Here is a 57,671-nt window from a genome sequence, read left to right as displayed (position 1 = left end):
CATTGTCCAAGAAATCATATTTTCCTTGAATTTCAGTCGGAATTGCCCCAGGATTGTCTTGAAAATTGTAGTAACAAGTTAAATCATTCTCAGAAAAAATTTCATAAACCGTTTTACAACCGTTACAACAGAAACTTTTACCGTCAAATTCAATTAAATTATCATCACAAGAATCACCACAATGATAACAATGTGTAGAATTCATATTTACTCTTTTGCCTTTTACAAATTTACAATAAGAATCACGTTTTAAAACATGATATTTATCACATTTTTAATATATTTGATACCCAAATACCAGTAGTCATTATGAGTAAATGTGAGCAATGTATTATTCGTCAACTAAATTCTATAAAGCACTTAAGCAGAGAGGAGTTGGTTAAGATGACTAATTGTAAAACATCGAGAGTTGTTAAAAAAGGTGAGGCTATTTTTGAAGAAGGAGAGCGCCTAAAAGGCATTTTCTGTATAAAAGAAGGGGTTTGTAAAATCTCTAAAATGAGTGAAAATGGTAGAAATCAAATTATTAGTTTGGTTACTAGAGGCGATTTATTAGGAGAAAGAAGCTTAATTTCTGACGAAGCTTCTAACCTTAAAGCCGTTGCTTTAAATGACATGCAAGTGTGTTTTATTCCGAAAGAAGAAATTCTGAAAGATCTATCAAAAAACCCTAATTTTACCATGAGTGTGCTTAAAGACATGGCTCAAACCCTAAAACAAGCAGACAATGTGATTGTTGATATGGCCCAAAAAACGGTAAAACAACGTTTGGCTGAAACGCTTTTAAAACTACTTGATAAATTTGGTACAAATGCAGAAAACACCATAGACATTCATCTTTCTAGAGAAGATATTGCCAATATTATAGGTACTGCTACAGAATCTGCTATTCGTTTATTATCTGATTTTAAAAAGAAAAAAATTATTGAGTTTAAAGGGAAAGATATTTCGATACTTGATAGAAATGAATTAGATAAAATTGCACAAGGTTTTTAAACACTTTAACCTTAAGTGTACTAATTTTTAATATGTTTTGTCATTTATTTTTGACATCAAAATATGCTTTCATCGTAATTTTTAATACGATTAACTTTCTTTTTACTTCTATTTAAACAGAAATTAAAAACACTTTTTTACATAGGGTTACTAAAAAAAAACCACTTCTTTTAACCTTTACTAAGCATATAGGTTATACAAAAACTCCTTTACCTTTTCTAATGAAGAGAAATGATAACAAGATCGTTTTATCAACATCAAAAAAATAACTAAAACATACTTACTGAATTTAACAAACATTCTGCTAAAAACTAGTATCAATATAAAAATAGAATGCTCATTTGTAATGAAACAAATGAGCATTTACTTTTAAGTTAAATAACTTAAGTTAAGGTGAACTAAATTCAAAATTTAATTCTTTTGGGGGAATTTGAATATTATATCAAAATTTCTAATTAGTCAATTAATCAACATTTAAAAAAGTTTCTTGACTAAAAGTAAAAACATCAGAAGGCGTTCTTGCTTCTTTAAAAATAGCTTCCATTTCTTTTACAACTTCTGGATGCAGTTTTGCCACATTATTTTTTTCTCCTAAATCATTATTAAGGTCATAAAGTTCCATTAACTTGTTTGGTGTTTTTAAAACATTATATTTTACTGCTTTCCAATTTCCTTTTCTTACTGCTTGTCTCCCACCTTTTTCATGGAACTCCCAATATAAATATTCATGTTCTTTTTGATCTTTTTTATTCCCTAATAATTCTGGTAAAAAAGAAATTCCATCAATATTTTTAGGCACATCAACACCTGCTATCTTAGAAAACGTTGGAAAAACATCCCAAAAAGCAGAAACATGATCCGTTTTACTACCTGGTTTAATTTTACCTGGCCATTTTGCAATCATAGGCACTCTAATACCACCTTCGTATAAATCTCTTTTTGTTCCTTTAAAAACACCGTTACTATCAAAATATTTTGGATCAGCTCCTCCTTCTTGATGAGGTCCATTGTCTGAAGTAAAAATAATAATTGTGTTATCTTCAATACCCAATTCTTTTACTTTCGCCATAATTTCTCCTACTTGTTGATCTAATAAATCTATCATTGCAGCAAAAGCGGCATGAGATTCTTTTTGAGAAGCATAAAATCCTTTTCTATACTTAGGACCATCGTCTACACCTTTAAATTCTTTTTCTGGTAAAAATTTATTTCTATATTTCTCCATTAAATCTTCTGGAGCTGCAAGTTCTGCATGCGGAATAATAGAAGCTACGTATAAGAAAAATGGATTCGATTTATTTTTCTCTATAAATTGTATTGTTTTATCATGAATTAAACTAGGAGCATACTCTGTTCTTGATAAACCTAAATTACCTTTTAAAACAATAGAATCATTATTAGACCATAAGTGATCTGGATAATAATGATGTCCTAACCGCTGACAATTGTATCCATAAAACTCATCAAAACCTTGTTTTACAGGATCTCCTACTGAACCAGGAAAACCAAGTCCCCATTTACCAAAAGCTCCAGTTGTATATCCTGCTTTTTTCATTACTTCTGCCAAAGTATAAGTGTCATCAGGAATAGGATATTGACCTTCTGGCTCTACTTCTTTATTACCTCTAACGGCAGTATGTCCGGTATGCATCCCTGTAAGAAGCGCAGATCTAGAAGGAGCACAAACTGTACTACCAGAATAATGCTGTGTAAAAAGCATCCCTTGTGAGGCTAACTTATCAATATTAGGTGTCGTAAATTTTTCTTGCCCATAACAACTTAAATCACCATATCCTAAATCATCTGCAAGAATATATATAATATTAGGTTGTTTTTCATTTGCAACAAATTGACTCTTTGCTACAGAATCTTTTTTTTGGTCTTTTTTAGAAGAGTTACACGATGTAAAAAGTATAGCTGTAGCTACTACTATTATGGAAAAATAAGGTTTAATCATTTGGATTAATTTATAAAATAGAAATTAAAAAAGATCTAATCTCTAATTAATTGGTTTTAAATTAAAAAAATATATTATTAACGATTTTTGTTATAATTTATATCAACAACTAAAAAACTTCTTTGTAACCAATTCTAAATAATATTTATGGTTATATAATTAGCTGTATTTAGCTTATTTTCAAACTCAACTTTCATTAACTCAGTTTAAGTTAGTTAAATATTGATATAAATAATATCACTCATCAAAACTACATACTTAAACAACTTTAATATTCTCTTTTGCTACCTACATTTGTTGCAAAAAGTAATAAATGCTAAAAAAACCCTATTTTGCAACATTATTACTTACAATCAACAACATTTTAACCCCTTTAAACAAGGTAAGGGTTAAAAAAAATAGAGATATTGTAATTCAGTTCTCTTACAACTATTTCTATAACTAATAAGTAATATTCTACCATAAAATGCTACTTTTTTAATTTATAAATAACAAAACATATGTTTTTTAACTATAAACTTTTTTCAACAACCTGTTTTTTAATATTTATTATCTCACTAAGTACTGCAAAAACTTTTTCGCAACAAAGTGAAACTTATTTTCATGAACTAAACACACAAGGGATCCCTTTCGACAAAAAAGTTAATACGTTGTTTGTAGACAGCTTTGGGTACCTTTGGATAGGAACTGACAATGGTTTGTATCGTTATGATGGAAATAATTTAATAACGTATCAATCTGATGTTTTTGATCCAAATTCGATACCTAATAACGGTATTAATTCTATTATTGAAGATGACAATAAAAACCTATGGATAGGAAGTGAAAGCTATTTGATTCACTTTAATAGAAATGAAGAAAAATTTAAAGGTTTCTACAAAAACACAAAAGTAACGGTTCTAAAAAAAGCTAATAACGGAGACATTTGGGCAAACCTACAAAACACAGGTTTAAAAAAAATAATCCCTAGTAAAGAATTTGATTCTGCTAATTATAACACACAGTTTAATTATAACAATATTATTAAAATAGGTAAACAAATTGAATCTTTTTTAGAAGATAGTTTTGGTAGATATTGGTTAGGAACAAGTAAAGGAATACTTATACGAAACGAACAAAACGAATATATACAAACAAATTTCACCCATGACATAAAATCTATAGAACTTTATGAAAACAATAAAATTATAGCCCTTACCGAAAAAGGTTTTTATGTTTTAGGTTACAATAAAACTGATTTTAAAATAGAAATACTAGAAGAATACAACCACTTTATGCTACCTTTTTCTCCTGATGCGGTTTCAACTTCATTAACTTTAAATGTTAACAGTAGCTCCGTTTGGGTTGGTACAACAGGTGGATTGTTTAAAGCAATTAGAAAAAATAATCGTTATGAATTTAGTTGGTTTCCAAAAGATAACAAAAGAGGTAGTTTAAAAAGTAATCATATTAATGACTTAACTTTTGATACTAATGGAAATTTATGGATAGGTTCTTTAAAAGGGATTAATAAACATTTAGGTAGAACGTCTATTTTTGATTTCAAAAAAATAGAAACATCAAGCAGCAGTGAGAGCTCTACTGTTAGAAGTATTTTATACTACACCCCTAACACCACTTTAATTGGTATGAATGATGGCTTATATAGATATAACACCAAATTAAACGAATATTATAAAATAAAAACCCCTCTTAATAACATTAATCTTATTTCTCAGAACTTCGAAAAAGACAAACTTTTATTGGTAAACGGGAATGCCCTATACATAACTGAAGATTTTAAACCTATGAAACGAAGTTTAAACGTAAAAGTTATCAGAAAGTTTAAAAACCTTATCATGGACATTGCTGTTCTAAATAAAAATGAAACTTGGGTTGGACTTTGGAATGGGGGTATAGAAATCGTTAATTCTGAAATTGAGTTATCTAAATTTAAAAAAACAGTAACAGAAAAACTAGCAAAAAACCATACATCTTGTTTATTATATACCAAAAATAATGAGTTATGGATTGGTACAAGAGGGGAAGGCTTATTTAAGGTTGATTTTAATAATGAAACTATAGAGGAATATCTCCCTTCTTTTGAGAATGGTTTAACATCTAATGCTATTTTAAGCTTACATGAAGATAGCCATGAAAATATTTGGATTGGAACAAGAGGGGGTGGATTAAATAAATATAATAAAGACACAAACAACTTTAAACACTATGGCAGAATTAACGGACTAACCTCTAATACTATTTCTGCAATAGAAGAAGATGACAATAATAACTTATGGTTAAGTTCTCAGAATGGGCTAATTCGTTTCAACTTAAAAACCGAAAACTATAGACATTTTGGATTCGAAGATGGCATTAAAGAGAGTCAGTTTGTATATAAATCTAGTTCTTCAAACAGACCCGGTAACAATATTTATTTTGGATGCATAGGTGGATTTTACACTGTTTTAACAAATAAATTTTCTAAAAACAATAAAGCACCAACTACCGTAATTACAAGTTTTACAACTCTAGGAGCCACAAAAGCAAACCAAACAAACACTGCTATAAAATCATCTAGTGCTATTAAAATTAACTCCAACAAATCAATTATTTTACCGTATAACCAAAACAATATTGTTGTTAATTTTTCTTCTTTAGACTTTACAACTCCAATAAAAAATGAGTATGCATATAAACTAGAAGGGCTAAATAATTATTGGATTTACACCAATGCAACTAACAGAAATGCAAATTACAACGATTTATCTCCCGGAAAATATACCTTTAAAGTAAAAAGTTCTAATAGTGATGGTGTTTGGAATGAAGTTCCTACAGAATTAAACTTTACAATTAAACCTCCTATATGGAAAAGTACTGCAGCATTTTTTGCCTATTTTTTTATTAGTATTATTTTATTTCTTATAGGCGGTATTTTAATTAGAAGATGGTATCGACTAAAAAAGAACTTAGTAAAAGAAACTATTAGTAGAGAAAAAGACAACGAACACAACAGAATGAAAATGGTCTTTTTTACAGACATTTCTCATGAATTACGCACACCGCTTTCTCTAATTTTTGGAACTATAGAAAAAGTGATAAAGGAAAAGAATTTTACCCTAAGCCCAATAACCTCTCAACGTATTTACAATAACACCCTTAGAATGCGTAGGTTGATAAATCAAATTATGGACATTAGAAAATTTGATGAAGGTAAATTTAAGCTAAGAATAACTAAAAATGATATTGTTAAAGATATAGACATTATAAAAAAAGCATTTAATGATTTTGCTAAAATGTCTAACATTAAATATGAATTTTCATCAGAAGAACAAAAAATTAAAGGTTGGTACGATGTTGATATTTTAGAAAAAATACTCTTTAATTTACTATCTAATGCTTTTAAATATACTGCTGAATCAGGAGAAATAAATGTTAATTTAGAATTAATATCTGTTACTGATAAAAATGCAACCACACTTAATTTAGAACAAGGAACTTATATAAAATGTTTTGTTAGAGATAATGGTAGTGGTATACCAGAAGCAGATTTACCTTTTATTTTTAATAGATATTACCAAGCAACAAAAACATCTGGTAACAATATTCCTGGTACAGGTATTGGTATGGAATTAGTTCAAAAACTAATAGAAAGACACCACGGTAAAATCACCGTAGAAAGTAAAGTAAACACCTATACTAAATTTACTTTTATTATTCCGATTGATAAAAAAAGATATAGTAAAGATGAACGCCTAGAAATGTCTGAACCTCTTAAAAAGAATTTTATTAAAAACTCAGAATTTCAAGTGATAGAAGAAGTTTCTTTGGCTCACGAGGCTAAAACAAAAACGAAAACCAATAAACCAAAAATTTTAATTGTAGAAGATAATCCAGATTTAAGGCAAATGATAAAAGAAGAATTACAAAACGACTTTTATGTAAAAGAAGCTATAAACGGAGAAAAAGGATATGATGCTATTTTAAAAGAAAAACCACAACTTATAATTAGTGATATTTTAATGCCGGTAGAAGACGGAATATCAATGCTTAAACGTATTAAGAAAAATCCAGAGATTAATAAGATTCCTATATTTATGCTTACTGCTAAAAACTCTGAAGAAACTAAAATTGAATGTTTAAGTTTAGGTGCAGATGATTATATAGAAAAACCATTTAGTTTAGAATTTGTGAAATGGAAAGTAAAAAATGCCTTATTAAGCAGAAAACAACTTAAAGAACAATACAGTAAGGTAATTACTGCAGAACCTTCTGAAATTGAGATAGATTCTAACAATGATAAATTTATTAGAAAACTAGTAACTATTATAGAAAACTCTATGAATGACAATCTTTTAAGTGTTGAATTTCTTGCCTCTGAAGTAGGTATGAGTAGAGCTAATTTATATAGAAAATTACAAACTATTTTAAATGATACACCCGTTAATTTTATCAAAAAAATTAGATTAAAACGTGCAGAACAACTTTTAAAGAAAAACGAACTTTACCTTTCTGAAATAGCCTATATGACTGGTTTTAATAATCAAAAATATTTTGGTAAATGTTTTCAGAAAGAATACGGTATGAGTCCAACAGAATATATAAAAAGACACAATACTTAAACTACTAAAATGCACCCTATATCTAAACTTATATTTTTAACAACTCTACTGCTCTTTTGCTTAAGTTGTACTAAAGTTACCCCAAGTAAAACGATTAAAAAACCAAACATTATACTAATTAATGTTGATGATTTAGGGTGGAAAGATCTTGGTTTAATGGGGAGTTCTTATTACGAAACGCCCAATATTGATGCCTTTGCAAAAGAAGGAATGACCTTTACAAGAGCTTATGCAGGTGCCGCAAACTGTGCACCTAGTAGAGCCTGTTTAATTTCTGGTTTAAACACTCCTAGACATGGTGTGTTTACCGTAAGTCCTTCGGATAGAGGGAATAAAAAAACTAGAAAATTAATTCCTATAAAAAATACAGAGCATTTAAACGATACTACTTATACGCTTCCAAAAATGCTTAAATCCGCAGGGTACATTACCGGAAGTTTTGGTAAATGGCACGTTGGTAACAATCCTTTAGAGCAGGGTATTGATGTTAATATTGGTGGCAGTAGCAAAGGAAATCCAGGTAAAGGAGGTTATTTTTCTCCCTACAATATCGATTTTATTAAAAACGGACCAAAAGGAGAGTATTTAACCGATAGATTAACCAATGAAGCCATTTCTTTTGTAGAAAAAAACAAGGACACCTCTTTTTTCTTATACCTACCCTACTACACCGTGCACACACCAATTATGGGTAAGGAAAAATTAATTGAAAAATTTAAAAACAAAGAAGGAAGTAATGGACAAAATAACCCAGAATATGCCGCAATGGTTACTTCTTTAGACGAAAATATTGGTAAACTTTTAAAGAGTGTAAAAGCAAAAGGTTTAGAAAAAAATACGTTAATTATTTTTACTTCAGACAATGGTGGTATTCGTGCTATTTCTCATCAGAATCCTTTAAGAGCCGGTAAAGGCTCTTATTATGAAGGAGGCATTAGAGTACCGTTAATTATAAAATGGCCAGAGAATATCATACCAAATACAACATCAAATCAAATTGTATCTAATTTAGATTTTTATCCTACGTTGCAACAAATAGCGCAACCAGAAAAAAAAGCTAATCTTTTAGATGGTATAGATTTAAACGAGATCATCAAAAAAAACGCTCTAATAAACAGAGATTTATTTTTTCATTTTCCTATTTATTTACAAAAATATAGCAAAGGAAATGATGGTAGCAGAGATTCGTTATTTAGAACAAGACCTGGTTCTGTTATTGTTTCTGGTAATTGGAAACTTCATCATTATTTTGAAGACGATGCTCTAGAACTTTATAACTTAGACAATGATCTAGGTGAAAAAAATAATTTAGCCGATTTAAATCCAAACAAAGCGAATGAACTTTTAAAAAAGTTAGAAACTTGGAGAGAAAAAACAAACGCTCCAATTCCTACTAAAAAAAACCTAGATTACTCCGAAGTGTTTGAAAATCAACAAAAAATGAAAATCACTGAAAAAAACTTAAATTTTAACCACTTGCAACAATAACACCCCTTTTTTGGAACTTTTTCCTCCATTATTCACTTAGAAATTAAAGAACTTAGCAACACAAATTAATTACTAATTCTTTAAATATTAAGTAAATATGAAACAAAAAACTACTTTTTTAAAATCAGCTTTTATAATGGCTGCATTGTTTATTGCTGGTAACAATTTAAGTGCACAAACATTAGAAGCGCATTACAAATTTGATAACGGTATTACTGATGAAACTGGTAACTGGAACTTAACCGCTACTGATGAAAATGGTTCTATTACCTATGAAACAGGTCAGGATGGAACTGTCAATGGAGCTATTTCTGGTTTTGATCGCGAAGATTTTTTATCAACTGTATCTAATTTCCCTATTAGCGGAGATGCAAGTAGAACAATGACTGCGTGGATTAAATTGATTGCTTCCACACCTCAAACAGCAGTTGTTGGCTTGGGAGAAAATGTAAAAGGTAAAAAATGGACATTTGGTCATCAAGGTATAAAGGTTAGAACTGAAATAAATGGAAAAGGTGTAGGACTTGGCGCTATGACAATTGATACTTGGCATCATATTGCAGTTGTTTGGGACAAAGATAATTCTGCAGTTCGCGTATATCTTGATGGTGAATTAAAAGGAACCAATACTACTTGGGGTGATATTCTAGATACAACAGAAGCTCCTATGTTAATAGGAAATGATTACAATGCTACTCCTTCTAATAGAGGTTTTAATGGTGCAATGGATGATGTTCGTATTTACACAGGTGCTGCAGATGACACTTTTATTAAAAGTATTTATGATACAACAGTACTTGGTATTGATGATAATATCGTTAAAACTTCCTTAAACGCCTTCCCTAATCCGGTAGTTGATCGTTTATCTTTTTCTTCTGATAAAATTTCTTCTGTAGAAATTTACAACATATTAGGCGCTAAAATTTCTTCTCAAAAAATTAGTAACAAAAGCATAGACATGAGTTCTTTATCTAAAGGAGTTTACTTAATTAAATGCCAAGATAAAAATGGTTTAAATATAGATACCGTTAAGGCTATCAAACAATAATTTTATTACATATTACTCTTAAAAGAGAGTGATAGATTTAGTTATCACTCTCTTTTCTATTCAAAAATATTTAAAATCATAAAAAATCAACTTAATTACTATTTCTTATTTATACGAGTAAAAAATATCTTTCTAAATAATAATAAAATTACATCAAGGTAAATGAAAAATCTCTTTGAAATTACTGTCTTTTTATTGGTATTAATATCCTTTACTACAAATGCACAGAACCAAAAACCAAACTTCTTATTCATTATAACAGATGATCAAACAAATGAATCTATACAAGCTCTTGGAAACACAGAAATTGAAACTCCAAACCTTGATAAGTTAGTATCAGAAGGTGTAACATTTACACATGCTTTTAACCAAGGATCTTGGTCTGGAGCTGTTTGTGTAGCAAGTCGTTCTATGTTAATCACAGGACAAACAGTATTTAGAGTAAAAAAAAACAAAGCCTATCTTCCTTCTGGTTCAGAAAAAGATAAGAACAAAATAGAAGTTGCTTTATGGCCAGAAGTAATGTCTAAAAATGGATACAAAACTTTTGTTACAGGTAAATGGCACAATTCGGGCTATGCTTTATTAAAGGGTTTTGATACAGGTAATTCAGTTTCAATTAAAGGATATTTAGAAACATATGATGCTAACGGCTCTAGTAAAATTGCTTATAACAGAACAGACAACAAAGATTGGCAGCCTTGGAACAAAACTCTAAAAGGACAATGGACCCCAATAGTAAAAAACATTATTTATAATGAAAAAAATGTTAAAAAACTTAGCGCCTTGTCTAACGTAAACCAGCATTCAACAGCACATTATACAGATAAAGCCATCAATTATTTAATGAATGATGCAAAAAAATCTAACTCTCCTTTTTTTATGTACGTTGCTTTTAATGCACCACACGACCCAAGACAAGCTCCTAAAGAATTTGTAGATAAATATCCATCGGCATCCATAAAAATACCCGAAAATTATTTAGAAGAACATCCATTTGATCAAGGTGAAAGATACACACTTAGAGATGAAAAAATAATGCCTTTTCCTAGAACAAAAAAAGGCGTTCAGTTACATAGAAGTGAATATTATGCCGCAATCACTTACATTGATAGTCAATTAGGTAGAATTTTAGAAGCTTTAGAAAATAGTGGAAAAGCTAAAAATACCTATGTAATTTTTACTTCAGATCATGGTTTAGCTGTGGGGCAACATGGCTTAATGGGTAAACAAAATCAATATGACCATAGCATAAGAATGCCTTTAATTATTAAAGGTCCTAATTTAGAAAAAGGCAAACAAGTTAACACTAAAGTGTACATGCAAAGTATTTATGCTACCACTTGTGATTTAGCTGCTATTGAAACTCCAAAATCTGTAGAATTTAAAAGTTTTAATAATTTGCTTAAAGGTTATGAATACACAAAAGAAGAAGGAGAAGAATATGTTTTTGGCTCTTATAAAAAATTTCAACGAATGATTAGATCAGATAAGTTTAAACTAATTGTTTACCCTAAAGCAAATAAAATTCAATTATTTGATCTTATTAAAGACCCAAAGGAGATACACAATCTAGCATCTAATCGAAAATATAAAAAAATAAAAAAAGAACTTTACAAACAGCTACAATTAAAGCAAGAAGAACTAGATGATGATCTAGATTTAACTTTAATAATAAAAAATAACTAACAATGAACAGACGTAATTTTATCAAATACACCGCATTTGCAGGAGCAGCATCTTTAATTTTACCTAGCTATATAGGAGCTACCACAAGTAGTGTGCCTAATTACTTAAGCGATTACAAAGATTTATATGCTAAAGACCCCAGAAAAGCATCTATTAAATGGTTTGAAGAGGCTCGTTACGGAATGTTTATTCATTATGGGTTATATTCTATTTTAGGTAGACATGAATGGGTACAATATAACGAGAAAATTCATGTAGCAGAATATGCAAAACTAAAAGACCAGTTTACTGCAGATAAATTTGATGCTGATTTTATTACAGATTTAGCTTTAGAAGCTGGTATGAAATACATTAACATTACAACAAGACACCATGATAGTTTCTGTCTGTGGGATTCAAAATATACTGATTTTAAAAGCACAAACTCACCAGCAAAAAGAGATTTAATTGCAGAACTTTCTGAACAATGTAATAAAAAAGGAATTGCATTATTTCTTTATTACTCTCACGGTAGAGATTGGCAACATCCACACGCTCCTAATAATGATAAATGGGGAGGTGCTGCAAGACCCAAATTTAAAACACAAGAGCCTTTTTACAAATATGGTAATGAACACGATTTAAACCTTTACGTAGAATTCATGACGAATCAAGTAAATGAACTTTTAGAAATGTATTCTCCAATTGCGGGTATATGGTTAGATGGATTTGCAACACCTGCATCTGGTGATAGAAATGCTTTTAAATGTCAAGAATTATACGATATGATTCATGCTAAACAACCACAAGTTTTAGTTTCTTACAAGCAAGGAATGTTAGGTACTGAAGATTTTTTAGCACCAGAACGAAAATACAAATCCAATGAAAAACCAACAAAACCTTTAGAAATTTGTGATCATTTACAAAAGAAAGGTTGGGGGTACACAAAACTAGAGGATGGCAATCATAAAACTAAAGAAGATGTCATTAATATGTTGAAAAAAGCAAATAGTTACCCTGCTAATTTATTATTAAATACGGGTCCTCTTCCTTCTGGAGAAATGCATCCCGAAGATGTAAAAGTTCTACGAGAAGTTGGTAGAGAAATAAAAACAAGAGGTTGGAAAAATGTTTTACAAAGCTCTTAAAAAATGCACAATATTTTCCATTAATACTCTAATTAACAGTTAACCATGAATTTAGGCAGTAACGCAACATCTTTACCCATAAACAGAAACCTTTGTACCCTTAAAAAAAATAGTTGTTGCGTAATGCGTAATTTTATAAGTATATAAAATAATTTTAAAATTAAATAAATATGAAAAAAACATTACTCTTATTTATTACCTTATTAACTATAACGGTAACCAATGCGCAACTTGTATTAGGAGATACTTTTGAAGGCCCATTATTTAAATACACAGTTTCTACCGCTGAAGAGGCGGGATCTGAAAATACAGTATCAATTACAGGAACTATTGATGGAGCTACAGTACCTGATGCTTTAGTAATACCCGCTACTGTAACTGAAGGAGGAATAGATTATGCGGTTACATTAATTGCAAATCAAGCCTTTAAAGATGCTGCAATTACCTCTTTAGTTATTGAAGGAGAAACTACAATTGGTAACCAATCATTTTGGGGAGCTAAAAGTCTTATCTCTGTAAGTGCTCCTCTTTCATCGATTATTTTCAATCAAGCTTTTAGAAGCTGTGAATCTCTTACGGATGTAAATATTCCTAAAGTAGTTTCTATTGGAGTTCAATCTTTTAGAGCTTGTACATCTTTAAAATCTATAGATATTCCAAGTGCAACAACTCTTGGTGCTGGTGTAGGTCAAGGATTAACATTTTGGCAATCTACTGCTCTTGAGACAGTAAACATGCCAGTTATGGATTCTATTTCTGTTGGTGCTTTTAACGGTTGTTCATCACTTAAATCAATAACTTTTCCTGCTTCTTTAACTAAATTAGATCAGTCTAATTATAATATGTTTAAAGGGTGTACAAGTTTAACAGAAGTAAACATAGAGTACACAACATTTATACCTCTTACAAAAGATGCAGGACATGTAAATGTGTCTATATTTAATGATGTAACAGCAAACGCTACTTTATCAATCCCAGCTTCTGTTGAAGCAGATTATATTGGAGCAGAGGTATGGCAAGATTTTTCTAAAACTGTACTAGGCGTAAATTCTCCTGAAAAAATATCTTTAGGTTCTTACCCTAACCCTGTTGTAGATTATTTACATTTTTCATCTAAGGAGGTGTATTCTGTAGAAATCTATAATATTTTAGGCGCTAGAGTAAGTTCTCAAAAAGTTGTTAATCGTGTAGATATGACTAACCTTAATAAAGGTGTTTATATTGTGAAAGCTAAAAACGATGAAGGTTTAAATATTTCCTCAATTAAAGTTATTAAACAATAATTTTAATATTCTTTTCATAAAAAAGGGAGTAACTTTTATAAAGTTACTCCCTTTTTTTTATTGCTATTAAACCCTAAACAAAACCATCTAATTAACTTAATACTTCTTTTTACAGATACTGTCGGAAATTCATACAGCTGATTCCCTAAAGATTTAAAAGCAACTCCATTTAATTTAGAGACTCCATTTTTACTCCAATTTCTGATATTTAAGTACATAATTATTGCTACCATCACTACCATCTAATGCAATTCCACTAGGGCAATAAAGATATTCTGGTTCATTGTTCGCATCCATTAACAATTGTGGTCTTTCAAACTTTACTTTATTTCCATAACGTGCATTTGTTCCTTCTGGTATTTTGCCATTTAAGTAAAAATCTTGCGCATTGTGAAAGCCCGATAAGGGTTCTGCATTAAATTGTACCCCATCATCAGATACCCAAAGTAAACCTCCTCCTTTTTCTAAAATACCATGGTTATCTGTAGTTAACAAGCAAACTTTATCTTTCCATATAAAAGCATACCCATCTTCTATTCTAACCTCATTGGTTGTAATTGGATTTGGCTGAATAACATAGGGGCCTTCTAACTTTTCTGAAATAGCAACTCCCATACTTACTTTTGCGCCTTTTCCTTTAGGTCCCGCCATCGCTTTAAAATACAAATAATATTTTCCGTTAGGATGTTTTATAAGCCCAGGATTATTAACTCCTAAACCACTATCATGACACCAAATAGAGGCATCGTTTGGCGGACTTAACAAAGGGGTATCCTTGTTTGGCATTTCTAACCAAGGACCGTTAAGACTCTCACTTACCAACATGCCTATTCTTTGACTCGGACCATGGATTTCTCCACCATCATTCGCTATAAATATCAACACATACTTGTCATCAATCTTTTTAATACTTGGGTTATGAAAACCTGCAGCATTCCATGTACCATCTCTTTTTCCTTGTGCTACAACTTCAACAAATTTAAAAGGCCCTTCTGGACTTATAGAAACATAATGTGCAACCTCACTGTTATAACGCCATGCTTTTTTAAATGGTGTTTCTGATGACCATCTTGCAGAAAACAGATGTACATTTCCTTGTTCATCTCTTATTGGTGAGCTTCCCCAAACATCATAACCGGGTTCATTTACAGATTCTCCAATTAGTTTCCAATGATCTGACATTGCTGTAGGAACTTCTATTTGTTTTTGAGAAACTTCATTTTTCTTAGTTTCCGGGTTCTTGCTTTTTTTGTTTTGACAAGAAGCAACAAATATTGAAAGTATTAAAGTGGTTACTATTATTTTTTTCATTAGTGATTTAATTAAAAAAGGTTAGATTATTTAGTTCAAAGTAAAATAGTATTTTTTTATTCTTTTATCTTAAATGAAACATGTGTAAATGAACCTGTTGTTATATCTATAAGAAATTGATTTTCTTCTACAGGCTCTATAACAAAAGATTCCCCTAAAGGTTGATCATCATCATCCCATTGTGTTACATTTATATCTCCATCAATTTTAAAACCATCTAAAATCCCTACAGGATATTCTTCGTAAAAAGGTGGTATAAAAGTTTTACATGGACTCACAGTGTTAATAAAAAACACATTTACTTCATTACCTCTTATATAGGCTCTACTATGAAGTTTCTCCCTACTTAATACTTCTTCTCCATCATGATCTAACATCCTTATAGGTTGTGAACCAATCAAAGCTTCAGTATATGCTCTGGTAATATAATGTCTTGGTGCATTCCCACCAGACAAAGGGTAATCCCACCAGCTTACTAAATCTAATCCAAGATCAGTCCAATCAAACATACATCCAATAGCAAGTTCAGAAGTCCAAATTTCTCTATCTTTTTCATAAACATTACTACATCTAAGGGCATCCCAATGCGCTTCTGTAGCCCAAGCTTCACGATGTTTATCACTTTGAGCTAGTTCATACTCGAATTTTAGATTTGGATGATTCGTTTCATTATGATGATTCATATAATAATGATTACCAAATACGTCAAATCTATCTTGTCCATTAATATCATATAAATCATTAAAAGATCCAGATTCACCTAATGGTTTATAGAATTCTGGAGCAACAATTTGTGGCACTACATAACCAAGTCTTGCAGTTCTTGCTCTTAGAGTGTCTACAGCTATGGTAAAATCTGTAACATCCATTCTAGCAGCTTCTTTATCAAAAGCAACATAGTTTACTTCGTGTCCATGTTTATCCATAAACTCAATATAATCAACAATTAATTGTGCATATTTTACAGGATTAGGCACCGTTGGTGCTTCTGTTGTTACCCAATCAGGAAAATACTCAGCTTTATCTGATGTTAACACTTTTAAACCTAAAAAAATCATAAAAGGTTCAGTACCAGAATAAGATGCTTTAGCATTCTCTATAGATTTTAAAAGAGTTGCATAAACACTTTCTACTACCTCTCCTTCTGCAGGATGTCCTCCAAAGGCATCACCACAATATAATGGAACTCTAAGACCATTCATTTTGGCTTGACCACTACCTTCTCCAAAAGCTTTCTCTGCATTACTGATATTACTTAAAGCTCCAGCATTATGATTCAAGTCATACATATGATATTTTGTAACCCTTCCAAATTTTTCAAGTGGGGCTATGGTTGCTTTATTTACATATGTTATCTCTTCAAAATCAACAATTTCTACCGTGTATTCTTCGTAGCTATCCCCAGAATGAAGTCTAAATTTTTCTATCAATTCCCATTCACCAATTCTTGTTTCTGGTCTTGGGGTAATAATAGAAACGTCTTCTGAATAGTTATAGGAAACCGATGTAATTTCTAAAGGATCTGCAATGTTTGGTAATGCTATATGCTTGTTCATTACATCAATAACTCCAATAGATTTTTTTCCTGAAGAAAGCGTAGCTTCAAATTGAGTAAATTTTAGCTCAACATTGGTTATTACCTCATTGTCTGAATCTGTTTTACTGCAACTTACAAAGAGTAAAATGGAAAAAATGAACAAAGAAAAGTTTTTCATGCTTAGTGTGTTTAGTTTTTAATGGTTGATGATTATTTTATGCAATTTATCTAAAACACTAACAACAAATGGGGTAGCATTGTAGCAACAATGGCGTTAAAATGTTACAATTCATCTTACTTTAAATAAAAACAGCTGATTAAACATTAATATGTTCAATCAGCTTTTTTTATAATCTAAAAGAGAAAAATACGTTTATTCGATTTAATCAACAACCTCACTAGCTATGCTTCCGAAACATGTTTTTTCATTTCGAGGCAAGCCTCGGGGAATTAAACCCTTCGCTATAGTCCTGCGATTAATAATCAAATGTTAAGACTTCTCCTTTTTTAGTTGCAATCTCTTTTACATCATCATTGTAACGGAGTTTTAGTGTGTTCCCTAATTTAGAAGTAACCACTAAGGTTTTTAATTTCCCTAACTCCCAAGTCATATCAATTTCAAAACCTTTTTTAGCTACAATTCCTTTAATACTTCCAGATGTCCAAGCAGTAGGTAATGCTGGTAATACATGTACTTCTCCATTATGACTTTGCATCAACATTTCTGTAATTCCAGAAACTACTCCAAAATTTCCATCAATCTGAAAAGGAGGATGTACGTCTAAAAGATTTGGTAACGTAGATTTTCTTTGCAAAGCTAAAATATTTTCATACGCTTTGTTACCTTCTAATAAACGTGCATAAAAATTAATAATCCAAGCACGACTCCAACCTGTATGTCCACCACCTTTAGCCAATCTTCCTTCAATTGTTTTTTTAGCAGCTTCAAATAATTCTGGAGTTTTAGATTTTGAAATTTGATTGGATGGATGCAAGGCATATAAATGAGAAATATGTCTGTGTCCTGGTTGCGCTTCTTTAAGTTCCCCTACCCACTCTAACAATCTACCATCTTTTCCAATTTCAAGTGGCGGCATTTGTTTTATTTTACTTTTAAGAATATCGCTAAAATCTTTATCAATGTTTAAAATTTCTGCAGCGGCAATACAGTTTCTAAACAATTCAAAAATAATTTCACGATCCATAGCAGGCCCCATATTTAAAGTTGCTTTTTCACCATCTTTGGTTAAAAAATTATTTTCTGGAGATATAGACGGTCCCGTAACTAAAAGTCCGGTTTTAGGATCTGGAACCATAAAATCAACAAAAAACAAAGCAGCTTCCCTCATAATTGGATATGCCTGATTTCTAAGATATTCTTTATCCTCAGTATATTCATAATGTGTAAATAAATGTTGTGCACACCAGCCCGCACCCATTGGCCACATACCATATCTAGCCTTTCCATTAGCAGCTGTAGATTGCCAAATATTACTAGTATGATGCGCTACAAAACCTCTTGCATTGTAGGTGTTTTTAGCAGTAATACGTCCCATTTCTCGTAAACCACCAATATATTCCAGAAATGGTTCATGACATTCTGCAAGGTTTGCCATTTCTGACATCCAATAATTCATTTGAATATTGATGTTAATATGATAATCAGAATTCCAAGGTGGTGTAAATCCATTTGCCCAAATTCCTTGTAAGTTAGCAGGCAAAGTACCGGGTCTAGAACTACTAATTAATAAATAGCGTCCAAATTGATATTGCAATTGCGTAAGATAATTATCGGTAGCTCCTTTTTTCACTTTTTGCAAACGTACATCTGTAGGAAAATCATCTCCTTTACTATCTGATAATTTAAAAGAAAGTCTGTTAAATAACGACTGATAATCAGCAATATGCCTATCTAACAACTCATTATAAGATGTTTTTACAATTTTATTAATTGCCTTATGATTTTCTTGTTCAGGATCTAATCCGCGAAAATTACTAGCAGCAACCACTTTAATTTGCACCTCATCTGCATCGGTAATTACTAATTTTCCATCTTTTACTGTTGCTATTCCTCCTTTAGTTTCAAAATGAACTAAGGCATGAAATTTTACTCCATGACCATTCCCTACATGTTCTGAAAACGCAATACTATTTTCTGATACAGTAATTTTAGTTTGCTTATTACGTTTTACCCAAGAAGAAATATTTATTTTTCCTTTTTGATCTGCCGTAAATTTATAGACCATTGCTTTATCAGGAAAACTAGAAAAATAGGTTCTGGTATACTGAACATCATCGCTTTTAAAATTGGTTGTAACAATCGATTTATTAATGTCTAACGCTCGTTTATAATTGCTAATAGAATCTAAATTTGGAGTCTCTATAAATAAATTAGCTAACATTTGGTAAGTATCTGTCCCAGCAGGCAAACGGTCTGCTAAAATTTTATCTTGCACCATTGCCTCTGCTTCCATATATTTCTCATCGAATAGCAGTTTTTGTATGGCAGCAATATGTTTACCAGCATCTTTTTTATCTCTATTGTAATCTTTTCCTCCTGTCCAAATAGTTTCTTCATTCAAACAAATGATTTCTTTTTTAGGTGTACCATAAATCATGGCTCCTAAATTTCCATTTCCAATAGGAAGTCCTTCATTCCATTTATTGGTTGGTTGATTGAACCAAATATTTAATGATTTTTCAGATAATTGTTGATCTGTTTGCAAGCAACTAATTAAGGAAGAGAGTACAAATATTGTACAAAGAATCTTAGAGATCCATTTAACTTTAGTTTTTATCATGATATCTTAATTTTGTAATCATTTCTAGTATTTTATGAAATAAAAAAGGTTGGTTTTAAAACCCATTTACATCCACTTTTTTGGTGCCTTTAAAAACTTTATCCACATCCGCTTCAATAACATTCGGATGAAATTGATTGCTATCCGTTAGAATCTTAAACGACCAAGCATAGTTGCTTTTACCCAAATTTTTAGGAGGCGTTATTTTTACTCCTTCATTAGTCATTTCCCATAAAACGGCATCATCAGAACCTAAAAGCGCTACAGATTTAATATTCGATTTAGTCCAACCTTTTGTTCCTTTAATTACAAACGATTTTACAGGTTTTTCTAATGCGATGGAAAATAATGAATTTCCTTTTGTAGTAAATGCTATATGACCTTCTTTCTGATCACTTTCTTTCCAATATCTTGTACCATAAATAGCGTCACCATTTATTTTTAACCAATTCCCCATTTCACGTAATCGTGTCATTTGTTCATCAGGAATGGTTCCATCTGCTTTTGGACCAATATTCACTAAAAAATTACCGTTGCGAGACACCACTTCCACCATTTCTTTAATGATGTTTTTCATGCTCTTATATTTGTCGTTCTCTAAATAGCCAAAAGAAGTACCAAAAGTAGTACAGCTTTGAAATTTAGGACCGATAACTTTCAATTTTAAATTGTCTTTTTCTAAACAACCAACACCATCAGGCCAATTTCTATTTGCTCCTTTATTATTTACATACACAGCCTGATTTCTATCCAATCCGTTGTTCATAAAATCTGTAATCATGCTTCTACATTGATCATGAAAATATTGAATTTCTGGTTTAAATCCCGTTTTAGGGTTGTTACCATCACGTGTAAAAATAGGAACGTCATCTATCCATAAAAAATCTGGATGGTATTTATCTTGAATTTCTTTCCAACGTGCAACATAATCATCTACAAACTCTTTACTATAATCAAAAGGTCCATACAAAGACGCCGCTTCTGGCATACGCTTTATTTCTTCTGCAATATCTGGTCTAGGTTCACTATGCACTACATATTTTTCTTTCGCAAAAAAACCAGTATGTCGCTCTCTATGATAAGAAGGTGCATACTTTAAGCCCTGTTTACGAACTGCTTTTCCTAAATCTCCAACAAGATCTCTTTTTGGCCCCATGTTTACCGAATTCCAAGGGTTTATTTTTGAATCCCAATTAGAAAATCCATCATGATGTTCTGCGGTAAGCACTACATATTTAATTCCAACTTCTGCAAAAAGAGATGCCCATTCATCTGGGTTCCATTTTTCTGCTTTAAATTCAGGAATAATATCTTTATAGCCAAAATCTGGTGGAGCAGCTCCCCATCGTTTTTCTAAATAAGGGTAATAATGCTCTTTTTGTTCGTAAATATGCTTTGGCACATGCTCTGCATAGCCACGTCCTTCTTTTTTATAACCAATGGCACTATAAGGTCCCCAATGTATAAATAGTCCTATTTTATCATCATTAAACCAATTAGGAACTGGCATTTTTTGCAATGCCTCCCAACTACCATCATAATGCGTTTTTGTTTCAGAAACGTTTGTTTTAGATTCTTGTTTAATCTTACAAGATGACATGGTTATAAAAAAAACTAAGACTAAGAAATTATAAAATATATGCTTCTTCATTTACTTGAAATTATAAATTTAATGCTTACTATTTTCAGAACTTGGTATCTTCGCTAATGGCATTGGTGGCACATCATTCATAAAATTATCAAATGCTGTTTTAATATCTACAGGGTCATTCATACGTTTTTGCAACCTTCTATATTCCTTAAATAATTTCTTTAACACCTTTTTATACTTCTCTTTTTTCTCTGCTAAATCATACTTTTCTAAAGGATCTTTTTTCATATCATACAACCTCACTTTATTTGCCATCGGATACACAATCATTTTATATTCTTCTGTTCTGTACATTCTTTGTGTACCAAAATAAGCACCATAAACAACTGGATAAGTACTCTTATTTACCTTGCCTGTTGCCAAAGGTAATAAGCTATTAAAATCGATTTGTTTCTGTTTTTTAAGTCCTGCAAGCTCTAAGGTTGTTGGCATAACATCTTGTAAATAAACAAATGCATCTACTTTTTTTCCTTTTTCAAGATTAGGTCCAGCAATAATCATAGGTACTCGCATGCTACTTTCGTACATGTTTTGTTTCCCCATAAAACCATGATCTCCTACCGCTAATCCATGATCTGCTGTAAAAATAATATAGGTATTTTCTGCTTCACCTGATGTTTCTAATGCTGCTAGAATACGACCAATTTGCGCATCCATATACGTAATTGAAGCGTAATATTCTTGTCTATTTACTTTTACTGAATATGCTGTTCTAGGAAAAGGAGCTAGTTTTTCATCTCGTAAAGTACGACCTGCACCCGCATATTCATTATATGGATATTCAGGAATAAAGTTTTCAGGTACTTTTATTTCATTTGCAGGGTACATGTCTACAAACTCTTTGGGAGCTTGCCTTGGATCGTGAGGCGCATTAAATGCTAAATACATAAAAAATGGATTTTCGCGAGATTTAGCTTGCTCTAAAAAAGCAATTCCATCATCTGCCAATACTGCACTCCAGTGTTTTCCACCTTTCCAGAAACCGCCTAGTTCTGTATCATAAGGAGACCAAGTATCTGGCTTATCTTCTTCAAAAGTACGTGCGTACCTTTTTTTTGTTTGTCTTGCCATTCCTCCTCTAACATTTTTTGTGTAATCAAAAATAGTTTTTGGTTTTACCTCATTTACATGCCATTTACCAGCCATATACGTATCATAACCGGCTTCTTTTAAATATTGTGACCAATATTTTTCTGGTTTTTTAAATGGAATATCATATTTTATGCTAGAATTAGGTGTATTAGCATCTGGGTTTTTAACAGCATTTCCACGTTTAGAATAAGAAGCTGCTTTCCAAAGAGAGGCTCCTGTATTAAGCATCGTTCTACTTGCAACACATACAGCAGGCGCAAAAGACCCTTGATTATAGGTTCTAGAAAACGCCACACCATTGTCCATCAGTTTGTCTAAATTGGGTGTTTTTACAGGACAGTTTTCTAAAGCACCAATACTATTAAACATTTGATCATCTGCAAAAATAAAAAGTATATTAGGCTTCTTTTTTTGTTGGGCTTGTAAAGTAATTGACGCAAACACTAAGAATAAAATTCCTACAAATGAATATTTTTTTACCATCATATGATTTTTACTCAAAAGTAGCTAAAAGTAATGATGACTTAGAAGTACAGCCGTATCATACTTAGTATAAAAATGTTGCATTTAGCAAAAAACGAATGATAAACGTTCTTTATCAACATGAACCAACGATTCATTTGCTATCAAAGAAATACTTCAAAATAAAATTTGAAGAACCTGCTTTTTCAACACTATTTTCTGATCAAACTTAATTACTTTTATCAAGAGGAATAAAAATAGTATAAGAATCATCTCCCTTTTTTATAGCAAGACACAAAACTGCTGGTTGCTTATTTTCTACATAAACAAACGGACGCTCCATACGATTGGGAATTAGAAAACCTCCTTCTTCTAATGCTATTTTTTTACGGCTGATTTCATAATTCTTAGCTTTTTCCCAATGCAAACCATCTTTAGAAGTCATTAATCCAATATAAGAATGGGCATGAAAAACAGCATAAAAGGCAGCTTGTTGTTCATCATACCACATAGACACATCTTCGGTATCTAAATTGCCAATTACAGGGTTGGGTTGAATTTTAAAAGGCCCCGTTGGTGATGTAGAAACAGCAATTGCTTGATTTCTGATAAACTTTTTCTCATTGGGTTTATCTCCTTTTACAATTAAGTAATACTTCCCGTCTTTCCCTTGATCAATTGCAGGATTCACAGTGATGTTAGCGATGGATCCAGATGGTTCTATTATGGGTGTTTCCATTCTTTTCCAAGGGCCATTAATAGAATTTGAAACCGCCACACCTGTTCTTTGATTTTTACGTAACGTTCCTCTATCTGCGTCTTTTAATGATTTTGTACTTAACGCAACTAAATCATCATTTGTAAAATTCTTACTGCCTAAATTGGTAGCGATATAATAGAGATAATATTTGCCTTCAAAATATTTAATTTTAGGATTGTGCGCCGTAATTTCATCCCAATTCCCTTGGCCACTTCCTTTTAAAACGGTTTCCTTGTATTTCCATGGTCCTGTTGCTGCATTTGATTCTGCATGTGCTATTTCCGAAAATGTTAGCCATCCATTAAAAGTATAGGCTCTTTTCCATCGGGAATAAAACAAATGATAGGTACCTCCTTCATCTTTTATAATAGAACCTCCCCAATTGTAATACAAAGAATCACGAAAAATTCCATCTTTTTGCAAAGGCTTCATCATTTTATGGATGTCTAGACTGATCTCTTTTTCTTTTGACAGAGCAGTGATAGAACAACCTAACAATACAGTTAATAAAAGTTTTACAAGGAATTTATTCATATTTTTATGTTTATGCGACTTATTTAGATCTTTTATGCTGACTAAAAACCCAATCAATCAATGCAGGATTTTTCCATGCCAATTCGTACGAATTATGACCAACATCTTTGTAAATAGTGAAACGAGCTTTGTGTTTTTTAAAACGAGTTAAAGATTCAATCATCTCTGTAGAACCTGCAAGTGGCACTGTAGGGTCTTTATCACCATGAAAAGCCCAAATAGGAATTCTCTTTATTTTTTTTGCCATCAATGGATCTCCTGCTCCACAAATAGGAACAGCAGCTGCAATTATTTTAGGATATCGCATCGTAAAATTCCATGTTCCGTAACCTCCCATAGACATGCCCATCACATACACACGATTTTTATCTACAGCATATTCTTGCACTACTTTGTCAAAAATTTCTTTTGAAAGTTGCATAGGATCACTCTCTGGAATGTCTTTAAATCGATAAGAACCCTCTTTCCAAGGTACATTTACCCATTGTTGTTTTTTAGGGCATTGTGGCATTAAAATAATACTTGGATGTTCTTTTTGCACCTCGGCATCCATCCAACCTGCTACCCAAGGTCGTAATTGTTTTAAATTGTCGTTTCCTCTAGAACCTGCGCCGTGAAAAACTAGAACTATGGGATATTTTTTCTTAGGATTGTAATTGTCTGGTAAAAACAATCGATAAGGCATTTTTACTCCATTTTTATCCGTATAAATATAAGCGCTTGTGTTTTGCTCATAAAATGATTTGTCTTGTTCTTTAAGATAATCAGTAGAAAAACTATTATCTAAATAGAGTGTTTGAGAAAAGACACTTTGAGTAATTAAACATAAAAATAATATGGTTATTTTTTTCATAAACTACTTCATTTCAAAACGAACTAAATAGGTTAATCCTTTCTTTTGAATCATTGAAATTCCCCAACCAGGAACTTCAGTTGCCAAATTTCCATTTTCTAAATGCGGGCGATACAAACCTGGTGCCATCGGTATCTTTTTTAAACCATCTTGTAAAACCGAAAAGTGTTCTCCATCTTTAGAAAAATACAACGTTTTACTAAGTGATGCTAATGAAACAATACCGCCATTTTTGTTCCAAATTAAGACTTCGTGACTTTTGTCTAACAAATAGCCCTCATGCTTTTTAAAAGGTCCTTCAGGTTGGTCAGCATACGCAGCATTCATTTTTGTTCTTTTCGGCCCTTGTTTACCATCAATAATAGATCTTCCTTTATAAAATAAACAAACTTTACCGTCTCTAACCAACAAACTAGCATCATCAATTCTAAAACTGTCAAAATCTGAGGCAACATTACTAATTTCTAAAACCGGATTGTTTTCTACTCTAACAAAAGGACCGTCTGGACTGTCTGAAACGGCAAGACCAATTGCAGTAATATCGGTTGTACCATTTCCTTCAAACTCCTTATTTTTATTTCCAGGTGTTGGTTTTACACCTGTATAATACAAGTAATATTTTCCTTTATAAGCTAAAATATTAGGTGTAAAAACAGAATGACTATCAAATTTACCTTCTTTACCAAGATCAAGTGCCATTCCTTGTTCTTGCCAAGTATGTCCTTCATCTTGTGAGGTTGCATACCAAATGGTTGCCCAATAACCCGGAGTAATTGGACTATCCATACGACTATACCAAATATAATAGGTATTCCCAACTTTAATAATATCACTATTATCTCTTCTATTATACACAGTATCTTTACCAATTCCTGTAATATCTTGATATGTAAAATTTACAGCCTCTGTTGCCATTTTTACTTCCTTTTTTATTTTTTTCTCCTTTTTTGTAGTGTTACAAGAAGTGATTAAACTTGCGAATATGATTACAATTGATATTTTTACTTTCCGCATCTAATTTTAATATTAAGGTTGGCTACTAGTACTAGATTATTAAATTCTAATTTTACTGAACAAGTAAGTTATTGGATTTCTTTCGCTATTTTTTTAGCTAAAGTTTCATATCCTTTTTGATTTAAGTGAACACCATCAACAGTGTATTTATAGGCTTTTTTCATTAGTTTATTTACATCTATCAAATTCACATTTTCTGATTCTGCAACTTCTCTGACAATAGGAATTACCCATTCATGCAAGTTTGCAATACGTTGCTTTATTTTTGGATCTCTACTTTTTTCATGCTCGTAAATTGGCAACGGAGTTAACACATAGATCTCCGCTTTTGCATTCTTAGTTTTATAGGCTTTTATCAACTTTCTGTATTGACTTTTAAACTCTTCTTGAGCAGTACCTTTAAATTCCGTTTTTCTATTTGGGTCTAAACACCACTTTACATTGGCATCGTTGGTACCAAACATAATTAAAACAACATCTGGCGTAAATTTTAATGAATTTTTATATTCCTTCTTTTTAAAATACGGATGCGTTGTACCATCAATTAAAGTTGCACCACCTTTTCCGAAGTTTTTTACCTCGTACTTATTGCCTAGTTTTTCTTGTAAAAATTTAGGATATGTAGCTTCTGTATTACTATCTCCAACACAAGCCACTTGTTTAATGTTTTCAGAAAGTGTTGGTTTCCCTTTTAAGAAACATAATTTTTCTAAAAACACGTCTGTTTTATATGTGGTTACATTGTAATATTTATTACCAGATCCTTTTCTAAAAAAATCGCCATTAAAAAAACCATGATCAACATCTTTAATAGCAACCAACTCACATTCATTACCTGCTTCTTTCATCAATCTAGTAAAGCGTTCTGCATTTTCAAAAGGCACTGTTTTATCTTTAGTTCCATGAAAAATCAACATAGGTGGCATGTTTTTTTTCACCTGATGTGTTGGAGAAATTTCTGTTTCTCTACCTGCCACTTTTTTAGCACCATATCCTTTTTCTGTAGTATCTGAAACAGGATTATAAGCAACTACTGCGTTAGGTACTGAACTTACGGATAAATTTTCATCAGCATTTTCCAAGCCATCTATTAAGGCTGTTGTTAATGCCACATGTCCGCCGGCAGAACCTCCACTTGCAACAATTTTATTAGGGTCTATATTTAGTTTTTTCGCATTTTCTCGCACCCAACGAATAGCAGATTTACCATCTTCTACACACTCAAAAGGAGAAGTACCATGCGTATTCTTAATTCTATATTCTGCAGAAATTGCTAAAATGCCTCTTGATGCAAAATATTCACTTTGTTGATAGAATTGTTTTGGATTACCTCCTGTCCATCCTCCACCAAAAAAGAATACAATTGCAGCCGTTGGTTTTTTAGATATTTTAGGTTTAAAAACATGCAGGTATAAACTATCTCCGTTAATCTCTTTGTATAAAACTTTACTATCTGGAGTTATATTTTGCGCTCCAATATTAAAAACTGCGCAAACAAGAATTAAAAATGTTACGATACTTTTTATTGATTTCATTTTATGTGTATAATTTAATGCAATTATGCTATCTAATTAAGAATCTTTAAAATCTATGGTTTAAATACATCTGTTCTAAATGGATACGCTGGTAAATCTGCTTCGTTCACCAAATTTACATTTGGTTTCCCTGTAAAAGCATAACGAACGTAAAGTGGTTTTTCTAATTCTGAAGCTTGCAATACCACTTTTTTGCCTTTTATTTTTGCTGATGCTGTAAACCATTTTCCAGAGACATCTGACAACCAAAACCCTGTTGGAGCTTTGCCATCAGTTGTCTTTAATTTTTTTACATTATTAAAACAAACAACAATGGTATTCTTTTTTATTTTCACCTTTTTTAAGGTTGGCCCCATCGCTTTTACCTTTTTATTTAAAACATTTTTAAGCGCCATTAAAGACAAACGTTTACCAACGGGTAATTTATCTTTAGGATGAATGTTTTTTACATCACCTAAATCAATGGTATTTATTACCGATGTATTGGGTAATTCTAGTGCTTTCATTTGAGATTCTCGCATCCACGCCCAAGAATGTGCATTGGGTGTTTTAGGATCGATGTCCTTACCGGCATCTAACACTTTACCATAACCAGGAAGCATTACTACTTGAAAATTCAATTCATTATTACCCCAACCTTTTCGGTAGCGTTTTATCCATTCTTTAAGTACGTCTCCGTATTTTAAGATTCCTGAATTTCTAGAGAACCAAGGTTCTTTTAACATTCCGTTCATAGATTGGGCATTTCTTTCTCCTTGATACCAAACCAATCCTCTACAAGCATACGGAATTAACGGATGCATCATGGCATTATAAAGAATATTTGATTGTCTACGTAAAAAAATATCCTCGTCTCTTTTCCATGGTTTTGGTCCGTTTAAAATAGCTGTTATTCTATTTTTTGTTTTGATGTCTGCATCAAACTCATCCATCATCACTTTAAAATGAGGTACGGTTTCTGTCATATCTCTAGGCATCCACGCTTCAATGGATGAACTTCCCCAAGATGTTAAAATAATACCCACAGGAACATTGGCTGATTTCTCTAAAAAATAAGCGAATGAAAATGCCACCGCACTATTTGGGTAATTCACCTCCCAAGTACCTTCGCAAGTATCTTGAGGTTCTAGTGCCACTGTATTTTTTACTTTAAAACTTCTTATATTTTTTGCTGATGGAATTAATTTCTTTACTTCTGGAGCAGCATTTACAGAAAATTGCATGTTCGATTGCCCAGAACAAATCCAAACTTCTCCCACCAAAACATCCGATATTTCTATTGTTTTTTCATCCATCGAAGATGATACTAGCATTGTTTTAGGATCGAAACTCCCTTTTAACGCCGCTAATTTTACGCTCCATTTACCATTAGAATCTGCAACAGCTTGTTTTTTAGAATTTGCAAACTGAACAGTAACCGTTGTTCCTGCAGCAGCTTTTCCCCAAACAGGAATTGGCATATCGCGCTGCAAAACCATGTGATCTTTAAAAAGAGAACCTAATTGAAAAGGATTATTATTTGTTGATTTACCTATTGCCTTTGTTTGTGCAAAACTAAAAACCTGACTAAACAAGACTAATAGTATTATAAAGCAGCGAATATTAAAACTAAATTCTATTTTCATTTATCTTTATTCGAAAGTTATCTTAAAAACATGTGAGCTACTACCAAAACCTGGCTTCACTTGAACACCTGTTGCTAAATATAAATAAGCTGGTTTATCATCAATAAAAAGAATTTGAGCACGCTCTAAATGTCCATCTTTTTTTCCTCTATAAGAAACCGCGTCTTTTAAGTATTCTTCACCTACATAATGTTGTAAATCCTCATAAGCACGCACTGTTTTTTCTACCGGAAAAGAATAACCATCTCCAGATTTCCATAACAGACCTCCACCTCTATTTCCTAGAGCACCTCTAAAATCTCTACTCATCATAAATACAGAATCATTCATGGTAAAAGCATAAGCATCTTCTAACGGCATTTTTTCTTCGGTTACTCTTGTTGGGTTCTGCACATAAGGTCCTTCTACATTATCAGCAACGATAACTCCATAAGAATACACATATCCTTTAGGTTGTTTTCTTACCACAGATTTATGATATAAAAGATATTTGCCTTTGTATTTGATTAATGATGGATTAGAAACCCCTAATCTTGCTGTATAATTCCAAACTGTAGAATCTTTAGTTTGACGTAAAATAGTACCATCTGCTTCTCCTCCTTTTGCTGGTTTCCAAGGACCGTTTAAATCGTCTGCAACATACATTACAATACGTTGTGTTTTTAAATCGTTGTTTTCATTCACAATAAAACAAAGCTGATACTGTCCGTCAATATTACTAATTGTTGGGTTGTGTGGCGAATTAAACAAACCATCTTTGTCTGGCACAACCACACCTACATATGTAAAAGGTCCTTCTGGACTATCACTTACATAATGACCAATCTCACAATCTTTATACCATCCATTAAAATTAGGTTGCGTTTTTGTAGACCATTGTGCCGCAAATAGGTGTGTTTTTCCGTCTTTGTCTTGTACAGGAGAAGATCCCCAAACGTGCATACCTTCATTTGATGCTGCATCACCCACATAAGAAATTTTCATTTTTTGAGCTTGACTGTTACATCCAAGAAAAATAAATAGCAATGCGATTAATAGTATTTGTTGTCCTTTCATTTTTACTTTTTTATTGTATTATATTACCAAAATAACGTGTACTTTTTCTATCTTTTTTAACATTGTTTTCTATAAATAATCTTCATCAATATGATGACTAAATTAAATAGATTTTAAAAAACATTTAAAAACATAAAACTACTTATTCTTAACACATTTAGTGGGGTCATTTTGACAATAATCATGGGTAATTTTGTCTATTTTATAAAAAACAGACAACTCTCCAGAATTCCTAAATCTAAGAATGAATTTGAATTTAATTAAAAAACAAAACACAAAAAAAGTACAACACACTAAAAATCAAGCATGTTGAACATTTAAGAAAAGTAAAAAAGGTTACAATAGTATGAACACTTCTATTACTTACTATTTATTTATTTTTAAAACCTTTTTTACTGATAAATAAACCAAGCGGTTGCTTTACAATCTTTACTAGATTTTAATTGTGCCCAATGTGCACTAAATCCATGTGGAAATTTATAGGTCATTTTTTGTCCTGCTTTTATATCGAATGTTTTAAACAAAACAGGTTGGTCTGAATAATGATTTATATGGATAAATAACTCAAATTGTGTATCTACATCAGATTCTAAAACAACTGATTTTTCATCATAACCGGTCATCAAATACATATCTGATAATTGGTTTGCATTTACTTGGGTATTTTTCCAAGGACCACCTTCTCCTACAGGTTTTCCAAAACTCCATAAATCATCAATACCACCAAACCAAAGTGCCACGTTACCATCATCAGATTTATACACATGTTCTGATACTTCTGCATCTAATTTAACACCACTTAAAACCAATAAACCATTCCAAGTATTAAATTCTGTAATTTGTTTATTGTGTGTTGTAACAGGACGCATCATTTTATATAAAGGTTCTTTCCCTACTTTATAAAGCGGTAATTCATAAAATGTACCCGAAATATTTGCCAACTCTCTTTCTGATTCAAGCTCTCTAGTTACACGAGATGTTTTTGCCGAAAATTGATTTGAATACTTTCCATTCCCTTTTGGTAATCTTAATTGATAATTTTCTGCATGTAAAATAACAGATGCCTCATCTTCTGACCAAATCTCTTTTCCGTCTTCATTTACGTCAGAAGTAGCTGCTGATTTTTTATTGAAAAAATCAACTTCTTCTCCAACTTTTTTATTTTTTAACGCGCTTGTAGCTGTACTATCTTTAATCCCTTTTACAAATTTAAAATCATACTTTAAAAACTCATAAGAACTTGTCTTTTTAAAATTGTTATTCTCTATTTCGCCTGCATACACACTTAAATTATAATTGCTTTTATTACTATACAATTTTGTGTGAGATACTTTGCTATTTTCATCGATATCTGCAAGACTTTTAAACAACTCTTTTCCGTCCGTACTATTTTTAAGTTTATGATCTGTAAAATGAAAAGCAGCTGTTAATTTACTAGTTTTATTAGCAACCAATCGTACCCATTCTGCTTTTACATCTTCTTTAAAAATATAATATTGATAGCCTTCTTTTCCTAATGCAATTGTTTGTAATTCTTTCCAATTTCCTGCTCCATTTTCATCAACCTGAATGGTAATGTTCACTGGCGTTTTATCAGCATTCGATACATGTAGTATTCTGTTATCGAAACCAGCTATTAAAAAAGGAAGTGACGGTTTATTTGCAATAACCTCATCATTGATCCAAATTGCACCATAAGCAGATTTAGGTCCCCAATTACCCAATTCTTCACGTTCGCCAATCCAAAGATTAGATTGTGGCTGACCTGCATAAGGGTTTCCTTGTATGCTTGTTTCATCAGTAGCTAAAACAACTTTATTGTTCCAACTTAAAAAATCTGGAATATATCTTAAATGTGAACCCATTGGTTTAATTCCGGCTGTATTTTTATGAGAAAATGTTGAAGGAAAATCAAAAAACATACCATGCATGTCCATCATCATTTTACCATCACCAATTTCTCTAATTCTTGGCCATTCTGTAAACCAACCATGCGAAGGGTCATTGTTATAGGTTGCTTTAGGTAATAAAAAGGTTTTCCATTCATCATTTTCTAGAACCTTTAATCGTATCGATCTTTTATCCCAACCCATTGCCCACAAAGGAGATTGGTCGTTTGGCACAGCGTTGATTCCGTTTTTAGTGGTAACATCTGTAAACTGTCTTCTTTCTATCAATTTAAAATTTTCACCATCAAATTCAGCTAAAATTCCATTATCTTCTTTGCTTTTTTTATTTTCTATCTTTATTTGCCAATGTTTGTTCCCTTCATGCCCATGTTCTCCATTATTTGCCAATACCAATCTATTCTGACTTGTATAAGCTCCTTTTCCATGCCAACCAGGTAAAGGATTATGATACAGCTTATTTACTTTTAACGTATGTACATTTACCTCATACAACATCCCTTCCATATCGTAATAATACACCATATTTTCAGGATCTTTTAAATGCCTTGCAATAGCAGTTAAACGGCCTTTCATATCTTTAATAGGAATCACTCTTACTTCTCCAGAACTACTAATAACATAAGGACCCATCAATAATTGATTAGATTCTTGATGAATCATTCTAGCAGCAGGTGTACCTCCAATACTTCCTTGATACACTTCCATCTTTTTATCTTTATCGATAATATATAGTTTGTGTTCACTTCCTTTTGGTTCATGCGCTGCATAATTAATCATGTACAGTTTTTCATTCCAAACAGCCAATCCTCCAATACCACATTCGTTCCCAAAACTATAAGTTCCGTTTTCTCTTGCATGTGCATAAGTTGTTAAATGCGAATAAACACCACTAATATTTCTTACACCAGAAATAGACGTTATTTCTCCTTTATCTGCTGTAACAGTTGTTTGTAGATTGCTCTTCTTTTCATCCGAAGTTGTACAACTGAAACAAAACAAAACGAGTGCTAATAAATTGATTTTTAACAAGTGGCTTTTCATTGGTTTTTATACTTTAGTTAGCTTTTGTTTTTGCGAGTTAGTTTGTTTTAACAGGTTGTGTCAATTGGTATTTATGATCATATAAATCGAGCTGTTCTCTTCTATAACGAGCACCTTCTAAGTATAAAATTTGAGGAGTAGAAACATCCCAATCACCTAATTCTTTCAGCATAGATGCCACCAAATCCCAATGATCACTAGCAACATTATTTTGTTCAGATGGATCTTTATCTAAATTAAATAACATCGGCAAACGATCTGGTAATCGCACCAATTTCCAATCTCCCTTTCTAATTCCGCCACTTATCGTAAATCTCCACATCATTGTTTCATGTGGTTTTCCTGCTTTCTGATTTAATAAATAAGGCATAATATCTACACCATCTAATTTATCTTTTTCATTTGTTGTACCTCCTGCCAAAGCAACAAAAGTAGGCGTTAAATCTAAAGAAGTAATTGGGTTGTTATAGCTTCCTGCTTTTAATTTCCCTGGATACGAGATGACAAAAGGCACTCGAATTCCTCCTTCTAACAAGATTCCTTTTTGCCCATTAAACGGAGCATTCATAGCGCTGTTTTGATCACACGGACCACCATTATCACTTAAAAAGACAATGACAGTATTTTCATATACTTTTTGAGCTTTTAACTCTTTTACAATTCTACCAACATTTATATCTAAACGATGTACCATTGCAGCATACGTACGTCTTTTCTTATTTTTTATGTCGGCATACAATTTTAAATCTGCTTCCGTTGCTTGCATTGGCGCATGAGGCGCATTAAAGGATGCATATAAAAAGAAAGGATCTTTTTTATGACGTTTGATAAAATCTACACACTCATCTCCTTTATCATCTGTTAAATACGTAATTTCTTGTGGCGTTTTAAAGTTACTCTCAATAGTATTTTTGTAAGGACTTCCATTCGGTTTGTTTGCAAAATAGTTATGTCCTCCTCCTCGATAGCCCCAAAACTCATGAAATCCTCTTTTGGTAGGATGAAAATGATCTGCTTCTCCCAAATGCCATTTTCCAATCAACCCGTTGGTGTATCCTAAAGAAGCCAATCGATCTGCCATTGTTTTTTCACTTAAAGGAACACCAACATAGTTATCGTCAAACTGAGGTAAATTTACAATAGGATTGTTATCAAAACCAAAATTCACTTGGTTTCTCCCGGTCATTAAACCTGCTCTAGAAGGTCCACAAACAGGTGCGGAAACATACCCTTGATTGATTTGAACTCCAGTTTTTGCCAAAGCATCAATATTTGGTGTTTTTATTTGTGTGCTCCCTGTAAACCCTAAATCTCCATAGCCTAAATCATCCGCTAGTATGATGACAAAATTTGGCTTTTGAGTAGTGTTTTGAGAATAAACCATTGCTTGTGCTACAAACAGTGTGATACTGATATATAATAATTTAATTTTCATTCGTTTTTTATTTTTTTGAAGTATGGATATCACTTTTTATTTTCACGGTCCAACCTCTAGCATCTAGAGGCAAAACATTGTTCTCTTTTGCCCAAACATTCCATTTTTGTTCGAGTTCTAAAGCAATTTTTGGATGTTTATCTATTAAGTTATTTTCTTCTGCTCTATCTTCGGATACATTGTATAACTCCCATTTTCCTTCATAAGGAGCTTTTAACGATTTTGTAGAAACCAATTTCCATTCGCCGTCAATAACCGCTCTGTCTGCTTCGTGCTCAAAAAACAACGGACCTCTATTAGAAACCGAGCCTTTAAACGCAGGAACCAAACTTTTACCTTGATATGGTTTTATATTATTTCCATTAAGCGATTTTGGATAACTTGCACCTGCAAGTTCCATTAAAGTTGGCATAAAATCGATGACATGTCCTTGCTGATTTGTAATAGAACCTTGTTTAATTTTCTTAGGCCAGTGCACTATTAATGGCGTACTGATTCCGCCTTCATGGTTAGAACTTTTATACAAGCGGAAAGGAGTATTGCTCATATTTGCCCAATTTTTTCTATAACTTTGGTTAAAATTTTTGTCACCAGGAGTTGTCATACTTTCCGCATCAAAATTCTTTCCTTGCGATTCTTTATTTCCACCATTATCAGATAAGAAAACGATAATGGTATTGTCTAATTCATTTTTCTCTTTTAGTAATTTTATAATGCGTCCAATTCCTTGATCCATTCGGTCTATTTGTGCAGCGTAAACTTCCATTCGCATTTCCCACATGGCTTTTTCTTTTTCTGATAAGCTGTTCCATGCCGGAATATCTTTAGGTCGTTGACTCAATGCCCAATTATTAGACAAACCACTTTCTTTCATCTTTTTAAAACGCTGCTCTCTAAAATAATCCCATCCTTTACTAAATTTTCCTTTGTACTTTTTAATATCATCTTCTAAGGCATGCAAAGGTCTGTGTGGTGCATAATGTGCTACATAAAAAAAGAAGGGAGTATCCTTTTTTGTTTCAAAATGATCTTCTAACATTTCTATTGTAGAATTATTAATTGCCTCAGTTAAGTAAAAATCTTTTGAAGGCGTCAGTCTTTCATTATTTTTAGTTAAAGTTGTTGGTAAATAATATCCTCCTCCACCAGAAAGAACTCCGTAATATTCATCAAACCCTCTTTGAATAGGCCAATTAGAATTATCCAGACCTGGCTCCATATTTTTATTATAAGTTACATGCCATTTTCCTGTCATGTAATTTTTATAGCCTGCTGTTTTTAACGTCTGAGCAAGTGTTACACTATTTTTACTAATGGTCCCTCGATATCCTGGTACGCCAAAATCAGCAGCAGTCATCCAACCTAAACCCGCATTATGCGCATACAAACCGGTTAATAAAGAAGCTCTTGTTGGGCAACATCTTCCTGCGTTATAAAATTGATTAAAAACCATTCCGCCAGATGCTAATTGATCAATATTTGGGGTTTCTATCCCAGACCCCATAAAACCAAGATCTGAAAAGCCCATATCATCGGCCATGATTAAAACGATATTTGGTTTTTCTTCTTTAGTTTTACTTTCTTGCTTCACTGTATTGCAAGAAATCATGCATAAAATAAATGAAAAGCTTAGATAATTGATAGTTGTTACGAGTCGATTTTTCAAAATATAATTTTATTGATTTTTAAATTGATTATGAGCAAATAATTTTTAACATCAATTGCCATAACTTGTTTTAACATCCTGCCACTAAATTAAAAAACTAATTTATGATGTAAGGAATCCTTTTGTTTCAAATAAGGATTCATTTTGGTTATTTCAAACAGTCTAAATCACTTAAAAATTGTTATTTTCTCAAGCAAAAAATTTTGACGAAACCTATGTTATTTTTAGTAATATCTATACAAACTCTTTCCCTAATTTTCTAAAACCGTTATAGACAATGGAGCAAGTGTTAGTTCTATATAATTATCATTGATAGAAACCGGCTGAGATTTAATGATATTTACGGTTTTACTTTCTGGTAATTTCCCTTTATATTCCATACGATTTAATGCCTTTATATGATTTGGTAAAGCACTCAACTTTAAGACTACTTTTTGAGCTTTGTCATTTTTATTCATTAAAAAAACAGCAAGCTTATCGCCATTATTACTGCTACTCGCAAAGGTTCTTATGTAACCAGAAAATTGTGTGGTTGCTACCATATTGTCTAGAACATGTTCATTTACAAGCTTAATTACCTCTGCAATGGGTTTACGAGAATTATCATCAACTCTAAAAAGTACACCTAAATCATTGTTGTCATTGTCTTTATTACCTCCCCAAGGAGAATGTGTTCCCCAAAAATAAGAATACGCCACATTTGGTAAGCTAACTTGGTTCATCAAAACATCAAAATACCATAAAGCCTTATGCATATTATTTACAGAACCCATTCCTTTATCTGGCGTTACACCCGTTTCGGTTATTACAATTTCCATATTCGGTTTTACCGAATTAGACACCGCTTTCTGCATTTTTAAAATATTAGGAATATAATGATCTGCATGCTCTTTCCAAATAGTATAACTAGTAAGTGAATCTTTATAACGCCACATATATTGATGAGCAGAAGCAAAATCGATCAATTTAGGATATTTTGCAAGCACCTGATTAAAATAACCGACACTACTAAGAGTTCCAGGACCAATTTTAATACTCGCATCTACCGCTTTCATTGCGGATGCTATCTGTTGATAACAGGCTACATATTCATCTCTAGTTAAAACATCTGGGTGATGATCTACTTCGTTACCTATTTGCCAATATTCCACATGGTAATTTTTCTTCTTCGCATATTTTACCCAGGCTACAGCACTTTCTACAAGTTGCTTAAAAGTAGGACCACCTTTGTATTTAAAAGAAAAAACATTTACAACAACCAATGGTTTAATATTTAACTTTTTACACAGTTGCATATACTCATCAAAATCCATGGCAGCTTTAAAACTACCATCCTTATTTACAGCCCAATCCCATATTCCAGGAGCTTGTAACATCGTTGCTACTTTAGGTCTTAAACCTTGTTCAGTATCATTAAAAGGAGCCGTATGCCACAAATAATTATCGGCCAAATGTCCGTACGGAAAACGCAAAGACCCAGATCCCATTTCTTTGATGGCATCTACTATAGACTGCGTATTATTAGGTTGTTTTAAATCAGAATCTGTTAACCAACATAAGTTTGCTGATGCAATACCTTTGTTGATATTTTTCTTTATCGTCTTATTAAAATTAACCGATACGGTATCTTTCTTTTGGGCATTTAATCCTATAAATGCGAATAAAATAAAAATTTGCAGTGCCTTTATCATTCTTTTTATGTGTTTCTATTTTTATCCTTTCCTAAATTATTTTATCTGAAAAAACATTCATTTTTAGGGGGTGCTAATTCAAAAAGTTTTTAAAAACATAAAACTACTTCTTCCTTACACATCAAATGGGGTCATTTTGACAATAAAAATGGGTGATTTTGTCTATCTTTTATAAAAAACAGACAAAATCACCCAAACCTAATACATCTAAAAAGTACTTTAAAATGCTACGATGTAGTAAAAATCACTATTTAAAATAATCTAAATCCCATGAATCAATCCAATTGATAGTCATTTTATTATTTGTAAAATCAATTGGTAACCATATATATAAATTATCATAAGGATGATTCGGTTTATTTATGTCGAAAAAAGCAATAAAGGCATCCTTTTTTCCTTGATATGGTATGATAAATGTAGACTGACCTCCATACGTTTTTTCTGGACCTAAATTATTATTGGGGTTTGTACCAAAACACGGATTCCCTTGATACTCCCAAGGCCCATAAAGAGATGTACTTGTAAAATATCTTGCAGGGTTTGCTGACCAACCAGTACTGCCGGACGCTAACATATGATAAGTACCCTCTTTTTTAAATACCGCAGGAGCTTCTGTATGCTTGGTAATACCTTTAGCTATTTGGTACGTTCCTTCTGGTAATAAGTAATCGTCTCTCATTTTACCTATTACTAATTTTTTATCTGGTTTTCTAACAGTTATATGGTATAATTCATCATTTGTGTCTTGAAACATTGCAAAATCACCAGTTCCATTAGGCGAATTTCCTCCTAGAAATTTATGCCTATAATTAAAAGGCCCTGATGGACTTTGAGAAACAGCAACCCCAACAAAAGCAGTTTTTGAACCATGTTTACGGATATAGAGTTTAAAAAATAAAACAAATTTTTTCGTTTTATTATTATACACTACTTTAGGGCGGTCTTGGTTCGCATCAAAAGCTAAATCGCTTAAACTATCTTTTTTGGTTAAGCTCAATACCATACCTTGATCGTGCCAATCTACTAAATTTGTAGAGGCATAACAATGAACCCCTGCATCGGCATGCTCTTTTTCAGAGAGTCCTTTTTCTTTATGTTCTCCATACCAGTAATAAATTCCGTCATGAAAAATAACACAACCTCCATGGGCATTTATCCTTTCTCCTTTGCTATCAAACCATAACTTACCTGATACTATTTTTTGATTATTTTTGTTTTGAGCAGCAATTTGCATCATGGATACACTGACCAAAAACATGACCAATATTTTAAATTTCATTTGATTATATTTTATATTAAACTTACCTGTTGTCCATTTTGATAAAATTCTGTCAATTCGAGTGAAATTTGTATCGAGAATAAGATTTTTAAGTTATTAAATTGTTCTCGATATAATTTTTCGTGCCTCAAAATCATTCAAACTGACATTTTAGAATCAAAATGCAAAACGGATTAGGGTTACACTTATAAATATTTGCTAATTATTTATCAAAAACAGCTGTTTTCCAATGATCTAACCATGAAATAGCCATTTTTCCTCCAGAAAAATCAATAGGTAACCAAATATACCTTCCTGATATTGGGTTCTTGGGTTTCCAAATATCAAACATAGCAATGTAAGCATCTTTCTTTCCCTGAACAGGGATTATATACGATGCTTGTCCTCCAAAAGTTTTATCCATGCCTAAACTATCTACAGGATTAAATCCATAACAAGGATTTCCATGAAAAGTCCATGTTCCTAAAATATTTTTGGTAGTATGATAACGAGCAGGATTAGGATTCCAACCTTTTGAGCCCGACCCTAACATGTGATATACTCCGTTTCTTTTGATAATTGCAGGTGCTTCTGTATGTAGTTTTACACCTTTACAAACTTGATAATCTCCTTCTGGAAAATAGTAATCAGCATCCATTTTTCCGATTACAAATGCCTTGTCTGGTTTACGCACTGCTAAATGATACAGCATATTGTCATCATCTTTATACATAGAAAAATCACCAGAGCCTTTGGGCGATCCTCCACCTCTAAACTTATGATGATAAACAAATGGACCTGATGGTTTATTTGCAACCGCTACACCAACATAATTACTATCATACCCAACTCCTTTTAAATACAATTTAAAGTACGCCACAAACTCTTTGTTTTTAGTGTTGTAAACCACTTTAGGTCTTTCTAAAATACATCCATAAGCAAGATCGTGTTTTTCATCTTTATAATCTACACTTAAAACAAGACCTTCATCTTTCCAGTTTGTTAAGTCTGTAGAAGAATAACAATGGATGCCTCCATCGGCAAATTGAGCTTCTGATTTTCCTTCTAATTTATGCTCTCCGTACCAATAGTAAACACCTTCATAAAAAATAACACCACCTCCATGAGCATTGATATTTTTTCCGTTGGCATCTAACCATTGTTGTGCAGGTTTTATTTCTGTTTGATTTTGCTGCGCGATTACAGATTGACCACCAAACATCATCAACAAGAAACTACCTAAAATTGTTTTTATTAAATTCATGCTACTTCAAGTTTTTACTCACTTTTTAACTCTTGCGTCCACTCACTAGCAAATCCCCATTGTTTGATAACTCTCATTTTAAAATAAACTGGAGTACCTTTTTTAATATTAGGAATATTCAAAACACCCTGTACTTTGGTTGTTAATTTTCTTTCATAAGTATTAGAACTCGTGCCGTAAACTACTTCATACAAATAATCGTCTGGAGAGACCGTAAAAGCTATAAAAACACCATTCTCAGTATGTTTTGTATTCCAAATAATTGGAGGCAATTCATCTTCATCTTTTGTAAGTTCTTTTGTTTTAGAAGGAATACTCTCTCCTTTATTGTTGACTGCAATCAGTTGATATTTCCAAACATGACCTTGTTTTATTTTTTTATTCTCAATATCAATAAAATTATTTGTCGTCTCCTTAGTATTAAAAGTCAAACCGTCTTTTTCATATCGAACATAATACGCCTCTGCATCTTTACTTTTATCATAAAAAACACGAATACCACTGTTTGCTGTATTGGCAAATGTGATAACAGGTTGCTCAGGAACCTGAAACTTAATAAGATCTGTATGAACTTTATATCCTTGTGGATCTAAGAAACTAACTTCTATCATACTTATGTTTTCTTTAGCATTCCATTTTAAGAAAACATCAAATGCGTTGTCTCCCGGGAATATGGTTTTAACCACTCGTGATTTTGTTTCAACAGCCTTAAAATCAGAATTAAATAGCGTGTACTGTACCTTATAGTTTCTCAATACATTTGCAGGAATGTCTAATTTTGTTCTTGGCTGAATGGTCACTTTTGCCTTTCCTTCTGCTATTTTTAAATTCGATACATTCAAATTTCTTATTGGGCTAAATTCTTTTTGAATACTATAAAAGCCCTTTTTCTTATCTCTAAAAGAAGTTACAATTCCCCATGCTCTATTTTGTGACGGAGGTGTTTTCCATCCATCTTTACCATGATACGTACTTCTATAATCGTTAAATGCCCATAAAGAACCCCCTAAAACATATTCTTTGTTTCGTAGCTCATTCATCATTTTTTCGGCAGGAATATCTCCTAAACTTGGGTCTTCAGAATTTAGTTCTTTACCAAACTCAGACATAAAAATGGGTTTCTTATGATTTTTCCAAGTACCATCCACTTTTTTACCCCAATTCTGATACCCATTTAACATGGCTAAATCTGCATACATAGTTGCTTCTTTTGGTGAATTATTAGCCGAATTAGACACACAAACTGCTATTCTATTTGGATCTAATTTCTCTGCCATTTCTATAGCTCCTTTTACATACGCATTTACTTTTGGGTTTTTAGACGCCGTACCCAATTCATTACCTACACTCCACCCTACAATTGCTGGGTGATTATAATTATTTTCGATGATTCGTTGCAACCATTCTTTTGGTTTTGGGTGTGCTGGATCTACTAAAATATCTTTTCCCCAAAGCCCTACTTCTTCAAAAATTAGAATTCCTTTTTCATCCAAATAATCGATGTACTCCTTTGGTAAATTTACATGACTTAAACGTGCCATATTTGCACCCAAACTTTTCATTAAATCTACATCTTCTTTAATACGTTCAAAAGGCAGCGTATTTCCTGTAAATCGATCTTCTGGTATCACATTAAACCCAACAGGTCTAATACTTTCTCCATTTAAGAGTAATTTTAAACCATCTATTTCTAATTTTCGAATACCAAATCTATCCGAATTTGTATGTAAAATTTCTTTATTTTCTGATAAGGTAACCGTAGATTCGTATAAATTAGGAAAGTCAAAATGCCATAAATTTACTTTAGATTTTGGCAACTTATAAGACCAGTTTACAATATGTCTATTGGTATTTGCAGGAATTGTGGCTTTTACTTTCCCTTTTGCCACTACCTTTCCGTTATGTTTAATATTGATATTAAACAGTACTTTTTTAGGTGTGTTGCTAGAATTGCTACTCACAATTTTTACACCTAATTGAGCCGTTCCTTTATTTAAGTCTGGAACAGCATCTATATGCTGAAATTCGATACGCGTTTTAGGCGTTAACTCTAACCAAACAGGTCTTCTAATTCCTCCCCAATTCCACATGGCTCCAGTTTTAAAAACGTTATTAACCAATACGGTTAATCTGTTTTCGGCGCCAGGTTTTAGATACTGCGTAATATCAAAATGAAAAGGTAAAAAGCCTAAATCATTTTCACCAACTAAATGCCCATTTACCCAAACTTTAGCATCGTTATAAACAGATTGAAAAACCAAACGTACTTGTTCTGAACTTTTTAGTTCATCCATAGAAAAAGTTCTTGTGTACCATGCATCGCCAACATATTCGGCATACTCATTTATCAAATCCCAGTTTCCAGGAACCATCATAGTATCCCAAGAAGCAGTATTTACCTTTTCTGTAAACCATTTAGAAGATTCTCCTTCTGCATAAGGATCTGTTTTAAAAGACCATTTGCCATTTAATGTTATTTTCTGATTGCTTTGTGCAAAGCTAAAATTTGCAACAATGAAACATAAAAAACCTAATAAAAAAGGAGTTTTAAAGGTTGATTTTCTAAAAATCATTAAACTTTTCATCATATTTATTCTATTTACTACTAGATACATTTGGTAAAAACAGCACAATAAAAGTACCTTGTTATATTCTAAAAAAATAACTACATTTTAATGAGACTATTTTTTCCTCCTTACTTGAATAACGGTAAATTGTATGAGTAGTGGCAGATTGTGTGGTACTTTCCTGTCAAACCGCTACGCAGCTTGATAGGGATAAAAACACTGATAATTAATGATTTACCTGCCATTACTTATACAAAATGTTAGGCACTGGACTTTATCCATTTTTCAAATACATTATATTTTGATTACTTCTTTAACATTTTGCCAACCTCCAATAAAATATCGACAGAGGCTTTGGGTATTTTTCCATTTTCATCAGGCCCAACATTTAGTAAAAGATTCCCTCCTTTTCCATTGATATCCATTAGTTTATTATATACGGCTTGTGCATCTTTCCAGTTCTTATCACTTTTTTTATAGCCCCATGAATTATTTATGGTATAGCAAGCCTCCCATTCATACTCTACCTTATTTTCAAGGTGAAACTGTTCGGGAGTTCCAAAATCCTTTTTAAAAAAATCTCTCTTCGCTACCCTGTTATTTATAATAATTTCTGGCTTTAACTCTCTTATATAATTGTATAAATCAATACCTAAATTCATGTCCCACCAATAGACCCAATCGGCATCAAACCAGATCATTTCTGTGTCGTAATTTTCTATAAGTTCTTTAATTTGGTTTTTCATGTAAGTAATATATTCCTGTTTTTCACCTGTTTTCATTCGGATATTTGACCAGCGATTGATTCCTGATTTATCTAAGTTTCTTTCCTGTGATGGGTGATGCCAATCAATAATACTGTAATAAGTACCAAAGTGGATGTTGTACTTGCGGCAAGCATCTGCCAGTTCTTTTATAATATCACGTTTAAAGGGTGTATTTGCTATATCAAAATTGGTGTATTTGCTATCCCATAAACAAAACCCTTCGTGATGTTTTGTTGTAACAACAAGATATTTCATTCCTGCTTTTTTTGCTGTTGATACAATAAAATCAGCATCAAATTCAGTAGGGTTGAACGCATGTGTTAACATGGCATATTCTTGTGGGCTAATATCAGCATAGGCTTGTATCCATTCAGAATACTTATTAATAGTTTTCCCTTTCCATTCTCCACCAAGTTGACTGTACAGACCAAAATGAATGAACATACCGTATTTAGCATCGCTAAACCATTTCATGCGCTCGGTAAAATCTTCGTTAGATTCTTTAGTATAATCTTTCTGACAATTTGCTGTGATTGTACTAAGTAACAATACAAAAACTAATAATATATTTTTCATTTTTTTTAATTTCATTTAGTTGTTTCTAGTTTCAATTCGTTTATTTTAAAAAAAATAATGTTTCTATGTTGTAATTTGCTGCTTCCCTTGTGCCTAACATAAAGCTAAACTAAGCATCAGTACTAAACTTAATTTCTTAATCATTTTTTTATTTAGTTTATTATTTGACATTTACTTCACTACCCCACCAATCTTTATTTGGTTGCCAATCTGGAGAAAGCATTTTTTTACGTTGTCTTTCTTGTGCTGGTAATGTTTTAGTTCTTTGTCTTTCTAACCATTTTTTACGAGCAGCTTGATTCCATTCTGGATCTACTTCTGCATAATGCGTATCCATAGATTTCAACCAATCTAAAAGTTGCGTTTGCATTTGTTTTGTAATTTCTGGATTACTTGCTGCAACATCATTACGTTCGCCTAAATCTGTTTCTAAATTGTACAATTCAGCATTCAAATTTTCCCAATAATAAATCAATTTCCATTTTCCTTTTCTAATAATAGAACTTGGTTCACCACCTTGGTTTCCATAATGAGGATAATGCCAATACAATGGTCTATCGTCAATATTTTCTCCTAATAAAAGTGGTTTTAAACTCACACCATCTTTATGCGCTTCTGGTTTTAAAGGGAAACCAGATAAATCTAATAATGTTGGGTATAAATCTACCCCAGATACAGGAACTTCAATACTTGCTCCTGTTTGTTTGATCCAAGGAACATCAATAAAATAGGGAACTCTCGTTCCTCCTTCCCATTGGTAACCTTTTCCTCCTCTTAAAGTTAATTGGTTGGTAGAAAAATTATCACCAGAAGTAACCCCTCCATTATCCGAAGTAAAAACAACAATGGTATTTTTATCTAAGTTTAAATCTTTTAAGGTTTTCATTACCGTACCAATAGCTTCATCTACATGTTCAATTAAACCTGCATAAACAGGGTTATCTTGGTATTTTCTAGCAGGTAAAACGCGTTCCATTTCAAAACCAGTTTCATGGATTCCCATTTTTTCTGCTTTATTTCTATACTTTGTCCATTTTTCTTTGGTTGTTTGTATTTGACCGTGAACAGCATAAAAAGAAAGGTAAGCAAAGAAATGATCATCCTTATTTTTTGTAATAAAATTACTCGTTTCTTGAGCTAATTTCATAGACAAATTCTGCCCTTTTTCTTCTGGTAAGTTTGGTAAATACGGATTTTTATATGGAGAAAAATATCCTCCACTTGGACCTCCTGCATTGTATCCACCAATATTAATATCGAAACCATGATCTGTAGGTAATGATCCTTGTTCTTTACCTCCTAAATGCCATTTACCTGCAAAGAAAGTAGTGTATCCATTTTCTTTAAAAGCTTCTGCTATTGTAGTTGTCTTGGTATCTAAATGATCACTATATTTTGGTGGTAATAATTTGGTATAACGTTTACGATCTTTCCAAGCTTGTCCATAATTTCTATTTCCTTCAAACTGAGTAATTCCATGTCTTGCAGGATATTGCCCGGTCATTAAACTTGCTCTAGACGGACTACAAACTGTACATGCTGCGTATCCGTCTGTAAAAACAGTACCCGCTTTGGCAATTTTATCGATATTAGGAGTTTCGTAAAACTTACTTCCCATAATACTTAAATCTGCGTAGCCTAAATCATCTACCAAAATAAATAAGACGTTCGGTTTTTTTGGCACTGTAACTTCTGCTGTTTTATCCGTTTTAGGTGTAGAATTACAAGCTATAAACAAACCTATAACTGATAATAAGATTGTTTTTTGAAATATAAAATTAGTGTTAATGTATTTCATTTATGTATAGTTTTTATTATTTGTTGTTCTTGTTAATCATTTATTCTTCATAAAGCACTTCATCCCAAGTATCTGTTCTAAAAGGTAATGCAGGTAAACCTAGCTTGTTGTAAAGCGTACCATTGGCATTGTTAGCCCAGATATATCTTGCTGCAACAGGTTTATTTACTTTAGGTGAACTTAAAATAATTGTATTTCCGTCTTGTTTTACCTGTGCTTTATGAAAAATTTTGTTTTCGCCAGCAATATAAAATGATGGAATTTTGCCCATATTACCGCCAACCGAATGTAATGTAGAACCAGGTGTATCAAAATTAATAACTAAATTTTGTCCTTCTGTTTTATACGATTTTAAAGAAGGTCCTGCATAGACAACCTCACTTTTACCATAGGTATTGTGCAAAGCAACTAAACTTAATCTACGACCAACTTCTTTTTTTTGAGGTGGATGAATATCATAAATAGCACCAATATCTTGCGTACCTGCAACACCTGTATTTTCTAATTTTAAAGCTTCTAATTGCGCTTCTACTATTTGTGGTACCGCAAATTTATCTGGATAATTATAAGGTGCTATTTGCACAAAGTAAAAAGGAAAATTACCAATATTCCATTTATCTCTCCAACTAGAAATCATATTTGGAAAAAGCGTTTTATATGCTTTCCAATTTTTAACATTAGATTCTCCTTGATACCAAATTGCCCCTTTTATTTTATAATTGATTAAAGGCGAAATCATACCATTGTATAGGTTCGAAAATTTCTTTTGTCCTCCGTTTTCTAAAGCAGCTTTTTCAACGCCTTCCTTCGGTGTCCATGGTTCTACTCTAGTTCCTCCCCATGCAGATTGAATTAAACCAACTGGCATTTTTAATTTTTTAGATAATCTTTCTCCATAAAAATAACCTACTGCCGAGAACTTTAAAACCGTTTCGGGTGAACATACTACCCATTCTCCTTCACAATCTTCTAATGGCGTAGTTGATTTTTTCTTTTTAACTGAAAACATACGAATGTTAGGATGATTTGCTTTTAGCGATTCTTCATAAAAATTTACAATTGGTTTTTGATTATTACGAAACCCCAATTGTCTTTCCATATTAGATTGACCAGAACACAACCAAACTTCTCCGAATAAAATATTATTTATGGTTAATTTTGTGGAACCACTTATTTTTAATTTTCCCGTTTTTCCTGCTTTTGGCGTGGCAACAAATACCTGCCATTTACCTTCATTATTGGTAAGGGTTTTTACTGATTTTGTCCAAGAAGGATTTACAGTAACACTTTGCCCTGGTGCATCCCAACCCCAAATTTTTACGTCTGTAGCTTGTTGCAACAACATATTATCCGATAAAATTGAAGGTAACTTTGTTTGCGCAAATTGATTTTGAATTCCAACAATCAGTGTAATAAAAAATACAATTTTAAATAATACTTGTTTCATTTTAAGTGTGTTTTGTTTGATTAGAATTCTCATTCATTAAATTAATTAAAGATGATTTTACATGGGTCTAATCCACATACAATGTCCGCCTCCTGGAGCCATTACAGCTTTTACAATAGCTCCTTTTTTAACGTTCCCTTTTCTTACTTGATACGCTTCTGGGTTGTTCATACCATGTGTATCTTTTGTATCCTCATAATACGTAACAGCATAACTTTTACCCTCCTCTAAAAAGTCTAAATTAATATCTAAAGAAGTTCCTTTTTTACTAGCAACAGAACCAATAAACCATTCTTCACCAAATCTTCTTGCTGTAGAAATATGATCGTCTAGTTTACTACTTAAAACCCTACTCTCATCCCATTTACCTACAGACATTTTTTGAATGAACTCAAAAAGATCTGCTTTTTTAGCATACGCCTCTGGTGCATCTGGCAAACAAACCAATCCGCTATAAATAACCAATGTTCTTGCTGCTTCTGAAGCTACTGTAGAAAAATATGTATTTTTCTTTTTAGGTCCTTTTAATCGATCTCCTTTATTAATACCAATTAAATCGAAGTTTCCATTATTCATGTCTAAAGGACCTTGAATTGCATTAACTAATGCCATTTTAATAAAAGTTTCTGGCGTAAAGGCTTTTCTAGAATCTTGTTGTGCATGACAATATTCTCTTGTAATGGCATTAGGAAATGTTCTTTCCATTCCCGTAAAAGGAACAGGAGAATCATGAAAATCTACTAATAAATGATTTTTTGCACTTTGCTGAATAGCATCACTTGTAAAAGCAACGTTATTTCCCATAAAACCATATTTAATACCACTCATACCCAAAGAAGCAAAATGAGAAAACAACTCATCATCACCAAAATCACCTTTATGTCTATCGTAATACAAGATTAACTTAACACCTTTTGTTTTTGCATATTTAGATACTTTATCTAAATCTAATTTTTCTGTAATATCAAAATGTCCTTTTGTTGTTTTTGTATACCAATGAGCATCAATTAAAAAATACTTGATATTTTTTTCTGCAGCAAAATCAATAAATCTGATGTAACTTTCGGTATCCACTCCATAAACAAAACCATCTACAGTTTTATAATCATGCACTCTCCAATCCCAAAGTGCTTTGCCTGGTTGTATCCAAGAAGTATCTTCTATTTGATTTGGAGTTGCCAAATTAAGTGGAACCGTATTGGTAACCAAATCGCCTATTTTTTCTTCAACTAAAATTACGCGCCAAGGCGTGGTTACTTTTGTACCTTTTAATGTGGTTTTATTGGTAGCTGCAAGTAAATTTTTAGCTGTATTAAACTTAAATTTGATGGTACCAAATTGGGGAGCTATATATAAATCTGATTCCAATAATGATACGTAAGAATCTTCAGAATTTTTAACCACCAAAGGCGTTAATAATCTTGGTTGTTTTTTAACTTTTGTTAGACTTTCAATAGAAATTGGTCCTAAAGGAGGATTTTCTCCGTTTGGTGAAAACAATTCATTGGTATTACTTAAATTATATTCACAATAAAAAGTGGCTTCGCTTCCTTCTTTAAATCCTTCTATTTCATATCTAAAACCTACACCTTTATTAAAAACACGAACATATAATTTGGCTTTTACATCAGCTAATAGAATATCTAAAACAAGCTCATTATACTCGTTTTTAATTTTACTAAACTGTCCCCAAACTGGTTTCCAGCTTTCATCTACCTTTTTTATTTCTGCATTAACTATTTTAGCAGAAACATTAGGCAATATGGAGATTACAGAAGTATCTACAATAAGTTGTTCTTGCTTAAATAATTGATATACCAAACTTCCTTCTACTTCCTCTAATTTGATATGAACGGATGCATCTGGAGATTTAACTTGTTTTAACTTGTCTTCTTTTACACAAGCATTTGTTAAAAAAATAATTACAAGTAAAAATGAAAAAATAGTCCTCTTTGATTTTATAAGATTCATTATTGTTAGGTTTTTTGTGTCTATTTTTAACAGCTATTAATTAACAATAATTGCTATTTGCTTCCAACCTTCCATACCTTCATTTGTTTGAATGGTTCCTTCAGTACTTCTTCCGTCTAAAATAATTTTCTTTAACGCTGCTTTTAATTCCGCTGCTTTTTTAGGGTTGCTGGCAATTAAATTATTAGTTTCTGCAACATCTTCTTTAATGTTAAATAATTGCATTGCAGGTAAATCTAAATGTTTCTTTCTTATCTCTTGAGGTTTTGGATAACTCCATCCTGCAGAGCCTTGCGCTACACACAATTTATAATCGCCATGTTTTATGGCAAACGAACCATTTATAGAGTGATACACAATATATTCTCTAATCTCTTTTGCCTTCTTATCTGTTAATAATGGCAACATACTGTAACTATCTTCTCCTTCTGAATCTTTCATTTTATACCCAGCAATATCTGCACAAGTAGCAAAAAAATCTGTTGTACCAATGGTTACATCGGTACTTGTATTTTTTAATGCATGGTTTGGCCATTCTACAATAAAAGGTACATGATGTCCTCCTTCATAAATGTCTGCTTTCATTCCTCTAAACACATAACTAGGATCGTGATTAAACTTTTCTAATTCTTTAAAATTTGCTTTTGGCGAACAACCATTATCACTTGTAAAAACCAACAAGGTATTATCTGAAATACCCATTGCTTTTAGTTTTTTTCTAATTTGACCAACCACATCATCTACTTGCATTACAAAATCGCCATACTTATTGGTTTTACTTTTTCCTAAAAATTCATCCGAAGGTAAAATTGGTGTATGAGGTGCAGGTAAAGGCAAATACAAAAAGAAAGGTTTCTTTCCGTTAGCATTGTCTCCTATATAATTAATAGCTCTATCTGTTAAATCTTGTAATACCGTTTGATGTACAAAATCATCTGAAGTTGGGCCTTTTCTCCACACTCCTTTAGAATCTTTATTTTGTGTAATTTTTGTAGGCACCATTGTTGGCATGTCATTTTCTACATATACATAAGGCGGCATATCTAAAGAACCACAAAAACCAAACGAATAATCGAAACCATGTGTTGATGGCCCGTTTTGAATGGGTTTTGTATAATCTACATCCTGAATTGTGTGTAAATTATTGATGGTTTCTTTTGGCTCGCCATTAAAAGCCCAATCCCAACCCATATGCCATTTACCAATATAAGCAGTTTTATAACCTTGGTTTTTAAGTACATCTGCAACGGTGGTTCTGTCTGGTGTAATTAATGATTTTGAATACCCACCTAAAACTCCACTTTTTAAACGACTTCTCCAGTTATAACGACCTGTTAAAATACCATATCTTGTTGGTGTACAAACAGCAGAAGATGTATGAGCATCTGTAAACATTACGCCATTAGAAGCCATTTTGTCTAAATTTACAGTTGGTATTTTACTCTCTGGATGAAAACTACTTACATCTCCATACCCTAAATCATCAGCAAGAATATAAATGATATTAGGAGCTTCACTTTTTGTTACCTTATTATTAACACTTACTTGCTTACTAGTATTGCAAGAAGTTGAAATTACTATAATTAATAAAAAAAGAATTTTTTTCATTTTGATAAATTTAATCTGTTTTAATATTTCTATGAGGTAATTTACTAAATAGGTTTTTCCCGTTTGTATTTACAAATGCTTTTAAAGCATATTTAGATTTTTTATCTAATGCCGAATTCGGAATAAAAACCTCGAAAGTATGTGTTTTAGGCGAGAATTTAGTTCCCGCTATTTTATTTTCTTCAACCGTTAAATAAGAAATGTTTTCTAAAACTACTCCGTAAGAGAAATCACCATCTAATAAAATATTTTTAAACTTTACTTTTAACAAATAACCGTTTTTTTGTTTTTCAATATTCTTTATTTTGATAGAATATTCATCTTCTGAACTTAATAAAGTAGCTGTATTCGGATAAAAATTACTTTCGCCAGCAGAAGTTTCTGCTTTTACAGTGTAAAAATAAACGATATCTTTTTCTATTGAATTATCTTTAAAAGGCGGTGTTTTAATTCCGCTTGCTATTTTTTGATACTTGTGCAACTCGACACCTCTGTAGACATTATAGGTTGTTTCTGGTAAAATTGAATCTTGTTCTATCCAATTTACAGTTACACTTCCGTCTGCTTCTTTAATGGCGGATACATTTTTTGGACTAAAAGGAACTTTGTCTGACAAACTAATTGTTTTCGATTTAGAAAACTTTCCAAATCCAACTCCATTATAAGCCGCTACAGAAAAAACATAAGGAACATCATATTTTAATCCTTTTAATCTGTATCCAAAAACATTATTAGCTTCTACTAAATGCTCTTGACCTGTGTTTTTGTTGATGTATTTAATTTTATATCCTATGGCATTTGCAACACTTTTCCAAAAAATAGTAGCCGTATTATTTCTTCGAGATATTTTAAATATTTCTGGTTGTTCTGGTGTGCTATTTTTTATTGAAATTTGATTCGAAAAATCACTGATGCCTTGTTCATTTTCTGCACTCATTTTAAAATTATAAACAACTCCTTTTTTTAAGCCTTTAACTTCTATGGATGTTTTTTTAGCATCCACCTTAATTTCTTTTAAAACGTTACTTGATACATCATTATAATAAACGGTATAATTTTGCACATTTTCTAAAGGTCCCCAAGTTAATTGAATGCTTTCTGGTAAAACATCGCCTTTATAAATAGTAGGATTTGCAGGTTTTGTTACCAATTTAGATTTCCATTTAGCAACGGATACGCTAAAAGAAGGAATGTTGATTTTACCATTATTAAAAACTGCTTTTTTAATTTCTGTATTCTGAACCGTTAATGAATCTGCAGAGATATAATTTACTTCTATTTCTTTATTTAATTGATGACCATCTACTGTAATATCAAAATCTTTAGACTCTTTTGTTCTGTTTGTAAATACTAAATAATCATATCCATTTATTCCTCTATACGCTTGTGAGTAAAAACCAGTTTCAACAGCCTTTTTTAATCCTGGAGCTACAAAACCATTACTCACCTTTGAATCAAAAATAAAATCTGAATGATTGGTTACGTCATGATAAATTTCATACGCTTTTCCTTCTAATGTCTTATTAATACCTGTTAAAAGCGCATCTGTATTTAGCTCTTTTCCATTTTTAAACGCTTCTTCAATTTCTTTATTAAAGTTCTTTTTAGGACTATATTTACTACTAACTTCATGCGCACCAACATACCAAGTATTTGTATGGTTTAATTGTCGCATTACATATTCTATATTATAAACACTAGAATAAATACCATTTAAAGGTCTATTCCACACACCAAACTCGGTAATAACCATAGGCACATCTTGCCAAGTATAGTCTTCTATTTCTTGCATTGCCGCTGCAGAAGTAGCTTCTAAAAGTTTGGTATTGGCTCTTTGGCAGGCATTTTTTACCGATTCTTTTTTACCTGTATGTGGCGCGTACGAATGTTTACTAAACACATTCCAATAAGCACCTTGTTCTTTTTGATAGTTATTTATTTCTTTCATAAACCCCCAAATACCATCCCAAGTATTGTTTAAAGCAAGAAATGCATCCGGATAAATTTCTTTAATAGCATCGGCATGAGGTTTCATTTTTGCGGCATAATCATACCCATTATTCCACCAATAACGTTCTCTATGTGGTACATAAAAATATGGTTCGTTACAAAATTGCCACGTAGCGACTTCAATATTATTATTTTTACAAAAACGTGCAAGTTCACGCGTCATTTCTGGTGTTTCTGTAAAACCATTAATAGTAATTACTAGCTTCCCATTAATTTCACTTAATAATTGATACAAATCTATAATTCGATGTGCTCCTTTTATATCTAAAAATCGATACCCTTTCTCATAAGATTTAGGATGATCAAACATCATTGCATAATCTAAATCATAATGACCTGTTGCACTACTAAAAGCATCGCCCATTGTACCAGAAAAATAGCGCAACCAACCTGGTTTTAATTCGTGAACAGCTTTTCTAAAATCTGGATGTAAGTAACTCCAACTTTTATCAGCAATTCTTACATTAAAACCACTAGAACCTATTTTAATGGTATGCCCATTTTTTGTATCAATGTTTATGACACCTTTATTTTCTTGTGAAAAAGACACTTGAAAAAATGTACTCATAAGAAGTACTACAGCAAGTTTTTTTAAATTCATTTTTTTTGAGTAAACTATTTTGAAAACAATAAGCCATAAATCAAATTTCAGTTCATAGATAATCGAAACTTAAATTCAGCTTTGAATATTATTCAAAAATAGAAACAACATAAACAATATGCTTCTCATTTGAGGTATATAAATGTTGCACACTATTCAAACAAACAAACCTAAAAACCTATGATTCAACAAATAACAACTTAAAAACAGGTTTAAGCTAAATAGTGATGATAGAAAAAAAAATATTTTTAAAATTGAAGATTCACTTTCTTAAGTATCTATTCTTACACATAAAAAAACAGCACCTTTAAAAAGATGCTGTTTTCCAAATCTAAAAATGTCTTTTAATTACTCTTTAATAATCTTATATGTTTTAGAAAACTGAACACCGTTTAACTTTATCATATAAATACCTTTTGAAAACTGCTGTAAGTTAACCTCAACTTCTCCTGTATTATTAGAAACAGAATCACTTAAAATTCGTTGTCCGTTTATATTATAAACTTCATATTGATTGAATGTAGAAACAGGTGCAGAAATGGTAAAAATATCTAAAACCGGATTTGGATAAATATCTACATTTATACTTTTAGTATCATTTACAGACAACTTTTCTTCGCCCTGAAAAACTTGAACCTCCGCCAACGTTAAAGCAGCTGTAGCATTTAATTGTACTTTAACAATTCTTCCTTTTACATTTCCGGCATTCATAATAACCGAAGGGTCTGGAAAACTTGTAAATGTTTTTGAAAAAACTTCTGCTCCTGCATCACTTATAACAGACACCGTAAAGTTTGACATGTTTGCTTTACAACATCCATCTGTTCTATTAAATACTTTAATATCTCCAATTACTTTATCAGCACCTAAATCTACTTGCCACCATGGGTTTTCCTCATTATTTGTTACTGTTACAGATCCTCCTCCGTAATTTCCATTAATATCATCATCAATAGCTAGAGAAGCTTCTTTGTTAAATGAAGGGTTTGTGGATGATTGTGTTGCTGTACCCACAAGCGCTAAGTTAATTACAGGCTTTAAGTAAAGCGCCATTGCTTTTTCTCCTGTAGCATTTATAGCACCTGTAGTTAAACTCACTGTGTTCCAAGAATTGTATAAAACCAAGCCATCTACTTTGTTTTCAATTGCTTTTTCTAAGCGAGTTCCGTTACCTTTTGCATCATTATGGTTCACTTCTGAGTCCCAAACAGGAAAACCATCGGCCTTAGCCAAAGCGATAAAAGTAGACCATTGACTATGATTAAACCCTAAATTATGAGATGTTGCCACAGTTATATAATCTGCAATATTTGTATTCTTTAACATATCTATTCCTGCAGGAAGTCCCCAAGTACAAGGGCCTATTAATTCTGCTCCGTTTAAACCATGCTCATAAAGTCTTTTATATATTTCATTGATTTGATTGACACTCCAAGTACTATTAGTAGCTCTTCCGTCTTCATTAAATGGATTAATCCACTTACAATCTGGATATTCATTAGAAAACTCAATGATCCTTGCAATTAATTCTTCTGTTGCAGCTTCAACACCATTAACAGAAGCCTCTTCTCCTTCATTAGCACCATTTCCATTAAGTCTGTTATTTGCTATTCTATGCCCTCCATCACCTTGTGCAGGATTTGCAAAAATTGGAAAACCTTGCTCCACGGCTTTTGCGTAAAAATAATCAAACATTGGTTTGTTAGGATTCAAATCTACACCGTCTAAACCTCTTCCAAAAATAGGAATACGAATACCATTAGCTCCCATATTTTTAAACCCTAATAAAAGATTATCTGCCTTTTCTTCTGTAGTAATTTTATTGGTAATAAAAGCCTGCTTTGTATCTCCCAAAACATAATCCATATCATTTACATACTTTTGGCTAAACGAGCTAAAACCAAAGCTAAAGATTGCCAAAAAAAGAACTGTTTTTTTAAACATTATTTTGTAGTTTTTTATTTTCATTTTTTTTATTTTAATTAAGCTCTCTCTTTTCATAATAGTATCTATTTATTGAAAAAAAAAGAGTGAATATATTATATTCTGATTTTAACAAAAAAAACATTTTCTATTCATTTAAAATTCTCATTTAAGGGTTCAATTTGTTGCTTAATGGCAGCTATAACACTATTTTTAAACAAACAACAAAATATACTATAACAAAAAATAGCAGCCCCCTATAAAGGTGCTGCTACAATTTAACGTCATACTTTCTAATTTAAGTTCGTCTTATTTATGTTTTATCTTTTATTCTTAAAACAATAAAAAGGTTAGAAGAAAAGGTTATTCAATAATAATCTTTTTAGTAACACTTCCTAAATCTGAATTGATTTTTACAAAATACAAACCACTAGAAAGCTTATTTACATTTACTGCAGAATTTGGGTTTTGTACTTCTTTCACCAATTGTCCTGCTGTATTGTAAATAGCTATATTGATGTTCTTTTTATTAATATCTTCGGAAACCGACCAGTTAAAAACAGCATTGGTAATTACGGTTGGAAATACCGAAAATTTAGATAAAACCGAATTGTCATCCACAGATAATGGTACACCTTGCTCATACTCTTCTTGTGTATAGGCAATTGGTGATTGATGATCTCTGTACATAATACCAGAACTACTTAAAGTTACAGGATTACGAACACTCATTAAAGAGTAAATAGGTTTATCTGGCTGCCAAGTAAATACAGAATAACGTTCTACAAAGCTTGCATCATCTAACATATTAATGTACGACTTTAACCCATCTCCTGCTGCTTCGTTAGAAGCCGGTTGAGCAGTCCAAGTAGCCCCATAATTAAACTCTTTAATCCAAATAGGACGTTGCCATTTATCATGAATTGCTTTTAACCAATTGTAAAAACTTGTTGGAGATGTCTTCTTATAATAGTGTACCACAATATAATCTACACGATATCCTTTTTCTAAAGCCTTGGTCATAAATTCATCTCGCCAAACACCTCCTTTTGCATTGTCTTTATTTGCAGGAGAACCTAAACGCAAACCAGAAGCTAACATTGCTTCGTACTTTTCGATAGCTTTATCTACCGTCATATTTGCTTGGTCAGCACCATCAGGTTCATTAAAAGCCATATAATGCGCAATATCCATTCTGTTACCTAAACTAATTGCATTTGCAACAGAACCTCCACTCCATTGATTCGGTACAAATTTAGCATCTCCTATATCAGAACCAGAAGTACTCCAGTTATAATGCCATGAATTATCAAATTCTTGAATAACATCTGCTCCTTTACCAGCCATTCCTTTCTTATGGATATCAAACCAAGGAGAAACACGTATAAATGAGGCTTTACTTTTTAAATCGTCCGTTAGGTTAATTTTTAAATCATTCTCTGCTGCTACATATACTTTACTAGCTCCTGTACCATTTACATTCTCTGCAAACGTTACCATATACCCTTTATCTAAAGTAAATGAAACTGCCCAATCATCATAATCTCCTAAAGTTCCGTTGTAATACCCACAATACATTTCGTGCGCTTCACCAACAAAATTATAGGCATTGTAAATTTTAAGTACAGGATCATTTATTCTTGTAGTTTCAAAAAGGTCTTGCGCTGCCTGAAGCTCTAAAAGTGATGCATCTATTGCACTTGAAGCTGCATCACAAT

Annotated in this window: 36 protein-coding genes (2 of these 36 cut by a window edge); 7 read left to right on the top strand and 29 right to left on the bottom strand. The window is 32.0% G+C overall.

From position 1 onward, the window contains the following. Positions 1 to 205, bottom strand: the 5' portion of a protein-coding gene (locus tag WHD07_RS16225; RefSeq protein WP_343329237.1) for a heavy metal translocating P-type ATPase. The gene continues 2,171 nt to the left of window position 1, outside the view; the window shows 205 of its 2,376 coding nt (coding positions 1-205); the start codon lies at positions 203 to 205; its stop codon lies beyond the left edge, outside the window. Positions 206 to 309: 104 nt separating this feature from the next. Between WHD07_RS16225 and WHD07_RS16220 the strand changes: the two genes are divergently transcribed. After that, entirely contained in the window at positions 310 to 996 is a 687-nt protein-coding gene (locus WHD07_RS16220; RefSeq protein ID WP_343329236.1) for a Crp/Fnr family transcriptional regulator, read from the top strand. A 463-nt stretch (positions 997 to 1,459) separates the two neighbouring features. On the opposite strand, the gene WHD07_RS16215 is transcribed toward WHD07_RS16220, so the two are convergent. Beyond that, positions 1,460 to 2,953, bottom strand: a complete 1,494-nt coding sequence (locus WHD07_RS16215; protein WP_343329235.1) for an arylsulfatase — start codon at positions 2,951 to 2,953, stop codon at positions 1,460 to 1,462. A 500-nt stretch (positions 2,954 to 3,453) separates the two neighbouring features. Between WHD07_RS16215 and WHD07_RS16210 the strand changes: the two genes are divergently transcribed. From WHD07_RS16210 to WHD07_RS16185, 6 genes are all read left to right on the top strand, one after another. Beyond that, a complete protein-coding gene (locus WHD07_RS16210) occupies positions 3,454 to 7,554 on the top strand; it encodes a two-component regulator propeller domain-containing protein (RefSeq protein ID WP_343329234.1) in 4,101 nt (1,366 codons plus the stop codon). A 9-nt stretch (positions 7,555 to 7,563) separates the two neighbouring features. Then, positions 7,564 to 9,042, top strand: coding sequence for a sulfatase (locus WHD07_RS16205; protein WP_343329233.1), 1,479 nt, complete (start codon positions 7,564 to 7,566; stop codon positions 9,040 to 9,042). A gap of 97 nt (positions 9,043 to 9,139) precedes the next feature. Beyond that, entirely contained in the window at positions 9,140 to 10,090 is a 951-nt protein-coding gene (locus tag WHD07_RS16200) for a LamG-like jellyroll fold domain-containing protein (protein ID WP_343329232.1), read from the top strand. 162 nt (positions 10,091 to 10,252) lie between these two features. After that, on the top strand, positions 10,253 to 11,779 hold the full coding sequence (locus WHD07_RS16195; protein WP_343329231.1) for a sulfatase-like hydrolase/transferase: 1,527 nt from the start codon (positions 10,253 to 10,255) through the stop codon (positions 11,777 to 11,779). Between the two features lie 2 nt (positions 11,780 to 11,781). Then, positions 11,782 to 12,906 carry an alpha-L-fucosidase gene (locus tag WHD07_RS16190; RefSeq protein ID WP_343329230.1) on the top strand — a complete coding sequence of 375 codons (1,125 nt, stop codon included), beginning with the start codon at positions 11,782 to 11,784 and terminating at the stop codon, positions 12,904 to 12,906. 170 nt (positions 12,907 to 13,076) lie between these two features. After that, entirely contained in the window at positions 13,077 to 14,189 is a 1,113-nt protein-coding gene (locus WHD07_RS16185) for a leucine-rich repeat domain-containing protein (protein WP_343329229.1), read from the top strand. A 35-nt stretch (positions 14,190 to 14,224) separates the two neighbouring features. Here the strand turns inward: WHD07_RS16185 and WHD07_RS16180 are convergent, their stop codons facing one another. The 27 genes from WHD07_RS16180 to WHD07_RS16050 all read right to left on the bottom strand — a co-directional run. Further along, a complete protein-coding gene (locus WHD07_RS16180; protein WP_343329228.1) occupies positions 14,225 to 14,407 on the bottom strand; it encodes a hypothetical protein in 183 nt (60 codons plus the stop codon). Further along, positions 14,379 to 15,500, bottom strand: a complete 1,122-nt coding sequence (locus tag WHD07_RS16175; RefSeq protein WP_343329227.1) for a glycoside hydrolase family protein — start codon at positions 15,498 to 15,500, stop codon at positions 14,379 to 14,381. Before WHD07_RS16175 ends, WHD07_RS16180 begins: the two co-directional genes overlap by 29 nt. 56 nt (positions 15,501 to 15,556) lie before the next feature. After that, complete coding sequence (locus WHD07_RS16170; protein ID WP_343329226.1) at positions 15,557 to 17,215, bottom strand: hypothetical protein; 1,659 nt, start codon at positions 17,213 to 17,215, stop codon at positions 15,557 to 15,559. A gap of 298 nt (positions 17,216 to 17,513) precedes the next feature. Further along, positions 17,514 to 19,838 carry a glycoside hydrolase family 95 protein gene (locus WHD07_RS16165; protein ID WP_343329225.1) on the bottom strand — a complete coding sequence of 775 codons (2,325 nt, stop codon included), beginning with the start codon at positions 19,836 to 19,838 and terminating at the stop codon, positions 17,514 to 17,516. Between the two features lie 55 nt (positions 19,839 to 19,893). Further along, entirely contained in the window at positions 19,894 to 21,489 is a 1,596-nt protein-coding gene (locus WHD07_RS16160; protein WP_343329224.1) for an alpha-L-fucosidase, read from the bottom strand. An 18-nt stretch (positions 21,490 to 21,507) separates the two neighbouring features. Continuing rightward, positions 21,508 to 23,067 (bottom strand): sulfatase-like hydrolase/transferase, encoded by a 1,560-nt coding sequence (locus WHD07_RS16155; protein ID WP_343329223.1) that lies wholly within the window; start codon positions 23,065 to 23,067, stop codon positions 21,508 to 21,510. A gap of 205 nt (positions 23,068 to 23,272) precedes the next feature. After that, positions 23,273 to 24,337, bottom strand: a complete 1,065-nt coding sequence (locus tag WHD07_RS16150) for a glycoside hydrolase family protein (RefSeq protein WP_343329222.1) — start codon at positions 24,335 to 24,337, stop codon at positions 23,273 to 23,275. 19 nt (positions 24,338 to 24,356) lie between these two features. Further along, positions 24,357 to 25,190, bottom strand: a complete 834-nt coding sequence (locus WHD07_RS16145) for a prolyl oligopeptidase family serine peptidase (RefSeq protein WP_343329221.1) — start codon at positions 25,188 to 25,190, stop codon at positions 24,357 to 24,359. 3 nt (positions 25,191 to 25,193) lie between these two features. Then, entirely contained in the window at positions 25,194 to 26,204 is a 1,011-nt protein-coding gene (locus WHD07_RS16140; RefSeq protein WP_343329220.1) for a family 43 glycosylhydrolase, read from the bottom strand. Positions 26,205 to 26,272: 68 nt separating this feature from the next. After that, complete coding sequence (locus WHD07_RS16135) at positions 26,273 to 27,739, bottom strand: GDSL-type esterase/lipase family protein (protein WP_343329219.1); 1,467 nt, start codon at positions 27,737 to 27,739, stop codon at positions 26,273 to 26,275. 53 nt (positions 27,740 to 27,792) lie between these two features. Then, a complete protein-coding gene (locus tag WHD07_RS16130) occupies positions 27,793 to 29,364 on the bottom strand; it encodes a sialate O-acetylesterase (RefSeq protein ID WP_343329218.1) in 1,572 nt (523 codons plus the stop codon). Positions 29,365 to 29,370: 6 nt separating this feature from the next. Further along, positions 29,371 to 30,420: a glycoside hydrolase family protein gene (locus tag WHD07_RS16125; RefSeq protein WP_343329217.1), complete on the bottom strand. Its 1,050-nt coding sequence runs from the start codon at positions 30,418 to 30,420 to the stop codon at positions 29,371 to 29,373. A 392-nt stretch (positions 30,421 to 30,812) separates the two neighbouring features. Next, positions 30,813 to 33,371 carry a hypothetical protein gene (locus tag WHD07_RS16120; protein ID WP_343329216.1) on the bottom strand — a complete coding sequence of 853 codons (2,559 nt, stop codon included), beginning with the start codon at positions 33,369 to 33,371 and terminating at the stop codon, positions 30,813 to 30,815. Positions 33,372 to 33,408: 37 nt separating this feature from the next. Then, complete coding sequence (locus WHD07_RS16115) at positions 33,409 to 34,806, bottom strand: sulfatase (protein ID WP_343329215.1); 1,398 nt, start codon at positions 34,804 to 34,806, stop codon at positions 33,409 to 33,411. 7 nt (positions 34,807 to 34,813) lie between these two features. Further along, positions 34,814 to 36,397, bottom strand: a complete 1,584-nt coding sequence (locus WHD07_RS16110; protein ID WP_343329214.1) for an arylsulfatase — start codon at positions 36,395 to 36,397, stop codon at positions 34,814 to 34,816. Positions 36,398 to 36,723: 326 nt separating this feature from the next. Continuing rightward, complete coding sequence (locus WHD07_RS16105; protein ID WP_343329213.1) at positions 36,724 to 38,163, bottom strand: GH39 family glycosyl hydrolase; 1,440 nt, start codon at positions 38,161 to 38,163, stop codon at positions 36,724 to 36,726. A gap of 247 nt (positions 38,164 to 38,410) precedes the next feature. Further along, complete coding sequence (locus WHD07_RS16100; RefSeq protein WP_343329212.1) at positions 38,411 to 39,442, bottom strand: family 43 glycosylhydrolase; 1,032 nt, start codon at positions 39,440 to 39,442, stop codon at positions 38,411 to 38,413. A gap of 202 nt (positions 39,443 to 39,644) precedes the next feature. Beyond that, positions 39,645 to 40,685: a family 43 glycosylhydrolase gene (locus WHD07_RS16095; protein ID WP_343329211.1), complete on the bottom strand. Its 1,041-nt coding sequence runs from the start codon at positions 40,683 to 40,685 to the stop codon at positions 39,645 to 39,647. Between the two features lie 14 nt (positions 40,686 to 40,699). Next, positions 40,700 to 43,273 (bottom strand): glycoside hydrolase family 2 protein, encoded by a 2,574-nt coding sequence (locus WHD07_RS16090; protein ID WP_343329210.1) that lies wholly within the window; start codon positions 43,271 to 43,273, stop codon positions 40,700 to 40,702. A 284-nt stretch (positions 43,274 to 43,557) separates the two neighbouring features. Then, the gene (locus tag WHD07_RS16085; protein WP_343329209.1) at positions 43,558 to 44,610 is read right to left on the bottom strand and encodes an alpha-L-fucosidase; all 1,053 of its coding nucleotides are present in this window, start codon (positions 44,608 to 44,610) and stop codon (positions 43,558 to 43,560) included. A gap of 145 nt (positions 44,611 to 44,755) precedes the next feature. Further along, a complete protein-coding gene (locus WHD07_RS16080) occupies positions 44,756 to 46,393 on the bottom strand; it encodes a sulfatase (RefSeq protein WP_343329208.1) in 1,638 nt (545 codons plus the stop codon). A 40-nt stretch (positions 46,394 to 46,433) separates the two neighbouring features. Beyond that, positions 46,434 to 47,840 carry a sialate O-acetylesterase gene (locus WHD07_RS16075; RefSeq protein ID WP_343329207.1) on the bottom strand — a complete coding sequence of 469 codons (1,407 nt, stop codon included), beginning with the start codon at positions 47,838 to 47,840 and terminating at the stop codon, positions 46,434 to 46,436. A 57-nt stretch (positions 47,841 to 47,897) separates the two neighbouring features. After that, on the bottom strand, positions 47,898 to 49,811 hold the full coding sequence (locus WHD07_RS16070) for a glycoside hydrolase family 97 protein (protein WP_343329206.1): 1,914 nt from the start codon (positions 49,809 to 49,811) through the stop codon (positions 47,898 to 47,900). A 36-nt stretch (positions 49,812 to 49,847) separates the two neighbouring features. After that, positions 49,848 to 51,419: an arylsulfatase gene (locus tag WHD07_RS16065; protein WP_343329205.1), complete on the bottom strand. Its 1,572-nt coding sequence runs from the start codon at positions 51,417 to 51,419 to the stop codon at positions 49,848 to 49,850. Positions 51,420 to 51,429: 10 nt separating this feature from the next. Then, the gene (locus WHD07_RS16060; RefSeq protein ID WP_343329204.1) at positions 51,430 to 54,030 is read right to left on the bottom strand and encodes a fibronectin type III domain-containing protein; all 2,601 of its coding nucleotides are present in this window, start codon (positions 54,028 to 54,030) and stop codon (positions 51,430 to 51,432) included. Between the two features lie 348 nt (positions 54,031 to 54,378). Then, positions 54,379 to 55,998 carry a T9SS type A sorting domain-containing protein gene (locus tag WHD07_RS16055; RefSeq protein WP_343329203.1) on the bottom strand — a complete coding sequence of 540 codons (1,620 nt, stop codon included), beginning with the start codon at positions 55,996 to 55,998 and terminating at the stop codon, positions 54,379 to 54,381. 318 nt (positions 55,999 to 56,316) lie between these two features. Further along, positions 56,317 to 57,671, bottom strand: the 3' portion of a protein-coding gene (locus tag WHD07_RS16050; RefSeq protein WP_343329202.1) for a glycosyl hydrolase. Its footprint extends 784 nt past the window's final position; only the last 1,355 of its 2,139 coding nucleotides appear in the window; the start codon falls outside the window, past its right edge; it ends in the stop codon at positions 56,317 to 56,319.

Source organism: Polaribacter staleyi (assembly GCF_038024045.1).
In the GTDB taxonomy this organism is placed as follows: domain Bacteria; phylum Bacteroidota; class Bacteroidia; order Flavobacteriales; family Flavobacteriaceae; genus Polaribacter; species Polaribacter butkevichii.
This window is presented reverse-complemented; position numbering and strand designations above follow the sequence as displayed.

What these genes read in the sequence shown, in the direction of transcription:
- WHD07_RS16095 (WP_343329211.1), bottom strand. Translation starts at nt 40,685, where the DNA reads ATGAATTTAATAAAAACAATTTTAGGTAGTTTCTTGTTGATGATGTTT.
- WHD07_RS16090 (WP_343329210.1), bottom strand. Translation starts at nt 43,273, where the DNA reads ATGATGAAAAGTTTAATGATTTTTAGAAAATCAACCTTTAAAACTCCT.
- WHD07_RS16115 (WP_343329215.1), bottom strand. Translation starts at nt 34,806, where the DNA reads ATGAAAATTAAATTATTATATATCAGTATCACACTGTTTGTAGCACAA.
- WHD07_RS16100 (WP_343329212.1), bottom strand. Translation starts at nt 39,442, where the DNA reads ATGAAATTTAAAATATTGGTCATGTTTTTGGTCAGTGTATCCATGATG.
- WHD07_RS16205 (WP_343329233.1), top strand. Translation starts at nt 7,564, where the DNA reads ATGCACCCTATATCTAAACTTATATTTTTAACAACTCTACTGCTCTTT.
- WHD07_RS16055 (WP_343329203.1), bottom strand. Translation starts at nt 55,998, where the DNA reads ATGAAAATAAAAAACTACAAAATAATGTTTAAAAAAACAGTTCTTTTT.
- WHD07_RS16210 (WP_343329234.1), top strand. Translation starts at nt 3,454, where the DNA reads ATGTTTTTTAACTATAAACTTTTTTCAACAACCTGTTTTTTAATATTT.
- WHD07_RS16145 (WP_343329221.1), bottom strand. Translation starts at nt 25,190, where the DNA reads ATGAAAAAAATAACCATATTATTTTTATGTTTAATTACTCAAAGTGTC.
- WHD07_RS16080 (WP_343329208.1), bottom strand. Translation starts at nt 46,393, where the DNA reads ATGAAATACATTAACACTAATTTTATATTTCAAAAAACAATCTTATTA.
- WHD07_RS16060 (WP_343329204.1), bottom strand. Translation starts at nt 54,030, where the DNA reads ATGAATTTAAAAAAACTTGCTGTAGTACTTCTTATGAGTACATTTTTT.
- WHD07_RS16160 (WP_343329224.1), bottom strand. Translation starts at nt 21,489, where the DNA reads ATGAAGAAGCATATATTTTATAATTTCTTAGTCTTAGTTTTTTTTATA.
- WHD07_RS16130 (WP_343329218.1), bottom strand. Translation starts at nt 29,364, where the DNA reads ATGAAAATAGAATTTAGTTTTAATATTCGCTGCTTTATAATACTATTA.
- WHD07_RS16185 (WP_343329229.1), top strand. Translation starts at nt 13,077, where the DNA reads ATGAAAAAAACATTACTCTTATTTATTACCTTATTAACTATAACGGTA.
- WHD07_RS16165 (WP_343329225.1), bottom strand. Translation starts at nt 19,838, where the DNA reads ATGATAAAAACTAAAGTTAAATGGATCTCTAAGATTCTTTGTACAATA.
- WHD07_RS16070 (WP_343329206.1), bottom strand. Translation starts at nt 49,811, where the DNA reads ATGAATCTTATAAAATCAAAGAGGACTATTTTTTCATTTTTACTTGTA.
- WHD07_RS16150 (WP_343329222.1), bottom strand. Translation starts at nt 24,337, where the DNA reads ATGAATAAATTCCTTGTAAAACTTTTATTAACTGTATTGTTAGGTTGT.
- WHD07_RS16120 (WP_343329216.1), bottom strand. Translation starts at nt 33,371, where the DNA reads ATGAAAAGCCACTTGTTAAAAATCAATTTATTAGCACTCGTTTTGTTT.
- WHD07_RS16200 (WP_343329232.1), top strand. Translation starts at nt 9,140, where the DNA reads ATGAAACAAAAAACTACTTTTTTAAAATCAGCTTTTATAATGGCTGCA.
- WHD07_RS16075 (WP_343329207.1), bottom strand. Translation starts at nt 47,840, where the DNA reads ATGAAACAAGTATTATTTAAAATTGTATTTTTTATTACACTGATTGTT.
- WHD07_RS16180 (WP_343329228.1), bottom strand. Translation starts at nt 14,407, where the DNA reads ATGTACTTAAATATCAGAAATTGGAGTAAAAATGGAGTCTCTAAATTA.
- WHD07_RS16140 (WP_343329220.1), bottom strand. Translation starts at nt 26,204, where the DNA reads ATGCGGAAAGTAAAAATATCAATTGTAATCATATTCGCAAGTTTAATC.
- WHD07_RS16170 (WP_343329226.1), bottom strand. Translation starts at nt 17,215, where the DNA reads ATGAAAAACTTTTCTTTGTTCATTTTTTCCATTTTACTCTTTGTAAGT.
- WHD07_RS16195 (WP_343329231.1), top strand. Translation starts at nt 10,253, where the DNA reads ATGAAAAATCTCTTTGAAATTACTGTCTTTTTATTGGTATTAATATCC.
- WHD07_RS16125 (WP_343329217.1), bottom strand. Translation starts at nt 30,420, where the DNA reads ATGAAAGGACAACAAATACTATTAATCGCATTGCTATTTATTTTTCTT.
- WHD07_RS16215 (WP_343329235.1), bottom strand. Translation starts at nt 2,953, where the DNA reads ATGATTAAACCTTATTTTTCCATAATAGTAGTAGCTACAGCTATACTT.
- WHD07_RS16135 (WP_343329219.1), bottom strand. Translation starts at nt 27,739, where the DNA reads ATGAAATCAATAAAAAGTATCGTAACATTTTTAATTCTTGTTTGCGCA.
- WHD07_RS16065 (WP_343329205.1), bottom strand. Translation starts at nt 51,419, where the DNA reads ATGAAAAAAATTCTTTTTTTATTAATTATAGTAATTTCAACTTCTTGC.
- WHD07_RS16220 (WP_343329236.1), top strand. Translation starts at nt 310, where the DNA reads ATGAGTAAATGTGAGCAATGTATTATTCGTCAACTAAATTCTATAAAG.
- WHD07_RS16085 (WP_343329209.1), bottom strand. Translation starts at nt 44,610, where the DNA reads ATGAAATTAAAAAAAATGAAAAATATATTATTAGTTTTTGTATTGTTA.
- WHD07_RS16175 (WP_343329227.1), bottom strand. Translation starts at nt 15,500, where the DNA reads ATGAAAAAAATAATAGTAACCACTTTAATACTTTCAATATTTGTTGCT.
- WHD07_RS16155 (WP_343329223.1), bottom strand. Translation starts at nt 23,067, where the DNA reads ATGATGGTAAAAAAATATTCATTTGTAGGAATTTTATTCTTAGTGTTT.
- WHD07_RS16190 (WP_343329230.1), top strand. Translation starts at nt 11,782, where the DNA reads ATGAACAGACGTAATTTTATCAAATACACCGCATTTGCAGGAGCAGCA.
- WHD07_RS16105 (WP_343329213.1), bottom strand. Translation starts at nt 38,163, where the DNA reads ATGATAAAGGCACTGCAAATTTTTATTTTATTCGCATTTATAGGATTA.